The sequence below is a fragment of the Pseudofrankia asymbiotica genome (assembly GCF_001983105.1).
Classification (GTDB): Bacteria; Actinomycetota; Actinomycetes; order Frankiales; family Frankiaceae; genus Pseudofrankia; species Pseudofrankia asymbiotica.
The window spans coordinates 1-57671 of the sequence record NZ_MOMC01000065.1 but is presented as its reverse complement, the minus strand read 5'-3'; the positions used below and the strand labels follow the sequence as shown (position 1 = coordinate 57671).

Here is a 57671-nt window from a genome sequence, read left to right as displayed (position 1 = left end):
CAAGTCGCGCCACCACGTCGCCGTCCGCGAGCTGCGTACCGCCCTGACCGCCCGGGGTGTCACCGGCGCTCGCCCCGCGGCCCCGCGGACCGACTGATCCCCGGGGCGGCCGCGGGGCACCGACAGAAGGCCAGGGCACCAGCATGCGCACGAGGCTGCTCACGATCCTGCTCGCGTTCATGACGGCGACGCTGGCGGCGCTGGGTGTGCCGCTCGGGCGCAGCGTCGCGCAGAGCCAGCAGCAGCAGATGTTCGTCGACCGTCTCGCGGACACCTCGCGGTTCGCGGGTATCGCCGGCCAGGCGCCCCTGGGCGACGGCGACCAGGAGCTGCGCGAGGAGCTGGCCCACTACGAGCAGCTGTACGGGATCGTCGCAGTGGTCGTCGACCTGAACGAGGACGTGCGCGCCGCGTCCAGCGCGGGGGTCGACGCGCGCGTGGAGGAGCTGCGCCCCGCGCTGCAGGGCGCCCTGCGGGGCCGCCGGTCCAGCGACCCCGGTCAGATCTGGCCCTGGCAGGACCGCCCGCTGGTGGTCGCCGAACCGGTCGTCTCCGGCCGGGACGTCGTCGGCGCGGCGGTGACGATCTCGCCGACGGGCCGGCTCTCCGACCGGATCCTGCGCTGGTGGCTGTGGCTGCTGGCCGCGGCCGTCGTCGTCACCTGCCTGTGGGTGGGGGCCGCCGTGCGGCTGACGCGCTGGGTGCTGCGCCCGGTCCACGACCTGGGCCTGGTCACTCACGAGATCGCGACGGGCCGGCTCTCGGCCCGGGTGCTGGGCCGCGCCGGGCCGCCGGAGCTGCGCCGGCTGACCCTGTCGTTCAACGAGATGGCCGGCCACGTGGAGGACGCCGTCGAGGCGCAGCGCGCGTTCGTCGCGGACGCCTCCCACCAGCTGCGCAACCCGCTGTCGGCGCTGCTGCTGCGGATCGAGAACCTCGTGATGGACCTGCCGGACCAGTGGCAGGAGGAGGTGGGGGAGACCCGGGTGGAGGCGCGCCGGCTGGTCCGGGTCCTCGACGAGATGCTCGCGCTGGCCAGGGCGGAGCACCACGTGGCGCGCCCGGAGAAGATCGACGTCCGTGCCGTCGTCGACGAGCGGGTCGCGGCGTGGCGGCCGATGGGCGACGCCCGCGGCGTCAGCGTCGACGTGACCGGGCTGACCAGCGTGTCGGCGGTGACCGACGTCGACGCCCTCGAGGGCGCGCTGGACGCGGTGATCGACAACGCGCTGAAGTTCTCCCCGCTGGACTCGACCGTCACGGTGACCGTGAGCCTGGGCCCCGACCGCCCCGACCGCCCCGACCGCCCCGACCGCCCCGACCGCCCCGAGGAGCCGGGCGGCCCGGGGGGTCCGGGCGCCGCCGACGACGTGCCCGGCCCGGACGCCGCGCGCGACGACGGTGGCCAGACCGCCCGCGACGCCCCGCGTCTCGCCGCCCGACTCGCCACCGTCGACACCATCCGCCCCATGGCCCGTCACGCGGGCGCTCCGGCGGGCGACGTGCTCATCCGGGTGAGCGACCAGGGACCGGGGGTCACCGTCGACGAGCTGGCGAGCATCGGGCGCCGTTTCTGGCGCAGCCGGCGCAACGTCAACATCGGCGGCTCCGGCCTCGGGCTGAGCATCGCGACGACCCTGCTGGCCGCCTCGGGCGGCGACATCCGCTACGCGCTCGGCGAGCCGGCCGGCCTCGTGGTGACGCTGCGACTGCCCTCGGCCGGTTCAAACTCGCCGGCGCCCGGGGCGGCGGCGACGTAGCTCGCGCCACCGCCCGTCCGGCCCGTTCGCGCGGGCGGGCCAGAAGGGCCGGACGTCAGCCGCCGAGGTCGAGGAGCTGTTCGTAGAAGCCCCCGAAGCCGCGCTCCGGGTCCACCAGGTGGATCTCCAGGATCCAGTGGCAGCGTCGCCCGGCCCGGTCGGCGCGGCGCATCGGCCGGTCGTTGCCGTCGGCGATGTAGTTCTCGATCTGGGCGCCGTCGACCGTCGCGTGCGGGAACTCGCCGACGAGATGCCCAGCGTGCGGGCCGCCGTACACCCAGCCGGCCCCGGCGGTCAGCCGCTCGACGGTGGCGAACAGCTGCGCGCCGGTGACGTCCGGGCTTTCCTCGAAGAAGCGCTGGCCGGCCTCGAAGACGGCGGGCAGGTCGGCGACGAGGCGGTGCTTGACCGGGTCGTCGCCGAGCACGAAGGTCCGGCCGAAGTCGGCCTCCCAGCCCTCGAAGATCGGGCCGAAGTCACAGAACACGATGTCGTCGGCGTCGATGATCCGGTCCGGCGGGTTCTGCCGGTAGGGCTGCAGGGTGTTGGGCCCGGCGCGGACGATCCGCTTGTGCCAGTGGCGGTCGGCCCCGAACAGGTCGTGGGCCAGGTCACGGATGTCGTCGCTGACCGCGCGCTCGCCGCGCCCGGGAGCGATCAGGCCGCGCCGGTCCACCTCGGTGAACAGCTCGGCCGCCTGTGCCTGCGCGGCCAGGAGGCGAGCGGCGCGTTCCGTTTCACCGTCCACTTCACCGTCCACGTGGCGCTCCCATGCCCCGATGGTAGGAGAGCGATGCCGACCGCCCTGGTTCGGGCGCCTGGCCGGTGGGTCACGGATCAGTTCGGTCACGGATCAGCTCGGTCAGAGATCAGCTCGGTCAGATCAGTAGACGTCGCGCTGGTAGCGGCCGTCGGCGGCCAGCCGGCGGACGTGGTCGGCGGTCTGGTCGGGGTCCAGGCGGCCGTGAGTCGCGATGATCTCGCGGAGCGTTTGGTCGACGTCGGCGGCCATCCGGGTGGCGTCGCCGCAGACGTAGAGGTGGGCGCCGTCCTGGAGCCATGACCACAGCCGGGCGCCGTGCTCACGCATCCGGTCCTGGACGTAGATCTTGGCGCGCTGGTCGCGGGAGAAGGCCGTGTCGAGGCGGGTCAGCACACCGGCGGCCTGGAACGCGGCGAGTTCGTCGGCGTAGTAGAAGTCGGTGGACTGGCGTTGCTCGCCGAACAGCAGCCAGGTGCGGCCGGTGGCGGCCCGCGCCTGCCGGTCCTGAAGGAACCCGAGGAACGGGGCGATACCGGTGCCGGGCCCGATCATCACCATCGGGGTGTCCAGGTCCGCCGGGGGCCGGAAGGTGGACGAGGCCTGTACGTAGGCGGAGACGGGGGTGTCCGGGTCGGCGTCGGCGAGGTAGCTGGAGCAGACGCCCTTGCGGGGCAGTCCGGCGTGGCTGTCGTAGCGGACGACGGAGACGGTCAGGTGGATCTGGTCGGGATGGGCGAGCGGACTGGAGGAGATCGAGTACAGCCGGGGCCGCAGGCGCCCGAGCACGTCGACCCACTCCTGCGCCGGCGCCCGGACCGCGGACTCGCTGACGACGTCGACCGCCTGCCGGCCCCACAGCCATTTCGCGAGCTCGCCGGAGTTGCCCGGGCGGCGCAGCGTGCGCAGGGCCCGGTCACCGCCACGCTCGGCGAGGAAGGCGAGCAGTCCTGGGCTGGTCCCGGTGATGTCGAGGTGGCGGTGCAGCGCCCGCGCGAACGGGACGTCGCCGAGGCCGGGAAGGGCGACCGGCGCGGCCGGGTCGGCGCCGGTGACGGCCAGCCATTCGCCGACGAGAGCGGGACAGTTGACGGGCCAGACACCGAGGGCGTCGCCGGGCTGGTAGGAGAGCGCACAGCCGGCGATGTCGAAGCGGAACTGGCGGACCTCCTTGGCCGAGCCGGCCAGGCTCAGCAGGCGGTTGCCGACCAGGCGGGTGGTGGCGGGCGCGGACCTGGTCGGACGCGGGGAAACCACGGGAGCCGAGGAAGCCGAGGAAGCCGAGGAAGCTGGGGGAGCTGGGGGAGCCACGGAAACCGGGGGAGCCGGGGGAGTCACGCGGTCGGCCGGGTCGGCGGTCGCCGTCGGCGGGTGCGTGGGTGGGCCGGCCAACGCGGTGAGGACGGTGTCGAGCCACCGGGTGGCGTCGGCGTCGTAGTCGGGTTCGCAGTCGACGCGGGGCGCCAGCCGGGTCGCGCCGAGCTCGGCGAGGCGCTCGTCGAGCCGGCGGCCGTGGCCGCAGAAGTCGTTGTAGCTGGAGTCGCCGAACGCCAGGACGGCGTAGCGCAGCTGGTCGAGGCGCGGGGCGTCCGGGCCGGTCAGCGACGTCCAGAAGCCGGCGCCGTTGTCGGGAGCGTCCCCGTCGCCGAAGGTGCTGGTGACCAGCAGCAGGTCGCCTGGTTCGCGCAGCAGCCGGGGCGGGCAGTCGGTCATCGCGTGCACGGCGGGCGGCCGGCCCTCGCCGGCGAGACGGCCGGCGAGCGTCGCGGCGAAGTCCTCCGCGGTGCCGGTCTGCGAGGCCCAGAGCACCGTGACCGGGCGGGTGGCCCCGGCTTCGGGACCAGGCGCCGGCGGCTGGTGCTCGTCCGCGCCGCGCTGGGCGGGCACCGCGCCGGCGGCGGGCCTGGCCCGGGAGAACGTTCCGGCGAGCACGCCGTTGAGCCAGGTCGCGTGCTCCGGGGCGAAGGGCGCGCTGGGCGGCAGGACCGGAACGGCCGCGGCGCCCGCCGGTGGCAGGGCGGTGAGGCCGGCGACGAAGCCGGCGAGGTAGCGCCGCTGACCACCGTCGAACTGGGGCGGGACGATGGCGCCGACGCCGAGGAGGCCGGCGAGGGCGGTGATCGGCGCGGCGTCGTCCCGGCGGTCGCCGAGGCCGGCCGAGGGCTCGCCTCCCGTGACCGCCTCCGGCCGGCCCGCCGCCGCCAGCGCGTGTGGCGGCTTAGGCACGCCGGCACCGTCCGGAGCACCGGCCAGGTCGGGGGCTTCGGTCATGGTCGTGACCCTGGTCAGGGAGACCGCGCAGACCTTGAACTCCGGCTGGAACGAGATCGGGTCGACGGCGTCGTTGGTGACGGCGTTGACGCTGAGGTACTCGCCGAACAGGTCGTTCCAGTGGAACGGGGCGAAGCAGGTGCCTGGCAGCACCCGGTCGGTGACCACCGCCGGCAGGACCGCCCGGCCGCGGCGGGAGGCGGCCTCGACGGGATCGCCGTCGGTCACGCCGAGCGCCGCGGCGTCGGCCGGGTGGATCTCGACGAACGGGCGCGGGTTGAGCCGGCCCAGCTTCGCGATCTTGCCGGTCTTGGTCAGGGTGTGCCACTGGTGCTGGAGGCGGCCCGTGTTGAGGACGAACGGGTAGTCGTCGTCGGGCAGCTCGGCGGCGGGCAGGTGCGGGCGCGGGTAGAACACCGCCCGGCCGCTCGGCGTCGGGAACACGAGCCGCGGCCGGCTTCCGTCCGGCCGCTCGGCGAGGGCCTGGCTGACTCCGTCGTTGCGGTAGCGCACCGGGTTGCGGCCGGCGCCGTCGGGATGGGCGGCGGGCCACTGCACCGGCTCGCGGCGCAGCCGCTCGTAGCTGACGCCGCGCAGGTCGTAGCCGGTCGCCGGGTTCGAGAACCCCTTGATCTCCTCGAAGATCTCCTCGGCGCCGGCGTAGTCGAACGCCTCGGCGTAACCCATCTCGGCGGCGACCCTGGCGATGATCAGCCAGTCCGGCAGCGCGTCGCCCGGCGGGTCGACGGCCTGCTGGGCCAGCGTCAGGTTCCGCTCGGAGCTGACCATGACGCCGGTGGTCTCCGCCCACATCGCGGCCGGCAGGACCACGTCCGCGTAGGCGTTCGTCTCGGTGTCGGCGAACACGTCCTGGGCGACGACGAACTCGGCGGCCTCCAGGCCCCTGATGACGGTCCCGCGGTTGGCGACCGACGCCACCGGGTTCGTGCAGATGATCCAGCAGGCCCTGATGTCACCGGCGGCCATCTTCTCGAACATCTCGATCGTGCCCTTGCCGACGTCGGTGCGCAGGGCGCCGGCCGGGAGGCCCCACCGCGTCTCGGTGAAGGTCCGGTCGGCCTCGACGAGCACCGAGCGCTGCCCGGGCAGGCCGGGGCCCATGTAGCCCATCTCCCGGCCGCCCATCGCGTTCGGCTGGCCGGTGAGCGAGAACGGGCCGGCGCCGGGACGGCAGATCGCCCCGGTCGCCAGGTGCAGGTTGACCAGCGCGTTGGTGTTCCAGGTCCCGTGCGTCGACTGGTTGAGCCCCATCGTCCAGCAGCTCATCCACGCGCCGGCCGCGCCGATCAGCTCGGCGGCGCGACGGATGTCGTCCGCCGGGATGCCGGTGATCTCCGCGGCCCGCTCCGGCGGGTAGTCGGCGAGGAAGGCCGGCATCGCCTCCCAGCCCTCGGTGTGCTCGGCGATGAACGTCTCGTCGAGGTTCCCGTCGGCCGCGAGCAGGTGCAGCAGCGCGTTGAGCAGCGCCAGGTCGGTGCCGGGCCGGATCTGGAGGAACAGGTCGGCCTTGTCTGCGGTGGCGGTGCGGCGGGGGTCGACGACGATGAGCGTCGCGCCGGCCTTGACCCGGTCCATCATCCGCAGGAACAGGATCGGATGGCAGTCGGCCATGTTCGAGCCGATGACGAGGAACACGTCGGCGTGGTCGAAGTCCTCGTACGAGCCGGGCGGGCCGTCGGCGCCGAGGGAGAGCTTGTAGCCGCTGCCGGCGCTGGCCATGCACAGCCGCGAGTTCGACTCGATCTGGCTGGTCCCGATGTAGCCCTTGGCCAGCTTGTTCGCCAGGTACTGGGCCTCCATCGTCATCTGCCCGGAGACGTAGAGGGCGATCGCGTCCGGGCCGTGGGTGTCCAGCACCCGCCGAAGCTCCCGCGCCGTGCGGCTGATCGCCTCGTCCACGCCACCGGCCACCGGCGCGGACTCCCGGTCGGCCCGGACCAGCGCCGTCGCCAGCCGGCCGGGCGCGGCGAGCAGCTCGGCGCTGGTCGAGCCCTTGGTGCACAGCCGGCCGGCGTTCGCGGGATGGGAGCGGTCACCGGAGGCCTTCACCGCCCGCCGGCGGCCCTCGGCGTCGGTCACGACGTCGAGCACCAACCCGCAGCCGACACCGCAGTACGAGCAGACCGTCCGCACCTGTCGGGTCGCGGGCAGGGCGGCCGCGGCTGGCGCGGTCACAGGCGTCCCCTTCCAACGCGGCGACCCATCGGCGCCGCCGGGTCACCCCAGCGGGCCGCCGGCGCCGGGCGGGCACCGGGGATCTTCCGGTCCCACGCTAGGAGTCGCCGGTTACCGTCCGGTCGCTGAACAGGTGGCCCCCGGTAACGGCACTCTCACGCCCAGCGCGGCGGGTGCGTGAGCGACGGCGGAATCCGGGCCGTACGATCGGCGAGGCCGCTGGCTGTCGTCGCGTTCACCGTGCCGCGCCAGGAGGGCTTCGCGAGACGGGCGAGCGTCCCGGCCCCGGCGCGGACGTCACATCCGCTACGTCCGTGGGCGCGTGGGGAGATCATCCTGGGCCGACGGCGCCGCCGCACGCGGCTGGCCGCCGCCTCGCGAGGGGGATGTCCGTCGACAGCGGACGAGAAAGGGAAGGAGAGCGCACACTCCTTGCCACTATCAACGTATAGCGCACCGGGGGGCTTGCCGCAAGACCCCGGTCCCGCCATAGAGTCGCCGGCCGAGGCCAGGACCTGCGGAAATCGGAGTCGGTACGTGCGCGAGTTGTCGTCGATGTATGGGTCGCGCGGGGACGTCGATCCGCTGGTGAGGCCCGCGGCACGGCCCGGGCTGAGGGCGCTTGGCGCCCAGGCACGGAGGTGCGCGCCGCCGGACAGGGGACTCGCGCGGCGGACGGCCGGTGTCGGTGTCCGCGTGCCGCTGATGCCCGTCGGCTCGTCGGTGCCGCCATAACCCGAAGGAGAACCCGCGAACCTGATATCGGTTAGCCGTTGCGAGGGGCATGTGTCAACTCAGGGATACGAAGAGGAACTGCGGTCCGAGCAGAGCTACGTGGCCGAGCTCTACACGCGGCTTGACGTCAAGCGCGCGCAGCTGAAGGGTGACTTCAAGGCGGCGTTGCGGGGCAACGGCGGTACACCCATGGAACGGGATGTCGAGGTGCGCGCGATCGCCAAAGAGGTGCGGCGGGTGGACATCGCGGACAACGGGCTGTGTTTCGGCCGGCTGGACACCGTTTCGGGCGAACATTCATATATCGGCCGGATCGGTCTCTTCGACGAGGAGAACGACTACATACCGGTCCTGCTCGACTGGCGGGCTCCGGCGTCGCGCGCGTTCTACGTCGCGACCGCCGCGACCCCGGAGAACATGCGCCGGCGCCGCCAGTTCCACACCCGCGGGCGCCAGATAGTCGACTTCACCGACGAGGTGCTCGGCCGCCCCGGCGGCGGCGAGCGCGGGGACGCGGCCCTGCTCGCGGCGGTCAACGCGCCGCGCGGCGGCGAGATGCGCGACATCGTCGCGACGATCCAGGCCGAACAGGACGAGATCATCCGGCTCGACCACCCGGGGATACTGGTGATCGAGGGTGGCCCGGGCACCGGGAAGACCGTGGTGGCGCTGCACCGCGTCGCGTACCTGCTCTACACCCAGCGGGAGCGGATGGAACGTCAGGGCGTGCTCGTGATCGGGCCCAACCCGGCGTTCCTGCACCACATCGGCCGGGTCCTGCCGTCGCTCGGCGAGTCCGCCGTGGTGTTCATGACCACCGGGGACATCGTGCCCGGCCTGCGCGTCACCGCGCAGGACGCCCCGGAGGCCGCCCGGCTCAAGGGCTCGCTGAGGATGGTGGACGTGCTCGCGGCGGCGGTCGCCGACCGGCAGCGGCTGCCCGAGCAGCCACTGCCGATCAGGCTGGGGGACGTCACGGCGCGGATCGACGCCGAGACGGCGGAATGGGCCAGAGAGGAAGCGCGGGCGAGCGGGCTGCCGCACAACGAGGCCCGCGCGGTGTTCAGCGAGATCGTCACCTGGGTGCTCACCGAGCGGGCGATAGCCCGGATCGGCCGGGGCTGGCTGACCCCTGAGGACCGCAAGGCCTGGGAGCACCTGCGCGCGGAGCTGCGCAGGGAGCTCGCGGACGACGACGCGTTCACCGCCGCGCTCGACGAGCTCTGGCCGATACTGACGCCGGAGGCGCTGCTCGCGGCGCTGTACACGTCCCCCGAGCGGCTGCGGGCGGCGGGCGCCGACGAGACGCTGCTGCGCGCCGACGGCGACGCCTGGACCGTATCGGACGTGCCACTGATCGACGAGCTGATCGACCTGCTGGGCCGCGACAAGGCCGCCGACCGGGCCGCCGAGCTGGCCGCCGAGCGGGAACGGAAGGCCGAGGCCGAGTACGCCGCCAGCGTGCTGGGCTCCCTCACGGAGCGCCCGGACATGATGGACGACGAGGACCACCTGCTCGCCCAGGACCTGCTCTACGCCGAGGACCTGGCGGACCGCTTCGTCGAGCATGACACCCGTGAGCTCGTCGAACGCGCCGCCGCGGACCGGGACTGGGCCTACCGGCACATCGTGGTCGACGAGGCCCAGGAACTGTCCGAGATGGACTGGCGGGCGCTGATGCGGCGCTGCCCAGGCCGGTCCTTCACCGTGGTCGGCGATCTGGCCCAACGCCGGTCGGTCGCCGGCGCGACCTCGTGGGACGCGATGCTGGCGCCGTACGCGGCCGGGCGCTGGGTCTACCGGTCGTTGTCGGTGAACTACCGCACCCCGGCGGAGATCATGAACGTCGCGGCGGCGCTGCTCGCCGAGTTCGCCCCCGGGGTCCAGCCGCCGGAGTCCGTCCGCGCCTGCGGCGTCCAGCCCTGGTCCAGGCAGGTCACCGAGGACGAGCTGGCCGCCGCCATCGAGGAGTTCGCGCGAGACGAGGCCGGCCGTGAGGGGACCAGCGTCGTGATCGGGCCGCCCGGGGTGCCGGGCACGGTGACGGCGTCGGAGACGAAGGGCCTGGAGTTCGACGCCGTCCTCGTCGTGGAACCGGAACGGATCCTGGCCGACGGCCCGCGCGGCGCCGCCGACCTCTACGTCGCCCTCACCCGCGCCACCCAACGCCTCGGCGTCCTGCACCAGGGCCCGTTGCCGCCGGCCCTGACCGGACTCGCCGAGGCCGGGACCCCCGCTCACCAGGCGGGCTGACCGACAACGACTTCCGGGGATCGGCGTCCGCCGATCCCCGGAAGTCGCGCGCGGCCTCGCGCCGCCTCGAAGCCTGTGACCCGGAAGCCTGTGACCCGGAAGCCTGTGACCCGGAAGCCTGTGGCCCGGAAGCCAGTCGCTTCGGAGCCCGCCCGCGTTCCGCTCAGCGGGTCGGCTCGTAGTCGGTGGTCACCCGGCGGCGGAACCGCGTGGTGCGGGCCGCCGGGACGTTGTCGTAGACCTCGACGTCGGGCCGCTGGTCCTGGTAGACGACGTCCGGGCGCTGGTCCTGGTACGTGACGCGCCGCCGCCGACGCGGGGCGAACAGGAAGATGTCGAGAATAAGCCCGGCCGCCCCGGCCAGCATCAGCACCACACCGATCACGGCGATGTCGAGACCGGAAATCGAGACGTCGACGGCGAACGTGAGGATCGCGCCGACTGCTATCAGGAAAATGCCGGCACCGATGCCCATCGGGTGCTCCCTTCGGCCGTACCTCCCGGCTGGGAGGCRCTCCGTCTCGGCGTACCCGGGGAGACCGGTGGTATTCGGCGGATACCGCATTGATTGAGCATCTGGACCCTGGGCGTGGTCCCCACTACCCCTTTCGGGGCGCTGACCTGCGAATTTGGAGCCGTGTCGAAGTGCAATCCGCCGACTTCGACACATCGTAGGGGAGAGTCGTCGCCCGGCTTCGGACGCGAAACGACCGGCCGGGTGCGTGTGCACCCGGCCGGTCGGTCGTGCCGGGCCGCCGTGGGGCGGCGGATGTCACCTCGTCAGCGGCGGCGCGGTCAGAAGCGGCGCGGCGGCGTGGAGTCGACGCCGGGCATCTCCTCCAGCCGGCCAGCGGTGGCCTCCGAGGCCGTCTCCTCGTTCATCGACGCGGGGAAGCCGGTGACGGGCGTCGACGAGGTGGACGACGGGCGACCGGGCATCCCGGCCTCGGTTGCGGCCGGGGTCCCCGTGCTGGCGGTCACCGGCGGCGTCAACGGCGGCGTCGTGGTCGGCATCGGCGTCGAGCGGGTCAGGTCCTCGTCGCGTGCGCCGCCCGCCAGCGCGTCCGCCTTGCCCTGCTGGCTGGAGCCGGACAGGTACTTGCGGGCCGCGACGGTCGCCGCCGCGCCACCACCCAGCAGCAGCATCGTGGCCGTGCCGCGACGGCGGCGCCGGTGCACCCGGGCCAGCTTCCGCTCGGCCTTCGCGAGCCGGTTCTCCAGCACCAGCTGGGCCTTGTCGGCCCGCTGCCTGGCCTTGCGCTCGGACCGGATGGCACGGCCGGAACGGGCCTTCTCGACCTTCAGTTCCGTGGTCGCGCGGGCGCGCTCGGCCGAGAGTTCCGCGGCGCCCCGCGCCTTCTCGATCCGCCGGCCGGTGCGACCGGAGACAGCCGCGGCCGTGGATGCCGTCCTGGCCGCGGTCCGGGCTGGGACCTTCGCCGCCTTGCCGGCCTGCCGGCCTGCCGCGCCGGCGCCGGCGCTCGACGTGTCGGCGACCTTGCTGGCGAACGCGCTGCCGGCGTCCCGGGTGGCCGCCGCGGCGGTGTGCCCCGCCTGCGCGACCCCGTGGCCGGCCTTGGCGGTGGCGTCGGCGACGGCGTGTCCGGCCCGGTCGGCGGCATGCCCGGCGCGGTCGGCGGCGGTGCGGGCCGCGTCGGGAATCCCGCTCACCGGCACGGCCTCGGTGGCGTGCGAGAGCCGGTCCTTGATCGTGTTACTCATCGGTCTCCCTTCGTGGCGTGCCCCGAGCGGTGGGGCCGGCACGGGGTCGGGGCGGATGGTCCCGCCGCTGGCCCTCCAAGATCTGACGACCTTGCCCTACCCCGCGTCGCGGCCCACCAACATTTCCACCCTCCGCAACCTCGAGACCACTCTTTGGCGCGATGGTCGTCTCGCCGGGCTCGGTGTCAGACCTTGGTCGCCCGGTAGTAGCTGGCCGCCCCGTCGTGCAGCGGCACCGGACCGGTCGCGACGGCGCTGCGCGGGTCCAGCGCGTAGGCGACCGGCACCACCCGGGCGATCGTCTCCCGCGCGTCGAAGAGAATCCGGGTCACCTCGCGCACCAGGCCCGCGTCGGTGTCGGCGCTGGTGACGAGCAGGTCGGCCATCGCCACGGTCGGGGTCGCGCCGACGCCCGCGTAGGCGCCGGCGGGGATGACGCCGCGCCGGTACTCGGCGCCCCACTCCTGAACCTTGTCCAGCCTGCCCACCAGCCCGTCGAGAGGGACGAACCAGACGGGGAACCGGCTGGCCAGGTCCGCGACCGTGCTGGTGGGCAGCCCGCCCTGCCAGAAGAACGCGTCGATGGTGCCGTCGGCCAGCGCCTTCGCCGACTCGTCGATGCCGAGCTTCAGCTGGGTAACGTCGGCCAGGCCGATCGCCGGGTCGACGGTGAACAGCCGGGTCGCGACCAGCTCGGTGCCCGAGTCGGGGGCGCCCGTCGAGACCCGCCGGCCACGCAGGTCCGCGAGGGTCCTGACGGGGGAGTCGCGCGGGACGACGAGGTGGATGTACTCGTCGTAGATCCGGGCGACCGCCCGGACAGGCAGGGCGGCCCTGAACGGGTCCTGCCCGCGCACCGCGGCCGTCGCCGCGTCCATCGTCGAGAAGCYGAAGGTGTTCGGCGCGGCGGCGACCCGCCGCAGGTTGTCCACCGCGGCGCCCGTGATCGTGGTGGTCGCCCGCACGCCGCTCAGCGAACTGTTGATCGACGCGGACAGGGCCTTTCCGTAGCGGTAGTAGATGCCCCCGGTACCGCCGGTGAAGACCGTCACGGCGCCGCGCCGATACGGCTGGCCATCGCCGTCGAACCGAATCCAGGCGAGCACCCCGGCCGTCACCAGAACAACCGCCGGAACGACGGCGAGCACGACCAGCCGGCGCCATTGCGGCAGGCCGGCCAGGCGTGCCCGGCCCACGGTGACCTTCATGCTTATCCTCGCACGCCCACATCCGGGACCCAGAGCACGACGTCCGTGCGAGGACCGCGACGCGTCGAGAAGGCCGGCCGGCGGCCTGGGAGTCAGCCGGCGGCCTTCGCGCTCAGCCGGTATCCGATACCGCGGACGGTTTCGATGACCCCGGGCAGCCCCAGCTTCGCGCGCAGTGACGCGATATGAACCTCCAAGGTGTGCGAGGCGCCTTCCGAGCTGTATCCCCACACCTCGGCGAATATCTGCTCGCGCCGGAACACCACGCCCGGGGCACCCGCGAGCTGGGCGAGCAGGTTGAACTCCTTGCGGGTGAGCGCGGTCTCCCGCCCGCAGACGGTGACCTCCCGCGCCCGCAGGTCTATCGAGATCCTCCCAACCGACAGCACCTGGTCAGCGTCGCTCCCGAGCGGGCCCGGCGCGTACTGGCGGCGCCCGTACTGGCCAGGTCTCGCGGGCGCCGGCGCCGGTGGTGACCAGGCGCGGGCCCGGTCGGGCCCTGGCCCGCCGCGCACCGGTTCCGGGTGGGGCCCGGACGCGTCGCCGCCGCGTTGGTGGGAACGTCTGGTCACCACGTGAATGCGCGCGATTAGCTCGAGGACGTCGAAAGGCTTGACGACGTAGTCGTCCGCCCCGGTGTAGAGACCGCGCAGCCGGTCGGCCTGCTCCGCCCGGGCGGTCACCATGATGATCGGCACCCCGGATATCAGCCGGATACGGGTGCAGATGTCGAAACCGTCGCGGTCCGGAAGCCCCAGGTCGAGCAGCACCAGATCGGGCTGGGCRCTGTTCAGCATGTCCAGCGCGAGAGTGCCCGTTCGGGCGCGGACCACGTCGAACCCGTGCCGGCGAAGACTGCCCGCCAGCGCGCCCGCCACCCGGTCGTCGTCCTCCACTACCAGTAACAGCATCGCTGCCTCCGCCAGTCGGCGCCGCCCGAGCTTCCCCGTACCCCCGTCGCGCGATTCATGAAAATCACCTGTCCGGCAGAACGTAGCACTGGGAGAAAGGAAGAGATCGACGGCGACTCCGGCTCGGCGCTGGAGTATTCCGCGGTTCCGCGCTGGCGGGTGTGGACGCCGGTGCCGGCCGTGCTGGTCTCGCTGTTCGTGTTTCGCGCGGCCGAGACAGGGGCTGGGAGCGAGTCTCGTGCCTGGCTCAAGCGGCCGGCGTACTGAGGTTGGCGCCGACGACCAGCGGGTTCAGCGCGATCGACGCCTCGGCGGGCACCCGCGCACCGGGCCGCCGCTGCCTGGCCTCGAGCCGTCGCGCCAGGTAGGACAGGCTGGCGTTCACCGCGATGTAGACCACCGCCACGACGACATAGGCCTGCAGGACGGACTGCGCGTACTGCCCGGTGGTCTGCCCGCGGCGGAACAGCTCGGGGTAGGGCAGGACGAAGCCCAACGAGCTGTCCTTGAGCAACACCACGTACTGACTGACCAGGGACGGCACCATCCGGCGGATGGCCTGCGGCAGTAGAACGAGCCGCATCGTCTGCCAGAAGCCAAGGCCGAGCGCCGCCGCCGCCTCCCGCTGACCGGAGTGCAGCGAGACGACGCCGGTCCGGAAGATCTCGGCGAAGACGGCGCTGTTGTAAAGGGTCAGGCCTAGGACTAGGAACCAGAAGACGGGCAGGTCCAAGCCCATCGTCGGCAGCCCGAGCCCGATGAAGTAGATCAGCAGCAGGACCGGGATGGACAGCCAGAAGTGCGTGTACGTCGCCGCGGCAACTCGCAGCACCGCCGCCGGAGCCAGCCGGCAGACCGCGAGCAGGCAGCCGATCGTCAGCGAGAGCGCGCCGGCGACAGCGGCCACCTTCAGGGTGTTGAGCAGTCCGAACGCCAGGAACCGCAGGATGGTGGGGTCGGTGACGAAGGTCCAGTGGGCGCGGTCGAGCTGGTGGTGTGAGGACAGCCGAACGACCGCGACGGCGATCAGCAGGCCGACGAGCCCGAGGCCGACGACGGTGCCCACCGCGATCCAGACTCGTGCCCGCGGCCCCGGCTCGTCATAGAGAACAGTGGCGCTCACGGCGGCGTCCTTTCCTGGCGTGGGTCGTCGCGGTGGAGGCGGTGGCCCGGCAGACCGAGTGCCGCGGCCGCTTCCGGCGCGGTGAGAGCCCGTCCGCGGCGGTCACCGTGCCACCGCCACGCGGCGTTCGACGAGGCGGGTGACCGCGCCGAGAGGCAGGGTCACGACCATGTATGCCGCGGCGGCCGCGAGGTAGATCCAGACGGGGTTTGGGTCGGTGGTGTTGAGCTGGCCCGCCCGAGCGGTGAGTTCCAACACGCCGATCGGGGCGGCCAGGGATGTGTTGCGGACCAGCGCGGACAGCAGCGCGCCCAGCGGCGGTATGACCGTGCGAAATGCCTGCGGCAGCACGACGTACCGCAGCGTCTTGGTGAAGGTCAGGCCGAGCGAGCGGGCCGCCTCGGCCTGGCCGATGGGTACCGCGCTGATCCCGGAACGCAGCGCCTCGGCGACGAAGGCGCCGGTGTAGCCGCCCAGCACGAGGACAGCCGAGATGAACAGCGAGTACTTGACGCCCGTCTTCGGTAGTCCGTACACGAACAGGAAGAGCAGGACGAGTGGGGGCGTGTTGCGGACGGTTTCGACGTAGGCCAGCCCGGCCGCCCGGAGGGGGGCGGCCGGGCTGACCCGCGCCGTCGCGACGACCACACCGATGCCCAGCGCGAGCAGGAAGGACAGCGCGGTGAGCTTGAGGGTGGTCCACAGCCCCGACCCGAACACGTCGAGGTTGTCGAGGACGACGTTCACGGTGGGCTCCGAACGGGCCGGGTGCGGTGGTTAGGCGGTGTAGCGGTCGAGGGTTGGTGTGGTGGGGACGGTGGGTGCGACCTTGCCGACGGTGGACTGGAAGGCCTTGGCCCAGTCGCCGTTCTGGTAGGTCTCTTGGAGGGTGTCGTTGACGAAGGTGCGGAAGGCGTCGTCGCCCTTGGTCAGGCCGATGCCGTAGGGCTCGGTGGTGAAGGTCTTGCCGACGAGTTTGAGGTCGTCCTTGTGTTGTGAGATGAGGCCGAGCAGGACGACGTTGTCGGTGGTCTCGGCGTCGACCCTGCCGTCAAGGAGCTGTTCGGCGCAGGAGCTGTAGGTGTCGACGAGGACGACCTCGGCGGTTGGGGCCTGGGCTCGCAGGTTCTTCTCGGAGGTGGAGCCTTCGACGGTGCAGACTTTCTTGCCGTTGAGGTCGGTGACGCTCTTGATGGTGGTGTTGTCGGATTTGACCATGATGTCCTGGCCGGCGGTGTAGTAGGGGCCGGCGAAGTCGACGAGCTTTTTGCGTGCGTCGTTGATCGTGTAGGTGGCGATGACGACGTCTACCTTGCCCTGCTGGATGAACGGTTCGCGGTTCTTGGAGACGGTCTCGGTGAACTTGACCTTGTCGGGGCTGCCGAAGATCCGGATCGAGAGGAGTCGTGCGATCTCGGTGTCGAAGCCTTCGATCTTCGAGTTGGTCGGGTTCTGGAGGCCGAACAGTGGCTGGTCGTACTTGGTGCCGACGAGGATCTGTCCGCGCTTGCGGATCTTGTCGAGCGTCGGGCTGGCCGGGATGTCCGTGGCCTGGGTCAGCTTGTAACCGCCGGCCGAGGTGGCACCGCCGGCGGGGGCCGCACCCGGGCCACCACCGTCGTCACTGTCACCGCAGGCGGCGAGCGTCAGCGTGAGCGCGGCGGCCACGCCGACCGCGACGGCCGACAGGCGTGTCGAGATACGGGATCTTCCAAGCATTCTCTTCCTCCCTGATAGTTCCCCGCGCGGACGTCCGGCGGGGTGGAGAAACTGCGGGTGACTCTTTTCCGAACTACGGGTCAAATTTCTGGCCGACGAGTTCAGTGGTCGGCGTCGTTTCCGGTGGAGATGCCGATTCCGGTGCCGAGGAGGGGCCGAGCACCGGAGAGCGTCACCCGGGGCCGGTCAGTGGCTGAGAACCTTGCCGAGGAAATCCCTGGCGCGTTCCGATTTCGGGTTCGCGAAGAACTCCTCCGGCGGCGCCGTCTCGACGATGCGGCCGCCGTCCATGAAGACCACCCGGTTGGCGACGGTGCGGGCGAATCCCATCTCATGGGTGACCACGACCATCGTCATTCCCGACGCCGCGAGCTCGCGCATCACGTCGAGAACCTCGTTGATCATCTCGGGGTCGAGGGCTGACGTGGGCTCGTCGAAGAGCATGACCTTGGGCTCCATCGCCAGTGCCCGGGCGATCGCGGCCCGCTGCTGCTGGCCGCCACTCAGCTGGGCCGGCAACTGGTCGGCCTTGTCCCCGATACCCACCCGGTCGAGGAGCTCGCGGGCCGTCGCCTCGGCCTGCTTGCGCGGGATTCCCCGGACCTTGATCGGTGCCAGGGTGACGTTGTCCAGCACGTTGCGGTGGCTGAACAGGTTGAAGGACTGGAAGACCATGCCCACCTGCGCCCGTAGCCGGGCCAGCGCCCGGCCCTCCTGGGGCAGCGGGACCCCGTCGAGGGTGATGCTGCCCGAGCTGGCGACCTCCATCCGGTTGATGCAGCGGCACAGCGTCGACTTCCCGGACCCGGACGGCCCGATGACCACCACGACCTCGCCGCGGTCAACCGTCAGGTCGATGTCGTGGAGAACCTCGTGGGAACCGAACGACTTGCAGACCTTGTCCAGCACTATCAGCGGCTGACTTGTCGAGGCCGGCGGAGCCGATGCCTGCGGTGCCAGGGACATGGCTGTCCTGACCTCCTTTCCGAATGACGTCCGAGGGCATGCGAAAACAGATGTTCACGGCATGGTCGAGTCGTTTGCGTGGCCGTCGGGAACGGCCCGCGAGAGTAGCCTTCCCGTCGTCCTCCCGGCGATGGTCCGGAACCTCGTCCCCAGGTGAGACGGAAAGGATCCGGCGGCCGCGGTGTTGTTGTGGAGACCATAGGGAACCCCGTGCCCAGCGGTCCCGTTGCCTGAGAAAAAATTGAGGAAGCCGGACCGTGACTTAACCTGGCCGCTGGTGGCCCGCCTGGACGCACCTGGCCCACCCGGCCCACCTCACCCACGTAGGCCAGCCCGGTCGCCCCCTGCGGGCGACCAGGCTGGCCTACGTCGAGACCGCGGTCAGGCGGTGTAGCGGTCGAGGGTTGGTGTGGTGGGGACGGTGGGTGCGACCTTGCCGACGGTGGACTGGAAGGCCTTGGCCCAGTCGCCGTTCTGGTAGGTCTCTTGGAGGGTGTCGTTGACGAAGGTGCGGAAGGCGTCGTCGCCCTTGGTCAGGCCGATGCCGTAGGGCTCGGTGGTGAAGGTCTTGCCGACGAGTTTGAGGTCGTCCTTGTGTTGTGAGATGAGGCCGAGCAGGACGACGTTGTCGGTGGTCTCGGCGTCGACCCTGCCGTCAAGGAGCTGTTCGGCGCAGGAGCTGTAGGTGTCGACGAGGACGACCTCGGCGGTTGGGGCCTGGGCTCGCAGGTTCTTCTCGGAGGTGGAGCCTTCGACGGTGCAGACTTTCTTGCCGTTGAGGTCGGTGACGCTCTTGATGGTGGTGTTGTCGGATTTGACCATGATGTCCTGGCCGGCGGTGTAGTAGGGGCCGGCGAAGTCGACGAGCTTTTTGCGTGCGTCGTTGATCGTGTAGGTGGCGATGACGACGTCTACCTTGCCCTGCTGGATGAACGGTTCGCGGTTCTTGGAGACGGTCTCGGTGAACTTGACCTTGTCGGGGCTGCCGAAGATCCGGATCGAGAGGAGTCGTGCGATCTCGGTGTCGAAGCCTTCGATCTTCGAGTTGGTCGGGTTCTGGAGGCCGAACAGTGGCTGGTCGTACTTGGTGCCGACGAGGATCTGTCCGCGCTTGCGGATCTTGTCGAGCGTCGGGCTGGCCGGGATGTCCGTGGCCTGGGTCAGCTTGTAGCCACCGGCCGCCGCGGCGGTCCCGACAGCCGCCGGCCCGGGGTCCCCACCGCTGCCGCCGCATGCGGCGAGCGCCAGCGCGGCGGCCAGGCCGACCGCGACGGATGACACGCGCGCCGAGAGGCGGGATGGTCTGAACATGGGGTTCCCTTCCTGCTGTTTCCCCGCGCGGGGCCGCGGCGGGTGAAAATTCGCGAGCCTTCCAGCTCGCCGGACCGGGGCTACGCGCCCGGCGCCCTGAGGGCGATGGCGCGTGCGGCCAGTGGCTGAATGGCGTTCGAGGGCGCGAAAACGGGATTTCCCGGGCAGGGCGCAGCCGTGGGTCGCGATTTCCCGAAAAAAAGCCCGCGCGAGTGCCCTTACCCGTCGTCCTCTTTGAAGGTTTGTTTGAGATCTTCGAGCTTCGCCCAAGATAGGTGACGCCACCGCCGACCGCTGTCCAGATCGCGACAGATCCTTGTTTCTTTACTGCTCCCTTACTCCTCTTTTACTTCTTCGGGCGGCCCTGCTCCAGCCGCCGACGGCCCCGCCACTGAATGCTGTCCGGTTCGCGACAGATCTGCGGCTATTTCGCGAAGAATCGCGTTCAGGAAAGGTGTGCGCGAAAGCGGGAACCGCGGAACGCGGACGCCGGTGCTGACATGGGCGCGCGGCGTCGGACGCCGCGGCTCACCGAACTCGCCGTCGCCGTGTCGCCGTCGCGGTCGACGCCGGCCCGCTGGAACCAGCCGCCCGGGCCCGACGTCCGCCCTGCCGTGAAACGCACAGTCCGCACCGGCGGACGACCTCCGGTGCGGACTGAATGGAGCGGACTGAGCGGTGCGGACTGAAGGGTGCGGACTGTTGAAACGCACAGTCCGCACCGGCGGACGACCTCCGGTGCGGACTGTGCGGTGCGGACTGTGCTGTGGCGAAGGGCTAGTCGGTTACCTCGGACGGGCTGGCCTCACCCCGTGGCTCGGGGACCGCCACGGCGTCGGTGTCGGCAGCCCCGGCACCCGCGCCCGCGGTGGCGGTGGCGGTGGCGGTGGCCGGGACGACCGGGCGTGAGGGCGGTACGCGAAGCACCTTGGCCGCCCAGTCGGGCAGCCACCAGTTCCACTGGCCGAACAACGACACGAGCGCGGGCACCAGCACCGACCGAACGATGGTCGCGTCGAGCAGGATGCCGAAGCCCAACGCCGTCGCGAACGTCTTCAGGTCGGTGCCCGGCCCGGTGGCGAGCGCGATGAACGCCAGGAACAGGATCAGCGCGGCACTGGTCACCAGCCGGCCGGTGCGCCCGATTCCCTCGACGACGGCGCCGTTCGTGTCTCCCGTCCGGTCGTACTCCTCCCGGACGCGGGACAGGATGAACACCTCGTAGTCCATCGACAGGCCGAACAGGAACGCGAAGACCATCAGCGGGATCCAGAAGGTCACCGCTCCAGTGGCGTGCACGCCGAAGATCGCGCTGGATCCGTACCCGTTCTGCCAGAACAGCACCATGAAGCCGAGAGTCGCGCCCAGGGTGAGCAGGTTGAGGAGAACCGCCTTGATCGGGAGCAGGATCGATCGGAAGGCGCGGGCGAGAAGCACGAACGTCAGCAGCGCGATGATCGTGATCATCAGTGGGAAGTTGCCGTAGACGGCCTTCAGGAAGTCGATCTGGTCCGCGCCGATCCCGGCGACGCCGACGACGCCGGGCAGATCGGCGACAGCCGTCTTGACCTTGCGCACCGGTCCGATCGACGACGAGTTGACGGTCTCCGCCTCCGGGATCACGACCACGATGCTGTGCCCGGCGGCGGTCTGTCCGGCACCGGTCGCCACCACGGCCCGATCGACGCCGGGCACGTCACCCACGGCCTTGGCGACCGACTGCGCCTGTGGCGTGTCGACCAGCACCTCCATCGGCGTCAGGACACCGGTCGGCACGCCGCCGTCCTTCAGCGTCTGGAGAGCCGTGTAGGCCGGGCCGTTCTTGGCCAGGGACTCGGACGAGGCAAGGCCGATCTTGATGCCGGCGAACGCGGCGATGAGCAGGCCGAGGGCCAGCAGGGCCGCCCCCGCCGCGATGATCCTGCGCCGCACCACGGCCTTGGCCCACCGGGTCCAGGCCCGCCCGGCTCGGTTCTCGTGCCGGATCTTGGGCCAGTCGACCTTGGGGCCGATCCCGCCGAGAATCGCCGGCGTCAGCGTCAGCGTCGTGAACACGCTGGCCAGGGGGATCAGCGCGCCGCCCAGTCCGATGCTGCGCATGAACGGTACGGGGAGCACCACCAGCGCCAGCAGCCCGATCGCCACCGTGATGCCGCTGAACATCACCGCGTGACCGGCCGTCTGCATGGCGACCACGACGGCATCGTGGTTGTCGCGGCCGCGGTCCCGCTCCTCGCGCCAGCGGGTGACCAGGATGAGCGAGTAGTCGATCGCGACGCCGAGACCGATGAGGGCGACCAGGAACTCGACGATGAACGAGACATCGGTGAGGTAGGTCAACGGCAGCAGCAGGATGAAGGTGGTCAGGATCGAGGCGGCCGCCACGACCAGCGGCAGGAACGCCAGGAACGACGCGAAGACGAAGGCGAGCACCGCCAGCGCGCCGACGGCGCCGAGCAGGACCTCGGCGAACACGCCGGCGCCGCCACCGTCCGAGTCGCCGACGGCCAGGGCGTCCTGGCCGGTCACGCCGACCGTCGCGCCCGGGGGAGCCGCGTCCGTCAGCGCCGTCCTGATCGCGTCCGTCGGAAACGTCGCCGTCGGGTCGTGCAGGAACCGATAGAAGACGAGGGCATAGGAGGTGCGGTCATCCTTGGTGCGGAAGGCCTTGTCTCCGGTGTTCGCCTCGTCGACCACCCGGGTCTCCGGCACCTGCCGCTGCACCGCGGCGAACGCCTGCCCGACGGAGTCCTCCCGCCCGGTGACGACCTGGCCCTCGGGCATGGTGACGGTGACGATGTAGGGCGACGTCTTGCCGCCGGAGGTGAACTCCTTGTCGATCTGGTTCGCCGTCTCGGTGCCTGGTTGTCCCGGCAACGAAAAGTCAATGACAAGGCGATCGTTGGCCGGGCCGGTCAGCGCGATGCCGGCGACCACGATGAGAAGCCATCCGACCAATACAAGTCTGCGATGGTGAAGCACGAACTCTGCGATCCGGCGCACGAAACTCCCCTGCCTTGGAAGATCACGTCAAGCGGCTGAACACTAGCAAGGAGGACCGACAATCCAGCCGCGACTCATCGATCCGGGCGGGAAAGATGTCGGCCGCCGGGTGTGCCGTCGGTTACGTCGGACCGGTGATGCGGACTGGCCGGCAGGCATGACCGCGCTCCGTCGAAGACTTCACCGTACATCGTCAGGATCGCCGACCGGCTACGGCCCTGGCTTCTTCTTGTCTGGCATCCAGATGTCGGATCGCCGACACCTTTAGGTCGGATTCCGGCCATCAATGCGCGTGGGCGTGACGGCGACCGGAGGATAACCTTCCGGATCGTCGACGAGTCGCGTGGCGCGGCGAAGCCACGGAGTATGACCAACCCGCATCTCGGCAGGTGGCCAGTCGAGACCTCAAGGTAGTTCGGAGGCCAGATCGACGCGGCCGATGATCGCCCCAGTGGACGTGATCATGATCGTCGGTTCGCCCCATGGGAGCTGCCGGGCTGACCATCGGCAGCACGCCGCCGGGCCCGTCGGTGTCGCGGCCCGCAGCCGCGGCCGCGGCCGCGGCTGCGGCTGCGCCGACGGGCAGCCCATGCTGTGGCTCGCTGAGCGGGCCATCGCCCGCGCGCGGTGGCGTGGCCGCGGGGGCGGAGTCGGGTCCGCGGCGACGACCTGGGGGCCGACCGCGGTGAGCAGGCTGATGAACTGGCCGTCCGCGCGGTCAGGAGCCGCGCCGGCGGTCCGGAACTCGGCATTCCCCCTCGACAACCCCGCATTCCGCTTTTGACAACGCCGCATATGGACCGCTGTCCGTGTTTCGCCGTCGTGATGAGGAAAATCCTCCCACGTCAACCTTGGCGAGCCTTAAAGCGACGACACGCGGCACATTGCGCTCAGTCCGACCTGACCGCGAGGTCGGAGATCTTTTAACTACTCTCCGGAGTCGTCACGCCGGCGTGATCACTCCAGGGAGGAACGAGTGCGTTATCGCAAGACGCTTGTCTCACTGCTGGCCGGGGGGCTGCTTTTCGGCACGGCGGGTATGGCCTCGGCCGCGGTCGATACAGCGGGCGCGGCGCCGGTCGCGGAGGAGACGTCGGACGGGGCGTTGGCCGCGGAGGGCACGGCGGACGGGGTGCCGGTCGCGGTCGACGACCTCCGGTCGCTGATCGATCCCTTCGACCAGTGTTCGGCGGCGTCGTACCAGAACGATCCTCGTCTTGGGCCGGCGAAGCTCCCGTTCTTCGGCGAGGTCGGCGAACAGGTCAGTGACTACTCCAGAACCGGCGATGAGCCGACGCGCCAGTTCCTGGCGACCTGGTGGGACCCCTCGGCGAGCTTCTCCCCGTACCCGGCCACCCCGGGGAACTGGATGTACCCGCCGCAGAACGGCTTCTACCTCAACACCGACGGCTCGCCGATCCGCTCCGTGCAGTCGCTGGCCCCGGGCCAGCAGATCGACCGCTTCGGCCGGCCGACCGGCAGCTTTCTCGCCCCGCGCGGAACGGACTACGAGGACCGGTCCCTCCCACCGACCAACCTGAACGACCCCGCGAACCCGGGCGGGTGCAACTACCACGTCTACCAGGTGGTACGCCCGTTCTCCGTCTACGGAGGGGCGATTCGCCCGTGGTTCGACCAGTCCGGTGACGGCGTGCAGTACCAGTTGGTCTGCTCGCTGATTCCGGGATCGGAGGGCTCACCTCAGTGCGACCCGGCGACCGGGAACCTCCAGACCCAGTACCTGCTCTCCAACAACTACCTCACCGAAGTACCCGTGGACGACGACGGGATCTAGTGCCGCATTAGGCGACGCCGGCCCCGTCTTGGCATGGGAAGATCGCCGTTTTGGTCCTCGACGGGTGGTAATCGTGGCGGGTTCGCGACCATTTCAGGGCCCAAACAGCGGTCAGGTCGGCGGGCCGATCTTGGCGGACCCGGCACCAGCAGAAGGCTCGGGCGCCCGGATTCCTGACGGCGCCGGTATCAGGCTCCACTCGGCCAGCGAGCCACCAGGCCGCCGAACCGCCGAGCCACCTGATACCGGCGCCCCGCCCGAGGCCCGTCAGCTGGAGTTCTCCGCCGGCCGCGGTCTGCCCGGTGGCTGGCGTACCCGGTTCCACCACAGAGAAAGCGCGATGGCGGCGGCGATGAGCAGGCCGCCGATGCCGGCGAACAGGGCGGCGATGTCCTTGTGCCGATGGGTCACGGTGATGTTGTGGGGGAGGGCGGACAGCGCGTCCTGAAGCTGGCCCGCGTTCTGCGCCCGGTAGTAGGTGCCGCCGGTGGCGCCGGCGACCTGCCGCAGCGCGTCCTCGTCGATGATCCGCGGGTTGCGGTCGCCGAACCGACCGCCCCCGCCGCCGAAGCCGCCCCCGCCGCCGAAGCCCCCGCCGAAGCCGCCGCCGAACGGGCTGTCGCCGGCCTGCGAGCTGCTGCACACCAACGTCGACGGTGTCGTCGTGCCGAAACCGATCGTGTAGACGCGCAGGCGGCGCGCCGCGGCCTCCTTCGCCGCGGTCGCCGGGTCGACGCCCTGGGTGTTCGCGCCGTCGGTGAGCACGACGATGACGTCGGCCGCGTACGCCGCGCCGGCGCCGCCGCCGCCGTCGAGGTTCACCCCGGTCGGGGGGACCGACGGGTCGACGTCGGCGATCGCGTCGATGGACGCGAGGATTCCCTGGCCGATGGCGGTGCCACGCGACGTCGTCAGGGTCTTCAGTGCCGCCAGCAGCTTGCCGGTGTCGTCGGTCGGCGGGACGAGTAGTCCCGCGACGCCCGCGAAGGTGACCAGGCCGATGCGGGAGCCACCCGGCTGTGCCCTGATGAAGTCGGCGGCCGCCTTCTCGGCGGCGGTGAGCCGGTTCGGGGACACGTCCGTGGAGCACATCGAGCCGGAGACGTCCAGCGCCAGCAGGATCGTCGTCGAGTTGGACGTGACCGGCACGGTCGCCTGCGGGCGGGCCGCGCCGAGGCCGAGCGCGGCCAGCCCGACGAGCAGCAGGGCGACGGGAACGCGTCGCCGCCACAGCGTCCGGCCCGGCAGGGCGACGCGGACCAGCGCCACCGACGTGACGCGCACCGCGGCGCGCCGGCGCCGCCGCCGCGCCCACCAGGCGACCGCCGGCAGCAGCGGTATGGCCAGCAGCGTCAGCAGCGCCCATGGCCAGGTGAAGGACATCAGACGAGCCTTCCGGTGCGCGTCACGGTGAGGACTCCGCCGGCGGCCAGCAGAAGGACCGCGAACGCGGTGAACGCCCCGGCCAGCGGAAGGTCCTCGTTGTGGGTGGTCAGCCGCAGGTCGATGGTCGACGCGACGCCGTCGAGCTGGGGTGCGTCCGACGCGGGGTGGTAGGTGCCACCGGTCGTCTGGGCGATGGCCTTCAACGTGTCCTCGTCCAGCGCGGTGTGCAGCCGGTAGCCGTCGACGGTGACGACGCCGCCGTCCGCGGTGCCGACGCCGACCGTCTCGACGTGCACGCCCGCGGCCTCGGCGGCGCTCGCGGCGGCCTCGGTGGCGTCGGCGTCGCCGCGGTCCTCGCCGTCGGAGAACAGCACGATGGTCGCCGAGCTCCAGTAGCCGATGTCGGGCACGGTGCCGTCCCGTCCCAGCCGGACGGTCCTGCCTGTGATCGCCGAGAGCGAGGTGAGCAGCGCGTCGGCGAGCGACGTGCCGCCGGTGACGCTCAGGCGGTCGATCGCGGCCTCGGCCTCCCCGTGCTCGGCGCTGGGGAGATGGGTGGTGATCCCGCCGTTCTGGAAGGCGACGACGCCGACGTTGACGCTGCCGGGCTGGGCGTCGACGAACGCGGTCGCGGCCTTCTTCGCCGCGTCCAGCCGGGTCGGTTCGACGTCGGTCGCGGACATGCTGTTCGACACGTCCATGGCGACGATCACCGTTCCCGCGGCGCGGGAGACCGGGACGGACGCCGCCGGCCCCGCCGCCGCGACCGACAGCACCGCGATGCCCGCGAGGCTCAGCCAGAGGCCGAGCTGGGGAGCGCGCCGTCCCGCGGCGGTGGCCACGCCCGCCGCCGCGAGCGCCGCCCGCCGCCGACGGGACGCCTTCACGGTGGCGACGGCCAGCGCCGCGACGACGAGCCCGCCGAGGACAAGCAGCCAGGGAACGGCAAGGCTCACGCACGCCTCCACTGGGTGCTGGCGACGACCCCGACCAGGGAGGTGAGCAGGTCCCGGTCGGTGTCGATCCGGTGCAGCGGCACCCCGGCCCGGCGCATGCGGCCCGCCATCTCGGCCTCACGCTCCTCCACCGCGTCGCGCAACCGGGCCCGGAACAGCGGGTCGCTGGAGTCGACGAGCATCTGCTCGCCGGTCTCCGCGTCCTCGACGAGGACGAGCCCGGCCTCCGGCAGGTCGTCGTCGGCCGCGTCCACGACGCGCAGCGCCACGACGTCGTGCCGGTGCGCGAGGCGCAGCAGCGGCCGCTCCCACGCACCGGTGCCGATGAAGTCGGAGACGACGATGATCAGCGACCGGCGCCGCGCGAGCGACGCGACGGCCGCCAGCATCGCGGCGAAGTCGGTGGGGGCCGCCGTCGGAGGCGCGGTGGCCGTGCGGTCCAGCTCGTGGCCGATGCGCAGCACGTGGCCGCGCCCGGTGCCCGGCGGCACGACCCGCGTCGCGACGCCGTCGTGCAGCAGCGCGCCGACCCGGTTGCCGCCGCGGCCGAACAGCCTGGCCAGGGTCATCGCGAGGTCGGCCAGCACGTCATGCTTCGCGCGGCCCGGGGTGCCCACCGTCATCGACGCCGACCGGTCGAGGACGAGCCACAGGGTCAGCTCGCGGTCCTCGGTGAACTCGCGCACCTGCGGCTCGTCGAGCCGGGCGGTCGCGTTCCAGTCGATGCGGCGGGCGTCGTCCTCCTCGACGTAGGCGCGCAGGCCGGCGAAGTCGAGGCCCGCGCCGCGGTACGCCGTCCGGTAGGAGCCCAGCACCCGCCCGTCGAGGCGGCGGATCACCCGCCACTCCAGGCGCAGCAGCAGCCGGTCAGGCGCGCTCGTCATCGCGCGGCTCACCGGTCCCGCAGCGGGACCTCGGGCATCGACACGGCCGCGAGGACGCCGGCGATGACCGTGTCGGGATCGACGTCGTCCGCCAGCGCCTCGTACGACAGCACGACGCGGTGGCGCAGCACGTCGGGGGCGAGCTCGCGCAGGTCGTGCGGCACGGCGTAGTCCCTGCCCCGCAGGTACGCCAGCGCCCGGGCGCCCAGCACCAGGTTGATCGACGCGCGCGGGCTGGCGCCGTAGCTGACGTAGCGCTCCAGCTGGCCGAGCCCCACCGTTCCCGGCGAGCGGGTGGCCGTGACCAGCCGCACCGCGTAGTCGACGATGGCCGGGTCGACGTACACGGCCTGGACGCCCGCCCGCATCCGCACCAGGTCCTCGGGGGAGAGGATCGCCTGGGACGCCTCGGGCGRCCGCAGCGCCCGGTCGACGATGGCGTTCTCCTCCACCGCCGTCGGGTAACGCACGACGACCTTCATCATGAAACGGTCGACCTGGGCCTCCGGCAGCGGATAGGTGCCCTCGGACTCGATCGGGTTCTGGGTCGCCATCACCAGGAACGGGTCGGGGACGTGGAAGGTGTCGCGCCCGATGGTCACCTGACGCTCCTGCATCACCTCCAGCAGCGCGCTCTGTACCTTCGCCGGGGCCCGGTTGATCTCGTCGGCCAGCAGCAGGTTGGTGAAGACCGGGCCGAGCGAGGTCTCGAACTCGCCGGTGTGCTGCCGGTAGACCCGGGTGCCCACCAGGTCGGCGGGCAGCAGGTCCGGCGTGAACTGGATGCGCTGGAACTGCCCACCGATCGCACCGGCCAGCGACTTCACCGCCAGCGTCTTGGCCAGTCCCGGCACGCCCTCGACGAGTAGGTGACCGCCGGAGAGCAGGCCGATCGCCATCCGCTCCAGCAGCACGTCCTGCCCGACGATCGTGCGCTTGACCTCGAACAGCACCTGCTCGAGCGGGCTCGCGGAGGAGATCACGGCGGTCGCGGCAGCTGGCGTGGCGGGTGCCGCCATGCGGGCCGTCKCGCCCGTCGCGCTCGTCGCGCCCGTCGCGCCCGTCGCGCCCGTCGGCGTGGGCGCCACGGGTGCGGTGTTCCCGTTGTTCCCGTCGGCCGGTTTCTGGGCGCCGTCGTTCTTGGACCCCATCAGGCTCAGGTACCGCCGCTCGACCTCGTCCTGGTTCGACATCGTTATCTTTCGATACCTTCCGTGATGTCAGATCTGCGGTCCGCGACCGTCGCCGGGCCCGTTGCCGCCGCCGAGCGCGCTGCCGATGGGCACGGCGAAGCCGATCCCGGCGAACGCGTCGTCATGGCCCGGGTCCGCGATGGAGACGACGATTCCGACGACCAGGCCGTTCGCGTCGAGGAGCGGGCCGCCGGAGCTGCCCGGATTCACCGAGGCGTCGAACTGGATGAGGCCGGTGAACGTGCCACTGTCCGTGGGGGCGGTGCGGTCCACACCGGAGATGACGCCGGAGGAGACGCTGTAGTCCAGCCCCAGGGGGTTACCGACCGCGACGACCTCCCCGCCGACCTCGACCTGGCCGCCGAGCGTCGCCGGTACCACGGGCTGCGGCAGGGTCGCCGGGGTGAGCGTCGCGATGTCGTTCTTCGGGTCCGCCGACGCCACCGTGGCGGCGGAGGTGGTGCCATCGGCGAAGCGGAGGCTGATGGCGCCGCCGTCGGCGATGACATGGTTCGCGGTGAGGACCGTGCCGTCATCGGCGGCGATCACGCCCGAGCCGAGCGATCCGTCGGCCATCTGGATGACAACCACCGACGGCCCGATCCGCTGGTAGATGTCCGCGACGCTGGGAGTCCTGTTCGCGGTGGGGCTCGCCGAGACGGCCGGGCTKGGGAGCGCCTCCGAGTTGTCACCCGGCCGCAGCGCGAGCGCGACGACCGCGACGACCAGAGCGACGACGAGAACACCGCAGGCGGCCAGCACGCCGAGGGTGCCGCGCGGCCCCAATACCGTCCGAGGGCCGGACCAACGCGCCATACCGCGACAGTGCGGGCCATACCTTAGCCGTACCTGAACAAACGCTGTGGCCGACGCGAAATACTCAGGATTGGCCACCGCCGGTGACGCGGAAATCCGTCCCGGATTGGCGCACATCTCCGTGGCCGGTACCGGTCAATGGCCCCTGCCTGGGTCCTGGGTGTCGACCGAGCGGATGGCGGTCGGCCCGTCCAGCGCTGGGCCGACCGCCAAGATCGCCTCAACCGCTCGGAGTGAGGTCTCCGACCGCGGCCCGCACCGCCAGATCGTCAACGTGGCGTCGGCCCGCTCCGGTGCGGTGCCGCGGCAGCGAAGATCGTCCCCCGGTCGCGACGATTCATGATCGCCCTAACCGTGTTGTCGCGGTCGTGATCTGACCCGATTCTCGACCACGGCAACACGGTGGCGATGATCAACCGAGGCCGTCTGGCATCTCAGGGCCAGGGTGATGCCGACGGTCCTGTGAGAGAACGGCCGGTTCATGATCCGGTGGGATTTTCGGAGTCCTGACCCTCAAAAGTCCACCAGATCACTCGCGTCACTCGCGCGGGCGTCCGTGCCCTGCCCGTGCAAGGCTGGTCGGCCACGAGCGGCCTTTCGTCGCCCAGACGGCTGGCCGAATCCCGGTCCGGAAGGTGACGGCTTCGACCAAGCCGGGAGCCCGCCGGGGCGGCATGCCAGGCCGGCGCCATTGTGTCGCGTCGTCATAGGGGGCAGGCGGGGCGGCGCGGGTCGGGCCCAGGGCAGGCGCGGTCAGTCCTGTGCTGGTACGGCCATTTCGCCGAGCTGGGACCAGTCGTCCTGCGGAACGGACGCGTTGATGATGCGCGGGGTTTCGGCCAGGTGCTGGGGCAGCATCTGCTGGGCGGCCCGGAAGTGCGCGGACTGGACGTGGGCGGCGGCCGCGTCGTCCCGGAACGCCTCGACGAGAACGTATTCCGTGGGGTCCTCGATGCTGCGTGACCAGTCGAACCAGAGGCAGCCCGGCTCGCTCCGAGTGGCCCGGGTGAAATCCTCGACAATGGCCGGCCACCGGTCCGCGTCCTCCGGCCGGACGCGGAATTTGGCGGTGATGAAGATCATCGGACTCCCTCTCGGATTTCCTTGTCGACCACCGACCCGGCCACGTGCGCTGGCGCGTTCGGCGTGCCTGGCCTCGCCAGTCCGGGCGCGCGATTGCTGGACGCCGGTGCCGCGCTGAGACCCTACGCGACGACCTGACGCCGGGCGCGGCACGGCGCCGAGGCGCCGCTGGCTGGCCGGTGCCAGGCATGCCGTGGCCGCCGGTCGCCGTCTTCTACGCGCGCCGGCCGAGGGTCATGCCCGCGGCGCGGAGCGGGTGATGCGGAATGTCGGGTGGTCGGCCGGGTCGGGCAGGGCGCGGAACGACGCGCCGACGGTGGGCATCCGGCCGTAGTTCGCGAGATAGGCGTCGATCAGCGGCGGCCGGGCCGGCACAGGGACGTCGGCGACCTCGATGTCCTCGGTGCGGCCGCCGTGGTCGAGCTGGCCGCGGCCGGCGGCCGACAGGTTCAGTGACCAGTCGGTCTGGCCGCGGGCGGAGATGAGGTACCGATCGCCGTCGTGGTCCAGGACGGCGACGGGGGTCCGTTGCCGGCGGCCGCTCTGCCAGCCGTCGACCGAGAGCTGCCAGACGACGTCGGGGCGGAAGCGGGCCGCCATCCGGTTGCCCACGACACGGGCGAACCACGGCGGCTTCAGGTAGTGGCGGGGCGTCTCGGCGGGGTGTGCGCTCATGGCGACAACCGTAGGCATCTAAGGTTTAGATGTCAAAGCATTAGACATCGAAGTGTGAGTATGCTGGGCCCGTGATCCCGTCGCGCTCTCCCATCGGCCTCCACCTGGCGCGGACGGCCCGGATGGTCAGCCGCGCGTTCGACGAGGCGCTGGCGGCCGGCGGGGGGTCCATGCCGCTGTGGCTGGTGCTGCTGAACCTCAAGACGGGGGGCGCCCTGGCCAATCAGCGCGAGCTGGCCCGGGCCGTGGGCATCCGGGAGGCGACCCTCACCCACCACCTCAACGCGATCGAAGGCCAGGGCCTGGTCGTCCGGCGGCGTGACCCGGCGAACCGCCGGGTTCAGACCGTCGAGCTGACCGCGGCGGGGGAGGAGGCCTTCCTGCGGCTACGCGAGATCGTCGTCGACTTCGACCGTCGCCTCCGCGAAGGCTTCGCCGACCAGGAGATCGTCGATCTCGAGCGGCAGCTCGACCGGCTCGTGAACAACGTCGCGGGCACCTGACCGAGGCGATCCCGGCGGCGGTCGACGCGGTGTCGCGGCGCCCGCCCCGCGGCCGGCCTCGTGGAGTGCGGTCTACCAGCGAAGCGGTCTACCAGCGGAAGCGGACTACCAGCAGGCGCGGACTACCGGCGGGAGGCGGGTCCCTCGACCGCGGCGCGGAGATCCGCCGACCAGCCGAGTTCGCCTACCTGCTCGCCGCCGCCGGTGACCGGGACCGCTCGCCACCGCTCGACGGCCTGGCCTTCGCGACGCCAGTAGCTCAGCGCCGCGGCCAGCATTGGTCCGAGCCCGCGTGCGGCGCCGTCGTCGAGCTTGGCGGCGAAGGACCGCCCATCGGGCAGCGAAGCGGCGACCACGGCCTCGGCGCCGTCCTTGGCGAGCAGACCCGGCACGTCCGCGAGGAGGTGCGTGATGGGCCGGTCGGTTCCCCCAACGTGTACGGGATGTTCCCTCATCGCCGAGGACACGAGGACGGCGGATGATCCGTCTGCTCCGTCCGCGGCCCGGCTCAGCGAGGCGAAGGACCGCGCCAGCCCGATCAGACTGATCGCGTGCGCGGGCGCGCCACACCCGTCGACGGCCGTCGCGGCGACCGGCTCCCCGGCGTACCGCGCCACCTCCTCACAGATGAGGACCTGCAGCGGATGCGTCGGCAGCCGGTAGGTGTTCGTGTCCCATCCGGCCGCGCGACACGTCGCGAGCATCGCGGCGTGCTTGCCCGAGCAGTTATGGCAGATCGGCGACGCCTCGCCACCATGCCTGACCCACTGGAGGCGGGCCTCCTCGTTGCCGGGCCACGCCGGCGGGCAGAGCAGCGCCTCCTCGTCCAGGCCCGCGGACGTCAGGATCGCCCTGACCGTCTGCCGATGTACGGGCTCGCCGTCATGGCTGGCCGCGGCGAGGGCCAGCTGCTCGCCCCGCCCCGGGTAGCCGGCGTCGACCATGGCGGCCGCCTGGATCGGCTTGAGAGCCGAACGGGCGAAGACGGGCCGCTCCGGCGAACCGAAAGAGACCTCGACCGCGCCGTCGACGTCGAGCAGAACCAGCGCGCCGCGGTGCCAGGACTCGACGGTTCCCGACCGCGTCGTCGCAAGCAGGACCGGGTTCGCGACGCTATCCATGCCCGTACCGCCGGCCCGTCCAGGCACGCACACGAGCATCGGCACCCGCGGTACCCGCCACGCTCGACACCGTCACGAAGCCGAGTCTGGCCGCCACTCCCGTGCCTGTGCGTTTCCGTGTCGCCGGAACCACTGATCCGGCGAGCACGGCAACGTCCAGAATCGGCTCAGACCGTGATCCGGGATTGGGCGGGTCTGAAGGGACCTGTCTGGCCGATCTTGGCGGGTCATTCGGTCACCGGACTGGGGGGAGGAGGGGGAGAGTGCTCATGCGGAGCTGGGGCAGCGATCATGGTAATCACAGCGGCACCGGGCGCGAATGGACGGGCCCGCCGCCGAGCCCGTCCGTCACCCGTCAGGGTGGGTCCATGTCGGAGCGAAGTGCCGATGGTGTAAGAACTGTGGTGATCCACGCAAGGTGGACATCTGATCACTGTGCGGGTCGCTCGGCGGCCGGGACTCGACGACGGGGATGGCCTGGATGACCGACCAGCAGCAGGAGTCCGGCGCCGTCGGCGCGCTGGCGGAGCCAGCCGAGATCGACGTGACCAGGCCGAGCATCGCCCGGGTGTACGACGCCGTCCTCGGCGGCAAGGACAACTTCGAGGTCGACCGGGCCATCGCCGATGAGGCGCTGCGGATCGTGCCCGAGATCGGCGACGTCGGCCGGTACAACCRGGCGATCCTCCGCCGGGCCGTGACCTTCCTGACCAGGGAGGCCGGAATCCGCCAGTTCATCGACCTCGGCTCGGGCCTRCCGACCGTCGAGAACACCCATCAGGTGGCCCAGCGCCAGACGCCGGACGCCCAGGTCGTGTACGTCGACAACGACCGTTGCAAGTCGGGTTGTACACACGCGCTTGGGGGTCTGGCGTGGGGTAACGGGTAACCCTGGCTCGGGTCCATCGTAGCCGTCGTAGGGCCGGTTTCGGGGCCATCCTCGCCGCCCTGGTTACCTGTTACACCTTCGCATCGTCCCAGCTCATGGCCCATAAGACCGTAACCGGCGGTGTAACTCTGGAGTTACACCCCCGCCGTGTGGTTACACCCGAAGTGCTTGCAAGAACGCTTGCTGGCGCTTGTGGGAGCAAGCGCCCGAGGGTCCCCGGAGCGATCTGGGGTCTTCGCCGTATCTGCCCGCCGTGGCCCCTGAGGGCACGTAAGCGCGTCGAAACGTCTTCCCCACGGGAGGGGGGCCCGGACTCAGTGCCGGAGTCTGAGCACTCGGCCGGCGGCCTCGCTGGTGGCGGGGACGTAGTGGTCGGCGGTCGTGATGGTGGTCTGGTAGTAGGCGGTGACGGATCGGGCTACCGCGTCGCTGGTGGGCTCGGTACCGAGCATGATCGACCATTTGTCGATGCTCGTGGTCACGTGAACGGTGAACTCAATCGTCACCGTCTCGTCCTGCCTCATGGTCGGGGAACCTCGGTCGTGCGGGGGGCGGGGGGATTGGTGATCAGACAGGGGGGACAATTTTCGGACCTTCCATCAAGGCCGAATACGACGGACCGGCAGAGTGGCCGGATTCAAAGTCCGACCGTCGTGGCGGCACCGGCTCGCCGCTCATCCGGTCGCCCACGATCGCAGATAGACCGGCGTCCAGATCCAAGATGAGTGCCACGTCAGCCAAAATATCCGSGTGCGCGTTTTCTAGGAGCCGGTCCACATCGAGCGCGGGCTCAACCCGCGTGGCGTCTGCCGACGGCTCGTCGGTGACGCTGAGCGCGTCTTCCCAGACCCGAACCCTGATGACGCCAGCCATCATCTCCAGAACTCCGGCGGCCACCTCCGCCGGAGTCATTTCCCCGGGCGTGGGAATGGTGGCCCGGGCCTCCACACCTAGACCGTAGCTAAGTCTTAGGATCATCGCCGTCCTGTCTCCCGGGCACGTCCGCGTCATGCTGACCTGCGCTAGCAGAATGCTTGCAAAAGGAAGCACCGAAGCAAGCGCGCCCGGCCACTGCTGCGGCATCGGGCGGCGCGACAACCATGGTTGTCGCTCGGGTGTGCCGTGGGTGTAGCGGGTAGCGGCCCGCCGGGGCAGTCGCAGGCCCTGTGAGCCGGTTTCAGGGCCATCCACGCCCCCGCCGCTACCCGCTACATCCCCGCATCGTCCCAGCTCAAAGGCCGCGACACGGGTAGCGCGTGGGGTCGCGCCGCCGCTACACCCCCGCCACGCCCCTACACCCCCGCCACGCTTGCAGGACTGCTTGCAAACGCTCACTGGAGCAAGCAGACCCGGCATGGCCCGATCGCAAAGAGCCGTCAGTGCAGCTCCGCGTTGATAAGCCGCGCCCACGCCTGTTCTGCCTCGGCGCGATTCTCCGCGAACAACACGAGCCGGTCCTGCATCGGCATCGGATAGACCTCGGCAACAAGACCGTACGCCAAAAGGTGTTGGGACGCGCTCTCCGCACGGCTATGCGACGTGAAAACCCCCCCGATTCTCGCATCATCATCATCTGTCTCCGCGATCACGATCCACTGCTGAATAGCTTCCATTATTCCCGATCTTCCCCGCTGTTCAAGGTGTGCCCGGCTTCGCGCGTGCCCCGTGTTCGCTGATGTGAGCGGTGGTCTCAGTGCGCCGTGATGTTGACCTGTGGGAACATGTCGGCGAAAGGTGATCGCCGCTTTCTGGTCTTGCCAGACGGTAGTGCTCGACGTTGCGTCTCATACTGCTGAGTGATCAGGAAGTGCGCCCACTGTCGTTCGCTCGGGGGCAGCCGGTCTGACTCGTCCGCAGATGGCGCGTATGCCCGTCCCTCGTCGCTGGTCGCTTCCATGGCCTAAACGGGCGGGTACTTGCGGGTGGCGCGCCCGCGCAGGACATCGCGGGTGGGCACRCTGGCCCTTCCCCGCGTCAACCACGCGGGCGCGCCGGTCTGGGTGTCGGCGTGATCACTGGCCAGCAGGATAGCGGTAGCGATATCCAAAACCAGTTCGGTAGGTGACGGGACATTCTCCGCTTTGGGTGGTCTGGCCACGGCGTCCGGCTTGTCCCGGAAGGATCTCCCGTTAACCCAGATCTCGATGCAGGCCGCACCCGGAAGGACGTCCAGCAGGCACCACGCGAGCACCTGAGGGTTACCCACCTGATCGGCCATCCTCGCGGGGACGCTCGCATATGTGTCGGTTCCGTTGCCGAGTTCGTACCTCACGATCATGAATCCACCTTGCTCGCAGTCAGCCGCTCCCGGTGGGATGACGATCTTCCGGTCCTGCCCTGTCGCTGAGCCTGTCCGTTGGGTTGGGCACCGTGAATCGACGGACGGCCCCACCCTCGCGGGCAGCTCCCTCAGGGCTGATCGACAGCCATACCGTCAAGCGGGAGCCCGTACCTGGCCTCCCATGCTGGTCAGCGAACAGCACTCTGCACTGTTGTCGGCACCGCGTAACCGGGGCGTTGYGGGGCGTACCATTGGACGGCCAACGTCCCGCAACGTCCCAGGCGGAGAAGGGTGGGGTCGCATGCCCAATGAACGACTACGCGCCACACTTGTAGGCAGCGACTACGACGAACGCTCGCTCGCGGACGAACTTGGTCTCGACCCCAAGAGCGTTCAGCGCTGGATCATGAGAGACATCACGCCCCGCCGCACCACCGCATACCGTGCCGCCAAGATTCTCGGTGTTCCGCCCGCGTGGCTGTGGCCAGAGTTCGAAGCGGAACGCGAATCGGTTTCTCAGGCGGAGATCGTGACACTCTACCCGCATCGTTCCGACGTTCCTCGTCACCYATGGCTAGACCTTATGGCAACGGCGACGCAGAGAATCTGGCTCTATGCGAACGCAAGCCTTTTTCTGCCAGAAGGCAACCCGGAATCAATCGACCTCATCAGGCGCAAGGCTGAGAACGGTACGCAGGTAAGAATACTTATGGCGGACCCGGACAGCCCGCAGTGCATCACGCGAGGTATCGAGGAAAGACTGTTCGACGCCATACCCGCGCGCGTCCRCATGGCGCTTTCTTACTATGCGCCGCTGGCGGGAGTGCCCGGGGTAGAGTTCTTGCTTCATAAGGAGACGCTGTACAATTCAATATTCGTGTACGACGACGAGATGCTGGTAAACCAGCACGTTTACGGGATGTACGGCTACATGGCCCCTATCCTTCACCTGCGGCGAATGGAAGGTGGGGATTTTTTTGACATGTACACCCGGAGTTTTGAGCGCGTCCAAGAAGTTTCGCTGCCAGTCGAACAATCGAACTTCTGGCGACAGAGAGCCGCCGCAATCAGCGCCGCGGTCGCGAAAGTCAACAAGTAGCTATAGTCATCTGAGAAGAATCAGGTGCGAAAGGTCGAGACCGCATCTACAGCGGCGGCAGTGTTCCGAAGATCCGGCAGCACGATGTCCGCACCCTCGGCCCGCAATGCGTCCATGGTGTCAGAGCCGGTCGCAACAGCTATCACGTGCGCGCCACCAATCCGACCTGCGTGCACGTCGCGGGGCGTGTCCCCGATCAAGACCGTATTCGCCTTGTGGAACCTAACGCCGTATTTAGCTGTTGCCCGCTCCTGTGCGACGCCGACTAGATTTGCCCTTACGTCGTCGTCTGAACCGTACCCACCGACCTCGAAATCGATAAATCCGTCGAGCTTGAAGGTAGACAGCTTTATGACGGCGTTGGGCCTGWTGTTTCCGGTCAAGACGGACTGAACTACGCCCRGCGAAGCTTGGAGTGCAGTGAGCACGTCGCGTGCGCCGGGYAGTTCGTGACCACGGTCGCGCAATTCGTTTGCCTTCGACGACGTGGCGGATTCTAGGACTGCCGACACGCGRGAAACGTAGTCAAGAGTCGACTCTACTCCATGTGCAAGCAACATATTCCGCATGATCTCTGGCTGGGTGCGCCCGTCCGTTCGCGCAGGATGTTCCGCGCGCTGGCCCGTTAGCATCTCAAAAGCAAGCGCGTAGATCTTCTTATTGACACCATGATTTTCGGTCAGGGTGTGATCGATGTCCCACAACACGAGAAGCGGACGCATGGCAGCCGAGTCTAGCGCTATCGGCAGCACCCCCATACGTGCCTCGCACCAGCCGACGTGCCCACGCAGGGATCGGGACATGGAAGCGGAGGGTGCGCCAGGGAGGCGCAAGTGGTCAACCGTTCCCCATGACAAGGCTCGGCGCGCGACGTCACCGCGCGCACGATCAGCACCCAACTCCGATGGGCTGCCGCTTGCGTTTGCAAGCGCCTTGCTAGCGCTGGTCAGGGCTGTGGTGGTGTGCGTCGGTGTGTCCGGAGGGATCGGCTGAAGGTGATCTGAGGGTGGTTGCCACGGCTGAAACGGCGACGGCGGCCGGTACCCGAGAAGGGTGCCGGCCGCCGTGGCGGATCGGTCGGGTGGTCAGTGTCGGGCGCGTCGTTCGCGTAGCAGGTCCGCAAGGACCATGACCGTTTCCGGGGGCAGCCGCCAGACGAGGCCCGCCATCCGGGCGCCTGAGGCGCTGTCGGGTGCCGCCGCGAGCAGCTCCCACAGCGCGCACTGGTACGGCGTGATCCCACGGTCAGGCACCGCGCCGACATCGGGCACCCAGCCCGACAGGTCGCCTGGCACCGTCAACGCGTCTGCCGCCGCGTCGGGAGGCGGAACGGTCGGGGTGCGCCACGGCGAGGAGCCCGCGACGCCCACGGCGCTGTCCCGGAAGACCAGATCCACCGCCGCGCCGCCGGGTGTGACCGGCCGGTGGGTGACGTAGAACGCCGAGGGCAGCATCCCGGCCAGCGTCGCCAGCTCCCGCGCCGGGGCGCCCGCGTGCAGCCGCAGCGCCACATCACCATCGGGAAGCGGCACGATCCGCGCTGGCTGCCACCGCCCGGGCCAGCCGGCGCGCTCGTGTGGAGGAAGATTGGACATGGGTTGCCGTCCTGTCTGTGCACAGGTCTGTGATCAAGGTTCCGGTGTGGGTGCGGGAACACCCCGCCGGAACCGCCTACACCTCCAATATAGAACGCCACGTTCTAGATTTCTCGTGATCGAGGGAGAAAGCCCCCACCATGCCCGACGATGACCCGCTGCTTGGCTATCGCGAGATGGCCGAGCGAGCCGGCATCAAGCCCGTCACGCTCCGGTCCTACCGGAACCAGGGCCGGCTACCCCCGCCGGACGACGAGTCCGTACCCGACCGCCCACGCTGGCGCCTCTCGACCTTCGAAGCGTGGATGCGAGCCAGACCCGGCCACGGCGGACGACCCCCCAAGGCCAAGCCCGACCCCGACACGACAACTTGAGTTGTCGGTGCCATTCGGGACGCCGACACCGCCACGCCCGCCCGACACGACAACCCCCGTTGTCGACCGAGGGACGGGTACCACCCAGAGCGACAGCGACCAGCCCGCACCCGGCGACATCCGGACAGACCACGCCGTCACCGCCGGCGACGCGGTCTGACTGGGCGACGCGGTCTGGCTGTCGGTCTCACCCACCGCACGGCTATCGGTCTGACCCCCCGTCCTAGAGACGGGGGGTCAGACCGATACCAGCCATGCCGTGTTGACGCAGGTCAGCGCGACTGCCAGCAACCCCCCGCCTTGCCCCGACTTGGGTGCTGGAGGCACGTTATTTCTGCGTCGTCGGCCCGGCCGCCGGGGTCGGGAGCGTTGATCCGATGGCCTTGCTCGGCGGGCTCACGCTTCGCGGTCTCGCCCCTGGTTCGACGTCCTGGACGAGCCGCCGCGTCCTGACCGCCAGCCGGGTCGCGGAAGCTGCTCTGCCCGAGTGTCGAGCGCGCCCAGCGACGCCTGACCGCGTTGACCCAGCGCGGCGCGTTCGGACGTTCCGCGCGATCTGCTTGCTGGAGATAGCGGAAGCAAGCGTTTCCGCAAGCACCTTGGGGGTGTAGCGGCGTGGCGGGGGTGTAGCGGTGGCGCTACCGTCGACGCTACCGGCATTGTGGGCTGTAAGCAGGGCTGATGCGGGGGTGTAGCGGGTAGCGGCGGGTGCGGGTGTAGCCCGGAAACGGGCTCTACGGGGCTGCGGCGGCCTCGGGCGGGCGCTACCCGCTACCCGGGAACGCCCCGGCCCGGGTCGTTGCCGGTCACACGGCGGGGCGCCTTCTGGCCTACCGCGCCTAAGCAGCGTCGCTGTGACGCTGGGCAGAACCGCCAGCGCACAGCGATCTTGTGCGACAACCGGGGTTGTCGGGCTGGCGTGCGCCAGCGGGCTCGGTGGGCACGGGTGCGGCGACGGTGCACCCGTGGGGTTCTCGCGCTACCGGACATCGACAACCAAGGTTGTCGACTGTGTCTGACAGCGGCACCGGGCGTGGATGCCAGCGGGCGCGCCGGGAATCCCTTTTCGCTGTGATTTGGCACACATGCGTTTGCCGTATTTGCCGGAAATGCGCGGATTGTCGGTTGTCCTGTCCGATGCCCTATTGGGGGGCCTAACRGGGGGCCTGACGGAGGGCCTGCTTAGTAGGTACACCCAGGGTGGCGCGTTGGTGCAGCGTGGCGGGTGTGTGGGGGGTACCTGAGTAGGCCAAGACTTAGTGCCGTACTCGGCATCTTATCTAATCGTGGTGCTGGCCGGGTGCGGCCGGTGGAACGCGCGGGGTTGGCGGTCGCGGATGGTGTGGTTAGCGTTTGTCTGCCGAATTCCCCTGCCTGTTCTGTGAGGTGTCGTGGTCGATCCGCCTTGTGTCCGCCGTCCCGTCCGCCTCCACGCGCGAGCCGCATTCAGGACCAGGCCGCCCGCCGACCGAGAGGGCCGACGCGGACACGGACGGCCGCGCGGCCTGAGAGCGTCACCGCGCCGTAACCCCGAACCGATGGCCGTCCGGCCAAACCGATGGCCGTCCGGCCGCGCTGGGCCGTCTGCGTGGACGCTGGGCGGCTTCACGGGGCATCGCTTCGGAGGGCATCGGGTAAGCCATCGGCTCGTGGGCGTGCGACGGCAGGACACAGCCGCTACCCGCTACCTCCCGATAGGCGCGTTTGCCTGTGTTTGCCTGCATCTGGAATAGGACGCTGACGTTTGACGTTGTACCGCTGGTAAGGGCCTGTTTCGCCGTGTCCCCGCACCGCGCGTCCCGACCGGTACCCACCTACCGGCTCGGGGCGCCCTTGTCGCGTGAGGTGCCGTGGTCGATCCGTCCCCCGTCCGCCGTCCCAGCTCCACCGCACCACCCGCCGCAGCGATCCCCGAGCAACGCCCACCGGCCGAACCGCACGGCGAACCGCCACCGCCGCACGGTGACCCGACCGAGGCACCGCCAGAGGCGACCGTGGTGGTCCTCGCGGCCCGCGACGTCCGGCTACCGGACGTGCTGCGCCACCTCGAAGCCGGAAGAACGGTTCTTGTCGTTTCCGCGCCGCCCGACGAACCGTCGGGCGGCGCGGATACCTAGGCCGGGCTTTGTAGCGGCTTTATCGCGTCGCGTGCGTGCTTTCTCGGCGGAAGCACAGCCCGTTACCTAGGTCCACCACATCCGCGCCACCTGCGCCGGTGAATCCCGTACCCATTGTGATTCCCCAGTGGCCGCCGTGCTCGGACAGCGCCAACCCCCAGGATTCCTTGATAGCGCGGACCATTCCGCGCTTCACGTCGGTGTCACCGGCCGCCCACATCGCACCGACGGTCTGCCCAGTCTCCGCGTAGTCGTACACGTCCGGGACCACCACAAACCCGTCGATCGCCGCTTTGAGGTCCTTCCGCTTCGCGACCAGCTTGTCGAGATCGTCATCATTCTCGGTCACGGATAGGCGGCTTTGAATCCTGGCGAGTTCCGCCCGCATCTCGTCCCGTTCGTGCGCGTTCCCCGCCACCCGCGCAAACGCCAGCACCGGTGTGACATCACCGGACAGCATCGCATCAATCACGTCGATCACCGGCCCGGCGTCACAGCCGGTGAAAACACCACACGCCTGACGCTGCTTCGCGTGGCCACCACACCGAAGCTTCGGCGCGCGCGGGTTCCCCGCCGGAGTCTGGCCGCCGTGGACGTGCAGCTTCGCGCCGCACGACGGGCACCCCAGAACACCGCTCAGCCAGTTAGCGGGCCGCGCCACCGGACGGCCACCCTTGTTCCCCCGTCCGTCCGTCATGTTCGTGGCGAGCACGTTGTTCGCGCGCCACCACAACGGCGACTCGACCACCGGGGCAACCCGATGCCCCCACACCTCGGTCGCACCCTCATACGTATACCGGCATTCCACCACCCCCGTGTGATTCGCGGGAAACCGCACAAGGTTCTTCACCGACGCCGGATACAGATCATAAGCGCGAGCGACCGACGACAGGGACTCACGGCCGGCGACACGCCGGTAAATATCCCTCACCGCGTCCGGGTCAACACAGTAAGCCTGCTTCGCGTAACGATCCCCACGGGTCTCCCAGAACGCCGGCAACGGACCATGATGCCCACCGTTCGCGACAATCATCGAGATCCCCCGGTACGTCGTCCGCCGCACCGTCTTCGACTTCTCCGAATTCGCGTGCTGCGCCACCAACGTCACAACACGGCCCGCGAAATCCGTCCTACCGAACTGAGGCTCAGCGATCGACACGACGTCACCACCCGCCGACCGAATACCCAACAGAATCTCCGCCTGCGCATCCAGATCATCACGCCGGTCCAGCCGGGAGGACTCCGTCACCATGAGAACAGAATAGTCGCCACGCGCAATCTCGGCGATCGCCTCCCGCAACGCCGGCTCCTGCGCCCCCTGAGCCGAGTACCCATGCAGCCGAAACCACCGAACGATCGTGATACCCCGCTGCGCGGCCTCCTCCGTAAGGATCTTGACCTGCGACGTCTCATCCTGGCTGCCTGTCGACACCCGGACCCAACCCGCGCCCAGCACGCCCACTGTGACCCACCCTAGGTGTCGGTGTCRCTGCCGATCCCTGACACCGTGCACACTACCCGACACCATACGACCCGATCGTCCTTGCGCACGGACGTGCTCTGCTGGCCGAGAACGACAACACGAGCGTGGTCACCGCCGACCTGYGCGATCCGGCCGACGTTCTCGCCCGCCCCGAGGTCTCCAAGCACATCGACCTGTCCGAGCCGGTGGGTGTGCTCCTTATCGGCGTCATTCACCATCTTGGYGATGATGAGGACCCCGACGGGATCGTGRCCGCCTACCTGGACGCCGTTCCGTCAGGCAGCTATCTCTTCCTGACTCATTTCTGCGCGTCGAGCCCGGACGCCGTGGCGCTTGAGGACGCCATGCTCCGGGATCTCGGCACCGGGCGGTTCCGCACCCTGGAGGAGATAACCGGGTATTTCCGCGGACTGGAACTGCTGGACCCGGGCGTCGTCTACCTGCCCGAATGGCGGCCTGACGAGCCGGTGAGCCACCCGTTGACGGTCGGGCAGCGCCTCATGGCCGGCGGAATCGGCCGCAAGCCGTAGCCGCGCGAGGCGCGTCGATCGCCGGCCGGCCGTCGACTGGCTGGCTGGCACGGCGCGCTTTCGGCGGCGTTCCGGCCGCCCGCCGGGGTCGTGTTGACTCTCCTGTTGCCGGAGGGTCGAAGCTCGACCCATGTTCGAACCGGACCCCGTCGTGCCGATCGGTGAGTTCTCCCGACTCACCTACCTGAGCGTCAAGACGCTGCGGCACTATCACGACGTCGGCCTGCTGGAGCCGGCCTCGATCGACCCGTCGACCGGCTACCGGCGCTATTCGCTGGATCAGGTCCCGCGGGCGCACCTGATCCGCCGGCTACGGGATCTGGACATGCCGGTGCCGGAGGTGCGCGCCGTTCTGCGGGCGCCCGATGACGGGGCACGTGACGCGACCATCCGGTCCCATCTGGAGCGGATGGAGGCCGAGCTCGCCAGAACGCGGGGTGTCGTCGCCTCGCTGCGTGAGCTTCTCTCGCCCGTGCCGGCCGCGCCGCTGGCCGTGGCGTTCCTGGACGTGCCGGCGCGGCCGGTCTTCGCGGTGCGGGCGATTGTCTCCGCGGCCGACGCCGGTGGCTGGTACGCGGACGCGCGGCTGCTGCTCGACTCCGCGCTCGCCCACGTCGACGTACGCGCGGCCGGGCCGCATGGGGCGACCTGGTCGCACGAGTACTTCGAGGACGAGCGTGGCGAGGTCGCCGCGTTCGTGCCGGTCCCGCGCGGTGCCGCGCCTCGGCCGCGGGATGTCGTCGCGGGCGTCGAGGGCATCGAACTGGCCAGCGGGCGGTTCGCCGTGGCCGAGCACCTCGGCGGGTTCGACGACTTCGACCGTACGTACGGCGCGCTCGGCAGCCATGTCGTCCGCCACGCGGTCGGCCTCCCGGACGCGATCCGCGAGGTCTATCGCATCGAGCCGGGCGGCGGCGGCGACGCTTCCGCCGCTCGCACCGACGTCTACTGGCCCGTCCGGTCCGCCGCCTGAGAACTGGCGCCGCCTGGCCAGGCCCCACTGAAGCAGGGCCGAGGCGTCCGTCTGACCGACCCGGCCGCCCCGATCGACCTCACCGCCTGACCAACCCAACCAACCCGACCGACCAGCCCGACCGGCTGATCAGCCCAACCGACCCGACTGACCGACCGACCCAACCAATCCGACCGAAGGGAATCTCTGATGTCTCTCGCCATTGCCAGCGTGGTCGTCGACAGCACCGACACGCTCACGCTCGCGCGGTTCTGGTCCGACCTGCTCGGCGCGCCGATCGCCGATGGCGCGACCGCCGACTGGGCGACCGTCACCAGCGCGCCGCCGCTCTCCTTCGCGCTCGTCCCGGACAAGAACCCTGGCAAGAACGTGCTGCACGTCGACCTGGCGACCACCGACCCGGCCGCCGAGGTCGACCGGGCGGTCGGCCTCGGCGCGAAGCGCGTCACCGACCACGACGGCTGGACGACCCTCGCCGACCCGGAGGGCAACCTGTTCGACATCGCTGGCCTCTGACCACGCCGCGGGGGCATGGCTGAGCATTCAGCCGCAGCCGCAGCCGCAGCCGCAGCCGCAGCCGCCGTCGTCGTCGACTGCGTCGGCGAACACTCTCGCCCGGCACACCAGCCCCTCGGTGATCGCTGTCTGTGCCCTGCCATGGTTGTCGGCGGGGCCAGATCGGGACCACCGGAGGGCTGGCGTGTCGTCGCTGTATACCGGGTATGCTACTGGGTATACCGCAGAAGGGACGGGTGCCCATGAGCGTGCGACATGCCCTGCTGGCTCTGCTGAGCGAAGGGCCGAAGTACGGGCTCCAGCTGCGCCAGGAGTTCGAGGCGCGCACCGGCGAGGTCTGGCCGCTCAACGTCGGCCAGGTCTACACGACCGTGGCACGCCTGGAGCGGGACGGCCTGGTCGCGTCCGACGACGGCGACGAACCGGGTCCGCAGAAGGCCTACCGGATCACGCCGGCGGGCGGCGATGAGCTGGCCACCTGGCTGCGGACCCCGCCCGCCGCCGAGGCGCCGCCCCGCGAGGAGCTGGTCATCAAGATCCTCGTGGCGGCGCGGCTGCCCGGCGCCGACGTCGTGCAGATCATCCAGGCGCACCGGCGCCACCTGGTCGAGACGATGAGCCGGTTCACCCGGCTGAAGCAGGACGCCGCCGAGGACGATCTCGGCCTGCTCCTGGTCGCGGACGCAGAGATCTTCCGCCTGGAGGCCTTCGTCCGGTGGCTGGACTCCGCGGACGCGCGCCTGCGCCACCACACGCCGGCGGCCGTTCCCCCGGCCGTCCCGTCGACGGCCGCGAACGATGCCGCCGCGACGGCCGCGAACGATGCTGCCGCGACGGCCGCGAACGATGCCGCCGCGACGGCCGCGTCGTCGGCGCCGACGACGCGGCGCGGCACGGGCACGGGCGCGAGGGCGGCCCGATGACGACCGCCATCCTCGAACTGCGCGGCGTCACGAAGGTGTACGGCTCGGGCGCGACCGAGGTGCACGCGCTGACCGACGTGGACCTGTCGGTCCGGGCCGGCGAGATGGTCGCCGTGATGGGGCCGAGCGGTTCCGGCAAGTCCACCCTGCTCACGATCGCGGGAAGCCTGGAGCAGCCGACCAGCGGCGAGGTCCTGGTCGAGGGCACCTCGTTCGCAGGCATGTCGGCGGGCGACCGGGCGCGGATGCGACGCCGCCACGTCGGCTACGTCTTCCAGGACTACAACCTGCTCCCCGGCCTGACCGCCGTCGAGAACATCGCGCTTCCGCTGGAGCTGGACGGGACGCGGGCCGGGAAGGCGTCCGCGGCCGCGCGGCGGGTCCTGGCCGATCTGGATCTCGCGGACGAGGCGGCCCGTTTTCCCGACGAGCTGTCGGGCGGGCAGCGCCAGCGGGTCGCGATCGCCCGCGCGCTCGTCGGCGATCGCCGGCTGCTGCTGGCGGACGAGCCCAGCGGCGCGCTGGACACCCAGACCGGCGAGGTTGTCATGCGGCTGCTGCGCAGGGCGTGCAAGGCGGGCGTGGCCGCGGTGCTGGCGACCCACGACGCCCAGCTGGCCGCGTGGGCCGACCGGGTCGTGTTCGTCCGCGACGGCGTGACGATGGACCAGACCGGGCCGGCGGCCGGCCCGGAGTCGCTGCTCACCGCGGACACGCCGCGATGAGCGTGCAGGCGCCACCACGACCGCCGGCCCCGGTGCCGGCTCCCGGTCCCGGCCCGGCGCCGGACGGGCCGGCCCGCCGCGTCCCGGCGGCGGGTGGGCTCCCGGCCTGGCGGGCGATGGCGCGGTGGGCGTGGCGGATGCTGCGCCGCGAGTGGCGCTCCCAGGTCCTGGTGACGCTCCTGCTCCTGCTCGCCGTGGCCGTCGCCGTGTGCGGCGGGACGGCCCTCTCCAACGTCCCGCCGCCGGCCGACGGGACGCTGGGCACGGCCCGCGACGTCTACGTCCTGAAGGCGCGGGAAGATTCCCGGGCGCTCGCCGCCGACCTTGCCACCCTGCGCGCCCGGTACGGGAGGATCGACGTCGTCGGCCACACCCCGCGGCCCGCCCCAGGCCTCGCGCTCCCGGTCGACTACCGCGCGCAGCTGCCGCACGGGACGTATACCGAGAAGCTCCTGGGCCTCACCCGCGGCCGCTACCCGTCCGGAGCTGGCGAGGCGGCCGTCACCACGGGGATGGCCAAACTGCTAGACCTGCGGCTCGGCGGCGGCGTCGGGCTGGACGGGCGCCTACGGACGATCGTCGGCATCGTCGAGAACCCGAGCGACCTGAAGGACGACTTCGTCCTGGTCGCGCCCGTCGGGGGACCGCTGCCGAGCACGGTGTCGGTGTTCGCCGGCGCTGAGATACAGCACTCCGACGACCAGCGTCTCACGACGATCGCCCAGCGCGTCGGTCAGGGGCCCGACAACCAGCGGGTCGTGATCGTGACCCTGGTCCTGGCAGCGACCGCGATCCTGCTGCTGCTGGTCGCGTTCATCGCCGCGGCGGGGTTCGGCACCCTCGCCCACCGTCGGCTGCGCCAGCTCGGCATGGTCGCCGCCGTCGGCGCGACGGCCCGCCACGTCCGGCTGGTGATGATCGTGACCGGCCTGCTGGTCGGCCTGGCCGGGGCGGTCGCCGGCACCGCGGCGGGGCTCGCGTTCTGGCCGGTGGCGGCGGGCTGGCTGGAGCCGGCCACCGGACATCGGGTGGACCGGCTCGCCGTCCCGTGGTTCCTGGTCGGCGCCATCGCGGTGCTGGCGGTGGCGATGTCGGCCGTGGCGGCGTGGTGGCCGGCCCGGGCGATCTCCCGGCTCCCGATCACCCTCGCGCTCGCCGGCCGGCCGCCCGCGCCGCGGTCCACCCGCCGGCCGGCGGTGCTCGCCGCGATCCTTCTCGCCGGCGGGCTTGGCTGCCTTGCCGCCGGGGAGAAGGACAACCCGGCGCTGGTCGTCGCGGGCACGCTGGCGACGGCGCTGTCTATCCCGTTCGCGGCGCCGCTCGCGGTCAGGCTGCTCGGCTGGGCCGGCACCCGCGCTCCGGTCGCGGTCCGGCTGGCCTTGCGCGACCTGGCCCGCCACCAGGCACGGGCCGGGGCGGCACTGGCCGCGATCAGCCTGGCGCTCGGCGTCCCCGTGGCCATCGTCATCGTCACCACGGACATCCAGGCGACCCCGACGACCGGCAACTTGAGCGACCGCCAGTTGATTGTCCGGGTCGCCCGTGCCAGCGACCCGCCGTCCATCATCCCCATCAAGACCGAACCACAGGCCGCGAGGCTCGCGGCTGCGGTCGGCCGGATGGCGGCCGGGCTGTCCAGCCCGACGGTGCTCCCGCTGGACATGGCGTATGACCCCGACGCGCCGATCGAGCGCGGGATCGCGAGCGGCGAGCGCAGCCGGCACGCCGTGGAGCTCAACATCCCGAAGCACGGGAACATCTACGGGGCCGCCCTGACCTATGTCGCCACGCCGGAGCTGCTACGGCTGCTGGGAGCCGACCCGGCCGGTATTCCGGTGACCGCCGAGGCGGTCACCACCCACAGCGACCACCTTGTCCTGTTCGGGCCCAATCGCGACCCGACGGAGCCGCCCATCGCCCGGATCCGCGGCAGTGGTTACGCCTCGCTCCCGAACACGTTCCTCACTGTCGGCGCGGTGCACCGGCTGAGGCTCGTACCCGTTCGGGCCGGCTGGCTGGTCGAGTCCACCCAACCGCTCACGGCGTCCCAGGTGGCTGTGGTCCGCCGCGTCGCCGCTGGGGCCGGGCTGACCATCGAGGTCAGGAACAGGCAGCAGAGCGTTCGGACGGTGCGGGCCGGCGCCGCCGCTGGCGGGCTGCTCGTCGCGCTCGCGGTGCTGGCCATGGCCGTCGGTCTGATCCGCGGCGAGGGCGCCGCCGACCTGCGCACCCTGACGGCGACCGGCGCGACCGCCGGGATCCGGCGCACCCTCACGGCGGCGACGGCGGCCAGCCTCGCCCTGCTCGGGGTGCTGCTGGGAACGGCCTGCGCCGGACTCGCCCTGCTGGCGGTGTACCGGCACGACCTCGCCGTGTTCGGCCGCATACCGCCGGTCTACCCGCTGCTCTTCCTCATCGGCGTACCGCTGGCCGCGGCCGTCGGTGGCTGGCTTGTCGCCGGAAAGGAGCCCACGGAGATCGCGCGCCGCCGGRCGGACTGACCGCATGCCGACACCCGGCCGGAATCCGGTCGGCCGGGTCGGCCAGTTCGGCCGATGGTGGATGAGCCGCTGGCCGGGTGACTCGCCGGGTGAACGGTCCGCCGGTCGGGCCGATTTCAGCGGACTCCACCTGGGCAGACTCTGCGTGGGTCGGCCGCGCCCGCACCGTGATTTCTCAGGTGCGGTCGGTTCACGGAGGTGTGCGATATGCGCAGACGAAACGGGCAATGATGGCCGGCGGCCACTTAATGCCGCGATATTTTGTGTCGGCAAGCCTGGCTTATCTGGTTTTCGTGACTTTGTGCACAGTTGTGCCTCCATCACGCCTAGCTGCCGAAGTCGCCGGTCTCGCGACCCTCGTGGTGAGTCTGGCGACGGTGGGCGCGCTGGCGTGGACCGCCCGGCGTGCCCGGGGCGCCGACCGGCGCTGGCGGCTGCTCATCGAACTGGCGATGGTCCCATCGTCTGTCGCGCTGGTCTGGCACGTCTACTGGGCGTTCGCGCACGGTTCGGCGCTCACGACACGCATGTTCGGCGCGGCTCAGGCCTTTCTGGTGATCGTCGTGCTGGCTCTGGCCGGTGTGCTGAGCTTTCCCACCGACCCACTCGACGCCGCGGACCGCCGCATCGGCGCGGGCCGAGCCGGGCGCCGGTGGTATGCGATCACCACTCTGGACTGCCTGGTGGTGGTCGGCTCGGTCGTCCTGCTTGTGTGGTCGGTATTGCTGGAGCCGCTGATCCGGGCGCGACACGTCGATACCGCCGGATTGCTGTCCGGGGTGATGTCGGCCACCAGCTTCTTGATTCTGGTGGCTGGCATCCTGCTCCTGGCGACGTTCCGGCGGCCTCGGTCGGGGCTCGCGCTGGCGCTGCTGGGCGCCGGCCTGAGCGCCATGCTGGGGTACACGACGATCTACCTGATCGCGATCGTCGAGAAAGGCCGCAGCACCTCGCCGGCCGTGGAGGTCCTCGCCGTCGCGGGCTGGTTGTCGATCCTGCTGGCCTGCCTGGTCCCGATGCCGAGTTCGGCGGCGCCGAGCCGGCGCCGCGACCGGCGGACACTGTGGGTGCAGGCCGCGCTGCCCTATCTGGCTCTCGGTGTTGTCGGCGGGCTGTCGGTTGGCGAGCTGATCGCCGACGGAGCCGTCGGCCCTGTCGAGACATACGGTCTGCTCGCCCTGCTGTTGGTGGTTCTGGTCCGGCAGATGCTGATGCTCGGCGAGAACACCCGGCTGCTCGTCTCGGTTCAGGCGAGCCGGCAGGAACTGCATCACCAGGCGTTTCACGATCCTCTTACCGGGCTGGGGAACCGGGCGCTGTTCGCCGACCGGCTGGACCACGCGCTCGCGTCCCGGGCCGGCCGGCCGTTCGCGCTGGTGTTCTGCGACCTGGACGACTTCAAACGGGTCAACGACACACTGGGCCACGGCGCCGGAGACGAGCTGCTTCAGATCACCGCGGCCCGGCTTCGCGGCGCCGTCCGGTCCGGCGACACCGTCGCCCGGCTCGGCGGTGACGAGTTCGCGCTGCTCCTCGAGGACGGCCATGACGACCCGGAGACGGCGTGCCGCCGGCTGGCCACGACGATCCGGGCCCCCTGCCAGCTGGCGGGCCGTTCCCGGCCGATCGGTGCCAGTCTCGGTCTTGTTCTGGCCGACCCGGCTCGTCACCCGGTGGCCGACTCCCTGCTTCGGGACGCGGACCTGGCCATGTACGCGGCGAAGCGCCAGGGCAAGGGCGGGCTGGTCGTCTACCGGCCGGACCTGTCCACGCCCGAGTCAGCCCCGCAGATCCGTGCCCATCTGGACCAGGCGCTGCGCGGCGACGATCCCGCCAGCGTCCTCGGAGTCCACTACCTACCGGTGGTCGATCTGCGCTCCTCGCGGACGGTTGCTCTCGACGCCGCGCCCTGCTGGACCCGTCCGCGGACGGGGCAGTTCTCGTCCGAGCCGCTGTACCGGCTCGCGGACGAGGCCGGGCTGACCCTGCCCCTGCTCGACGTCGTCCTACGGCAGACCTGCCGGGACCTGGCGGCGCGGGGGGCGCGCCGCATCGGCGTGCCCGCCTTCGTCACCATCCCGATGAACCGTGATCTGGAGGAGACGCCGATCGCCGGCGTCGCGGACCTCCTCGTCGACCATGACCTGCCCCCACAGGCGATCATCCTGACGCTCACCGGCACCTGCGGCCTGGCCGCCGCGGCCCCCTTTCTGCGCCGCCTCGCCGCCCGCGGCGTCCGCTTCGCCCTCGACGGGGTCGGCGGTGAGGCGAGCAGCTTCGCGGCCTGGCATGCCCTGCCCATCGAGATCATCAAGCTCGACCGGAGTCTCACCCGAGCCGGCGACGCATCGGCCCACGGGCGCACCGTGCTGGTCCGGGACGCCATCCTCGCCGCCGCGGCCCGGCTCGACCTGACCGTGATCGCCACCAACCTCGACGACTCAGCCCAGGCCCGCGAGCTCGCCGCCGCCGGCTGCCACCTCGGCACGGGGCCTCTCTACGGCTCACCCCACCCGATGAACGAGGTACCTACCGGCGCCCACCCCGCCCACCCCGCCGAGCCCGCCGACGCGCGAACGCGCGACCCACGTCAGCCGGTGGGTACGGGCCGCGGCGGCGGCGGCCCGACGTAGCGGGCCGCGGGGCGGATTATCTTGCTGTCCGTCGCCTGCTCCAGGATGTTCGCGCTCCAGCCGACGGTGCGCGCGGCGGCGAAGGTCGGCGTGAACATCTCACGCGGCAGCCCACACAGCTCCATGACGACGCCGGCGTAGAACTCGACGTTGGTGTGCAGCTCGCGGCCGGGCTTCAGCTCGGCGAGGATCGCCACGACCTGCTTCTCCGTGGTGACCGCCAGGTCGACCAGGGCGCCGCCCATGCCCTCGGCGATCTCCCGCAGCAGGCGGGAGCGGGGGTCCTCCATCCGGTAGACGGCGTGCCCGAATCCCATGATCCGGTCGCCGGCGAGGACGCGCTCGCGGATCCAGCCGTCGATGCGGTCGGGAGTGCCGATGGCGTCCAGGGTGTCCAGCGCCCGGCTCGGCGCTCCGCCGTGCAGCGGCCCGGACAGTGCCCCCAGACCACCCACCAGGCAGGCCACCAGATCGGCGCCGGTCGACGCGATCACCCGGGCGGTGAAGGTTGACGCGTTGAATCCGTGGTCAACCGTGGAGATGAGGTACTGCTCGATGGCGCGGGCCCGGTCGGCCGTGGGCTCGTCGCCGGTCAGCATGTAGAGATAGTTGGCCGCGTACGACAGGTCGTCCCTCGGCTCGACGGGTTCCAGCCCGTGCCGCAGGCGGTGGAGCGCGGTGAGCAGGGTGGGAACGAGCGCCGTGGCGAAAAGCGCGTCGTCCAGCCGTTCGCCGGGTGTCAGGTCATAGAGCGGGCGGATGCCGCGCGCGCCGGCCGCGGCGGACAACGCCGCGCCGAGAGAGGCGAGCGGCCTCGGGTCCGGCCCGGACTTCGCCAGGATGGGAAGCAGCTCGCGGAGCGAGCCGGGAAGGTGGCGAAGGGGCGCCGTCCTGGCCTGGAAATCGGCGCGTGCGGCCGCGTCGGGCAGGTGCCCGAAGAACAGCAGGTGCCACACGTCCTCGAACGTCCGCTTCCGCGCCAGCTCCACGGCCGAGTACTCACGGTAGTGATAGAARCCCTCGCGCCCACGTACGTCACCGAGCTCGGTGTCGGTGACGACGACTCCGCTGAGGCCGCGGGGCGCCGTGACCGCTGGCGTCTCCCGCACGGCGGCCGAGCCGCCCCGCTCTGTGGTGATCGACATCGTTATCTCCTCCGGTCGCCACTCTGCGATCGTTGATATACGTTGTCAACGTTGATTACAGTCAACGTGACTTGGGAGACGTCCGAGGCGATTCCAAGGTGGTTCCGAGGTGATGGAGCGTCAAGGGAGGAGACGGCGTGGCGGACGATCGCCCCCGCACGAGGGGCGGCCTGGGGCGCGCCGTCGCTGCGGTCGCCGCGGTCGACGCCGCGGGCGATGGCGGCGATGGCGGCGATGGCGGCGATGAGCGGCTGACGACCCGGCAGGTCGCCGACCTCCTCGGCGTGAAGACGCAGACGGTGTACGCCTACGCGAGCCGCGGCCTGCTGACCAGCGAGCCGGCGCCGAGCGGTCGCGGCAGCACCTTCGACGCCCGCCAGGTCGAGACCCTGGCCGGCCGGCGCTCGCGCGGCCGGCCGCGGCCCGCTGATCCGGCCGAGGAGCAGCTGACCGCGCATACCGGAATCACGCTGAGCGAGCGCGGCCGGCTGTTCTACCGCGGGCGCGACGCCGTCGAGCTGTCCACGCGGCAGAGCTTCGAGGCGGTGGTCGGCTGGCTGTGGAATCTCGGTCGCGGCACCGGCGACGGTCCTGACGGGAGCCCTGACGATGCGCGCGCCGTCGAGCTGCGCGCGCCGGGGGAGGTGGTCGCCGCCGTGACGCGCACCGGCGCGACGCTGCCGGCGCACGTCCGGCTGAACGATCGGCTGCGGGTAGCCGTCGCGGTCGCCGCCTCCGCCGACCCGCTGCGATTCGACCTTCGCCGGGAGAACGTGCTCGCGAGAGGCGCCGCGGTGATGTCGGTGATGGTGGAGTCGTTGCCGCTGCTGGGTACCCGGCCCGCCGCCGCCCCGCCCGACGGTTCGCTCGCCCAGCGGCTCTGGCCCAGGCTCGCGCCCGGTCCCGGCGGCGCGGACGCCGTCGCCTGCCTGGAGCAGGCGCTCGTGCTGCTCGCCGACCACGGCCTGGCCGCCTCGACGACGGCGGCGCGGGTCGCGGCGTCGGCCCGGGCCAACCCCTACGCGGTGGTGTCCGCGGGCCTCGGCGCGCTCGACGGCCCGCTGCACGGCGCCGCCAGCGGGCTCGCCTACCGGCTGCTGACGGACGTGCTGGCCAGCGGAAACGCGATCGGGGTCGTCTCCGACCACCTGCGGTCCGGGCTACCGATCCCCGGCGTGGGCATACGTCAGTATCCAGACGGTGATCCACGGGCCCGGGCGCTGCTGGAATCGACGCGCGGCCTCCCGGGGGCCGACGAGACCGTGGCCGCCGTCGACGCGGTGGTGCGGGCCGCGGCAGGCAACGGCGAGGCGCACGCCAACATCGACCTCGCCCTGGCCGCGTTCACCCTGCTCACCGGAATGCCCGCCGAGGCCGGAGAAGTGATCTTCGCCGTCGCCCGCACCGCCGGCTGGATCGCGCACGCCCTGGAGGAATACCAGGAACCGGCCCTACGACTGCGCCCCCACGATGTCTACACCGGCCCCCGTCCGGCCTTCTGACCCTTCTGATCCTCCGGCGTCGCTTTCACGACCGCCATCGCCAGCCGCGACGCGCGCATCCGCGGGTACGACGCCAGCAACAGCACGATGATCAGCGAGCCTGAGTCGACGGATGCCATGCCGACAACCAGGCCGCCGACGACCCCGACCCCGATCGCGACCGTGGGCAGCGGCCGCGCCCGAGGCCCGCGGGCGAACAGAAGTCGATCGGTGCGCTCCGGTGCTGCTACGGTTGGCAGCGGTGTGCCGGGAAGCCTGGTCGGCGAACGAGGATAGGTCTCCTTGTCGATCGGAGTGGCTGCCGTGGTGCTGGTGGTGGTTTTCGGGGTTGCGCTGTTCGTCGCGGTGTTGCTGTCGGGTCTGGCGGCGCGGTCGGTGCTGTCGACCTCCTTCCTTTTTCTCCTCGGTGGCGCGCTGGTCGGCGACGGCTGCCTGGGCCTCGTGCACATCGCATCTGGCAGCGAGATCGTCGGTGTGACGGCGGATCTGGCGCTGTTCGTCGTGCTGTTCACCGACGGCATGCATGTCTCGTTCCCGGCTCTGCGCGGGGCGTGGTGGAACCCGGCGCGGGCGCTGGGGCTGGGCATGCCGCTGGCTTTCGCGGGCATGGCGGTCCTGACTCACCTGCTGGTGGGTCTGGACTGGACGACGTCGTTCCTGGTCGGCGCGGTCCTGGCCCCGACCGATCCGGTGTTCGCCTCCGCGATCGTGGGGCGCAGGGAGGTGCCGGCCCGGTTGCGGCAGCTGCTGAATGTGGAGAGCGGCCTGAACGACGGGCTCGCGCTGCCGGTCGTGCTGCTGCTGATCGCGGCCGCGGGCCCAACCTCCGAGGCGGCCGGGGAGTCGTTGACGACGATCGCCCTGGAGTTGGTCAGCGGGCTGGCGCTGGGGATCGCGATGCCGCTGGTCGTCGCCTGGCTGGTGCGGTTCCGGCTGCTCGGCGCGGAGCCGAAGCTGCAGCCGCTGCTGGCGCTGGCGGTGGGGGTGATCCTGTACGCGACGTGCCATCTCACACACGCGAATCCCTACCTGGCCGCGTTCTCCGCGGGTGCGGTGTTCGCATCGGTGTCGCCGGAGCCGAAGCGCGCCTTCGAGCCGCTGGGGGAGGCGTTCGCGGAGCTGAGCAAGTTCGCGGCGCTGCTGGTGTTCGGAGCGTTGCTGACCCCGAGCCTGTTCGGCGATCTTTCCCTGGGCGGATACGTGGCGGTGGTGCTGGCGATCGTGCTGATACGGCCGGCGTCGCTGCTCATCTCGCTGGCCGGCAGCCGTTTCGGCAGGCGGGAGAAGCTGACCGCGGCCTGGTTCGGGCCGAAGGGATTCGCGTCGGTGGTCTACGGACTGCTGGTGCTCGAGTCCGGAATTCCGCAGGGCCACGCGGCCTACACGCTGATCGCGGTGTGCATCGCGTTCTCGATCGTGGCGCACAGCAGCACCGACGTTCCCATCGCGCGCATGTTCGACGTCGAGGACCTCGTCGGCGTTCCGGACGACGAGCACGGGAAAACCCCGTCCGCGATGGCGTCAGAGGTCCCTTCCGGTATTGAACGCCCGAGCGGCTACGAGCTCGGGGGTGAGGGCCGCCGCCTGCCGGCGGCCGTACAAGGCGAGGAGGCCGACAGTGCGAGCACGTGACCTGGCCGTTCCCTACACGTCGGTGACGCTGGACAGCGATGCCCTGGACGCGGCTCGTCTCCTAAGCGAGCAGCGGCTGCCCGGACTGCTGGTGCTGGACGACGACGGTGTGCCGCACGCGGTGCTGCCCGCCTCCCGGCTGGTCAAGATGCTCGTGCCCCCCTATGTGATCGAGGACCCGGCTCTGGCCGCGGTCGTCGACGAGCGGCACGCCGACCGGCTGTGCGCGGCGCTCGCCGGGCGTTCGGTGCGTGACTGCCTGCCAAAGGAACGGCGCGTTCCGCCGATCGCCGCGCCAGACGACACGGCCCTCGAGGTCGCGGCCCTGATGGCCCGGGAGGCGAGCCCGCTCGTCGCGGTCGTCGAGCGGGACGCGGCCGGCTCCCGTACCCTCGGCGTGATCACCGCGGCAGGTCTGCTGGACCGTCTGCTCGAGGCGCGATGAGCGGCTGGCACAGCTGGGCGGCCGTCATCGTCTTCGCCGCCACCTACGTCCTGATCATCAGCGAGCGGGTCCACCGCACGGCCGCCGCGCTGGCTGGCGCCGCGGCGATGCTCGCGATCAGCGCGACCGACGACAAGGCCGCGTTCTACGACGAGCACACAGGCATCGACTGGAACGTCATCTTCCTGCTGCTCGGCATGATGATTATCGTCGGGGTGCTGCGGCAGACCGGCGTCTTCGAGTACCTGGCCATCTGGTCGGTGAAACGTGCTCGCGGCAGACCGTTCCGGGTGATGGCGATGCTGGTGGTGATCACGGCGGTCGCCTCGGCACTGCTGGACAACGTCACCACCGTGCTCCTCGTCGCTCCGGTGACGCTGCTGGTATGTGAACGCCTCGCGCTGCGCGCGGCACCGTTTCTCATCGCCGAGGTGCTCGCCGCCAACGTCGGCGGTACCGCCACTCTCGTCGGAGATCCACCGAACATCATCATCGCCAGCCGGGCCGGGCTGAGCTTCAACGACTTCCTCGCCCACACACTCCCGATCGCCGCCGTTCTGACCGTCGTCCTCCTTGGCCTGTGCCGGATCATGTTCCGCGGCGAGTTCGTCTACGACGAGAACCTCACGAGTGAGATCATGGACCTGGAGGAGCGCGAGGCCATCCGCGACCCGAGGCTGCTCGTCCTGGGCCTCGCCGTGCTCACCCTGGTCGTCGCCGGGTTCGTCCTGCACCCGGTCCTGCGCCTCGCGCCCAGTGTGGTGGCCCTGCTCGGAGCCGGCCTGCTCGTCGCGGTCTCCAAGGTCGAGACCCGGCAGGTGCTGGCCGAGGTGGAATGGCCCACGCTCGCCTTCTTCGCCGGCCTGTTCATCATGGTCGGCGCACTGATCGAGACCGGGATCATCGGCGAGCTCTCCACCTCGCTTGCCAGCGCGACCGGCGGCCGCGAACTCGGCGCGACGATGCTGCTGTTGTTCGGGTCCGCGGTCCTCTCAGCCGTCGTCGACAACATTCCGTACGTCGCCACGATGGCGCCGATCACCGCCGACCTCGTGAAGGACATGGGCGGCGGTGCCGAAGGCCATCACGTCCTGTGGTGGGCGCTCGCCCTGGGCGCCGACCTCGGCGGCAACGCCACCGCGATCGGCGCCTCCGCCAACGTCGTGGTCCTCGGTATCGCGGAACGCAACCGTCAGCCCATCTCGTTCTGGCAGTTCACCAAGTACGGCCTCGTCGTCACCGCCGTCACCATCACCCTGTCCGCTGGATACCTATGGTTGCGCTACTTCGCACTCGCCAGCTGAGCCGGCTTCCTGGGGCCCGGTACGGGTATCCCCGGCGGCAGGCCAAAGAAGCGCGACAGATGTGGAGGCGAATATGACAACTACGGACATTCCGGCGCGCGCCCGGTCGCCGGTCGCCGTCCTGGCCGCAATTGTCGCAATCGCCGCCCCCATGTTCTTCTTCATCCCCGGGACCGGCGCGAGGGCATCGAGCGTTGACCGGGGGACGACGGCCTCCACCGCGGCCGCCGCCGGACTTCCCGAGGTGCCCGGGATCGTTCGGAAGGCCGAACCGTCCGTCGTGACGATCCTGATCGGTGAGCACCTCGGGAGCGGTGTGGTCTACAAGCGGGACGGGACCATCATCACGAACGAGCACGTCACCCGGGAGGCTTCCGACAAGAAGGTCACGGTCGCGTTCGCCGACGGACAGCGGATTCCGGGACAGGTGCGAGCGTCGGACGCCGTCAGCGACATCGCCGTGGTCACCGTCGACAGGCACAACCTGCCGGCGGCCACGTTCCAGAGAAACCTGCCGGAGGTAGGCGGCCTGGCCATCGCGATCGGCAGTCCCCTGGGATTCGAGAACAGCGTCACCGTCGGGGTCATCTCCGGACTCAACCGGACGCTCCCGATCAGCACCCAGCAGAACCAGGGCCAGCAGAACCAGGGCCA

General features: G+C 70.7%; 49 protein-coding genes (1 of these 49 running past the window's edge). 20 read left to right on the top strand and 29 right to left on the bottom strand.

Translation table 11 applies throughout. The features are described from left to right. Positions 1-97: the end of a sigma-70 family RNA polymerase sigma factor gene (locus tag BL253_RS29175; protein ID WP_076820518.1), read on the top strand. The gene continues 491 nt to the left of window position 1, outside the view; only the last 97 of its 588 coding nucleotides appear in the window; its start codon lies beyond the left edge, outside the window; its stop codon occupies positions 95-97. A 46-nt stretch (positions 98-143) separates the two neighbouring features. Further along, positions 144-1760 carry a sensor histidine kinase gene (locus BL253_RS29170; protein ID WP_076820517.1) on the top strand — a complete coding sequence of 539 codons (1617 nt, stop codon included), beginning with the start codon at positions 144-146 and terminating at the stop codon, positions 1758-1760. A gap of 55 nt (positions 1761-1815) precedes the next feature. Here BL253_RS29170 and BL253_RS29165 read toward each other — a convergent pair whose 3' ends face one another. Both BL253_RS29165 and BL253_RS29160 read right to left on the bottom strand, forming a co-directional pair. Beyond that, positions 1816-2520 carry a M24 family metallopeptidase gene (locus tag BL253_RS29165; RefSeq protein WP_241835255.1) on the bottom strand — a complete coding sequence of 235 codons (705 nt, stop codon included), beginning with the start codon at positions 2518-2520 and terminating at the stop codon, positions 1816-1818. A 123-nt stretch (positions 2521-2643) separates the two neighbouring features. Next, on the bottom strand, positions 2644-6987 hold the full coding sequence (locus tag BL253_RS29160) for a bifunctional nitrate reductase/sulfite reductase flavoprotein subunit alpha (protein ID WP_076820515.1): 4344 nt from the start codon (positions 6985-6987) through the stop codon (positions 2644-2646). Between the two features lie 786 nt (positions 6988-7773). Here BL253_RS29160 and helR point away from each other — a divergent pair. After that, positions 7774-9975 (top strand): RNA polymerase recycling motor ATPase HelR, encoded by a 2202-nt coding sequence (gene helR, locus BL253_RS29155; RefSeq protein WP_198946441.1) that lies wholly within the window; start codon positions 7774-7776, stop codon positions 9973-9975. Between the two features lie 163 nt (positions 9976-10138). Here helR and BL253_RS29150 read toward each other — a convergent pair whose 3' ends face one another. The 10 genes from BL253_RS29150 to BL253_RS29105 all read right to left on the bottom strand — a co-directional run bounded on the left by BL253_RS29150 (position 10139) and on the right by BL253_RS29105 (position 21938). Further along, the gene (locus tag BL253_RS29150) at positions 10139-10450 is read right to left on the bottom strand and encodes a DUF6458 family protein (RefSeq protein ID WP_076820514.1); all 312 of its coding nucleotides are present in this window, start codon (positions 10448-10450) and stop codon (positions 10139-10141) included. Positions 10451-10770: 320 nt separating this feature from the next. After that, the gene (locus BL253_RS29145) at positions 10771-11697 is read right to left on the bottom strand and encodes a hypothetical protein (RefSeq protein ID WP_076820513.1); all 927 of its coding nucleotides are present in this window, start codon (positions 11695-11697) and stop codon (positions 10771-10773) included. A gap of 185 nt (positions 11698-11882) precedes the next feature. Further along, positions 11883-12905, bottom strand: coding sequence for a TAXI family TRAP transporter solute-binding subunit (locus tag BL253_RS29140; protein ID WP_081438802.1), 1023 nt, complete (start codon positions 12903-12905; stop codon positions 11883-11885). Between the two features lie 92 nt (positions 12906-12997). Then, the gene (locus BL253_RS29135) at positions 12998-13816 is read right to left on the bottom strand and encodes a response regulator transcription factor (RefSeq protein ID WP_076820512.1); all 819 of its coding nucleotides are present in this window, start codon (positions 13814-13816) and stop codon (positions 12998-13000) included. A gap of 247 nt (positions 13817-14063) precedes the next feature. After that, positions 14064-14939, bottom strand: coding sequence for an amino acid ABC transporter permease (locus tag BL253_RS29130; RefSeq protein ID WP_076820511.1), 876 nt, complete (start codon positions 14937-14939; stop codon positions 14064-14066). A gap of 102 nt (positions 14940-15041) precedes the next feature. Then, complete coding sequence (locus BL253_RS29125) at positions 15042-15686, bottom strand: amino acid ABC transporter permease (protein ID WP_076820510.1); 645 nt, start codon at positions 15684-15686, stop codon at positions 15042-15044. 30 nt (positions 15687-15716) lie between these two features. After that, complete coding sequence (locus BL253_RS29120) at positions 15717-16658, bottom strand: glutamate ABC transporter substrate-binding protein (RefSeq protein ID WP_076820509.1); 942 nt, start codon at positions 16656-16658, stop codon at positions 15717-15719. Positions 16659-16844: 186 nt separating this feature from the next. Further along, positions 16845-17624 (bottom strand): amino acid ABC transporter ATP-binding protein, encoded by a 780-nt coding sequence (locus BL253_RS29115; protein ID WP_076820508.1) that lies wholly within the window; start codon positions 17622-17624, stop codon positions 16845-16847. Positions 17625-18005: 381 nt separating this feature from the next. Beyond that, positions 18006-18935: a glutamate ABC transporter substrate-binding protein gene (locus tag BL253_RS29110; RefSeq protein ID WP_076820507.1), complete on the bottom strand. Its 930-nt coding sequence runs from the start codon at positions 18933-18935 to the stop codon at positions 18006-18008. A gap of 777 nt (positions 18936-19712) precedes the next feature. Continuing rightward, positions 19713-21938 (bottom strand): MMPL family transporter, encoded by a 2226-nt coding sequence (locus tag BL253_RS29105; protein ID WP_076820506.1) that lies wholly within the window; start codon positions 21936-21938, stop codon positions 19713-19715. Positions 21939-22914: 976 nt separating this feature from the next. Between BL253_RS29105 and BL253_RS29095 the strand changes: the two genes are divergently transcribed. Beyond that, positions 22915-23733, top strand: a complete 819-nt coding sequence (locus BL253_RS29095; RefSeq protein WP_076820504.1) for a TNT domain-containing protein — start codon at positions 22915-22917, stop codon at positions 23731-23733. A 267-nt stretch (positions 23734-24000) separates the two neighbouring features. On the opposite strand, the gene BL253_RS29090 is transcribed toward BL253_RS29095, so the two are convergent. The 7 genes from BL253_RS29090 to BL253_RS29060 form a co-directional block, all read right to left on the bottom strand. Beyond that, positions 24001-25116 carry a vWA domain-containing protein gene (locus BL253_RS29090; RefSeq protein ID WP_076820503.1) on the bottom strand — a complete coding sequence of 372 codons (1116 nt, stop codon included), beginning with the start codon at positions 25114-25116 and terminating at the stop codon, positions 24001-24003. Next, positions 25116-26075 carry a VWA domain-containing protein gene (locus BL253_RS29085; RefSeq protein ID WP_076820502.1) on the bottom strand — a complete coding sequence of 320 codons (960 nt, stop codon included), beginning with the start codon at positions 26073-26075 and terminating at the stop codon, positions 25116-25118. Before BL253_RS29085 ends, BL253_RS29090 begins: the two co-directional genes overlap by 1 nt. Further along, positions 26072-26959 carry a DUF58 domain-containing protein gene (locus tag BL253_RS29080; RefSeq protein WP_076820530.1) on the bottom strand — a complete coding sequence of 296 codons (888 nt, stop codon included), beginning with the start codon at positions 26957-26959 and terminating at the stop codon, positions 26072-26074. Before BL253_RS29080 ends, BL253_RS29085 begins: the two co-directional genes overlap by 4 nt. A gap of 8 nt (positions 26960-26967) precedes the next feature. After that, positions 26968-28152, bottom strand: a complete 1185-nt coding sequence (locus BL253_RS29075) for an AAA family ATPase (protein ID WP_198946440.1) — start codon at positions 28150-28152, stop codon at positions 26968-26970. Between the two features lie 27 nt (positions 28153-28179). Further along, a complete protein-coding gene (locus tag BL253_RS29070) occupies positions 28180-28938 on the bottom strand; it encodes a S1C family serine protease (RefSeq protein ID WP_241835254.1) in 759 nt (252 codons plus the stop codon). Between the two features lie 783 nt (positions 28939-29721). After that, a complete protein-coding gene (locus tag BL253_RS29065) occupies positions 29722-30051 on the bottom strand; it encodes a putative quinol monooxygenase (RefSeq protein WP_076820500.1) in 330 nt (109 codons plus the stop codon). 234 nt (positions 30052-30285) lie between these two features. Next, positions 30286-30726: a nitroreductase/quinone reductase family protein gene (locus tag BL253_RS29060; protein WP_076820499.1), complete on the bottom strand. Its 441-nt coding sequence runs from the start codon at positions 30724-30726 to the stop codon at positions 30286-30288. Between the two features lie 122 nt (positions 30727-30848). On the opposite strand from BL253_RS29060, the gene BL253_RS29055 reads away from it, so the two are divergent. After that, entirely contained in the window at positions 30849-31229 is a 381-nt protein-coding gene (locus BL253_RS29055; RefSeq protein ID WP_081438807.1) for a MarR family winged helix-turn-helix transcriptional regulator, read from the top strand. 122 nt (positions 31230-31351) lie between these two features. Here BL253_RS29055 and BL253_RS29050 read toward each other — a convergent pair whose 3' ends face one another. After that, positions 31352-32350 (bottom strand): asparaginase, encoded by a 999-nt coding sequence (locus BL253_RS29050; RefSeq protein ID WP_076820497.1) that lies wholly within the window; start codon positions 32348-32350, stop codon positions 31352-31354. Between the two features lie 481 nt (positions 32351-32831). Here BL253_RS29050 and BL253_RS29045 point away from each other — a divergent pair, with 481 nt between their 5' ends. Next, entirely contained in the window at positions 32832-33239 is a 408-nt protein-coding gene (locus BL253_RS29045) for an SAM-dependent methyltransferase (protein WP_081438806.1), read from the top strand. A gap of 314 nt (positions 33240-33553) precedes the next feature. Here BL253_RS29045 and BL253_RS29040 read toward each other — a convergent pair whose 3' ends face one another. From BL253_RS29040 to BL253_RS29025, 4 genes are all read right to left on the bottom strand, one after another. Then, on the bottom strand, positions 33554-33763 hold the full coding sequence (locus tag BL253_RS29040) for a hypothetical protein (RefSeq protein WP_076820496.1): 210 nt from the start codon (positions 33761-33763) through the stop codon (positions 33554-33556). 43 nt (positions 33764-33806) lie between these two features. Further along, positions 33807-34187, bottom strand: a complete 381-nt coding sequence (locus BL253_RS29035) for a hypothetical protein (RefSeq protein ID WP_076820495.1) — start codon at positions 34185-34187, stop codon at positions 33807-33809. A gap of 428 nt (positions 34188-34615) precedes the next feature. Next, positions 34616-34852 (bottom strand): hypothetical protein, encoded by a 237-nt coding sequence (locus BL253_RS29030; protein WP_076820494.1) that lies wholly within the window; start codon positions 34850-34852, stop codon positions 34616-34618. Between the two features lie 287 nt (positions 34853-35139). Next, positions 35140-35517 (bottom strand): hypothetical protein, encoded by a 378-nt coding sequence (locus tag BL253_RS29025; protein ID WP_076820493.1) that lies wholly within the window; start codon positions 35515-35517, stop codon positions 35140-35142. A gap of 304 nt (positions 35518-35821) precedes the next feature. Between BL253_RS29025 and BL253_RS29020 the strand changes: the two genes are divergently transcribed. Next, a complete protein-coding gene (locus BL253_RS29020; protein WP_076820492.1) occupies positions 35822-36619 on the top strand; it encodes a helix-turn-helix domain-containing protein in 798 nt (265 codons plus the stop codon). 20 nt (positions 36620-36639) lie between these two features. Here the strand turns inward: BL253_RS29020 and BL253_RS29015 are convergent, their stop codons facing one another. Then, positions 36640-37377: an HAD family hydrolase gene (locus BL253_RS29015; protein ID WP_198946439.1), complete on the bottom strand. Its 738-nt coding sequence runs from the start codon at positions 37375-37377 to the stop codon at positions 36640-36642. A gap of 327 nt (positions 37378-37704) precedes the next feature. Then, complete coding sequence (locus BL253_RS29010; protein ID WP_076820491.1) at positions 37705-38214, bottom strand: hypothetical protein; 510 nt, start codon at positions 38212-38214, stop codon at positions 37705-37707. A 140-nt stretch (positions 38215-38354) separates the two neighbouring features. On the opposite strand from BL253_RS29010, the gene BL253_RS29005 reads away from it, so the two are divergent. After that, complete coding sequence (locus BL253_RS29005) at positions 38355-38588, top strand: helix-turn-helix transcriptional regulator (protein WP_076820490.1); 234 nt, start codon at positions 38355-38357, stop codon at positions 38586-38588. Positions 38589-40724: 2136 nt separating this feature from the next. Here the strand turns inward: BL253_RS29005 and BL253_RS28995 are convergent. Continuing rightward, on the bottom strand, positions 40725-42167 hold the full coding sequence (locus BL253_RS28995; RefSeq protein WP_076820488.1) for a recombinase family protein: 1443 nt from the start codon (positions 42165-42167) through the stop codon (positions 40725-40727). 74 nt (positions 42168-42241) lie between these two features. Here BL253_RS28995 and BL253_RS28990 point away from each other — a divergent pair, with 74 nt between their 5' ends. The 7 genes from BL253_RS28990 (at position 42242) to BL253_RS28960 (ending at position 50989) form a co-directional block, all read left to right on the top strand. Beyond that, entirely contained in the window at positions 42242-42718 is a 477-nt protein-coding gene (locus BL253_RS28990) for an SAM-dependent methyltransferase (protein WP_274535265.1), read from the top strand. A 130-nt stretch (positions 42719-42848) separates the two neighbouring features. Beyond that, positions 42849-43691, top strand: a complete 843-nt coding sequence (locus tag BL253_RS28985; RefSeq protein WP_076820487.1) for a MerR family transcriptional regulator — start codon at positions 42849-42851, stop codon at positions 43689-43691. 189 nt (positions 43692-43880) lie between these two features. Next, positions 43881-44207 carry a VOC family protein gene (locus BL253_RS28980; protein WP_076820486.1) on the top strand — a complete coding sequence of 109 codons (327 nt, stop codon included), beginning with the start codon at positions 43881-43883 and terminating at the stop codon, positions 44205-44207. Positions 44208-44449: 242 nt separating this feature from the next. After that, complete coding sequence (locus BL253_RS28975; protein ID WP_076820485.1) at positions 44450-45130, top strand: PadR family transcriptional regulator; 681 nt, start codon at positions 44450-44452, stop codon at positions 45128-45130. After that, positions 45127-45855, top strand: a complete 729-nt coding sequence (locus tag BL253_RS28970; protein WP_076820484.1) for an ABC transporter ATP-binding protein — start codon at positions 45127-45129, stop codon at positions 45853-45855. Before BL253_RS28975 ends, BL253_RS28970 begins: the two co-directional genes overlap by 4 nt. Next, on the top strand, positions 45852-48356 hold the full coding sequence (locus BL253_RS44890; RefSeq protein ID WP_076820483.1) for an FtsX-like permease family protein: 2505 nt from the start codon (positions 45852-45854) through the stop codon (positions 48354-48356). Before BL253_RS28970 ends, BL253_RS44890 begins: the two co-directional genes overlap by 4 nt. 362 nt (positions 48357-48718) lie before the next feature. Beyond that, complete coding sequence (locus BL253_RS28960) at positions 48719-50989, top strand: putative bifunctional diguanylate cyclase/phosphodiesterase (protein ID WP_241835252.1); 2271 nt, start codon at positions 48719-48721, stop codon at positions 50987-50989. Here BL253_RS28960 and BL253_RS28955 read toward each other — a convergent pair. Then, the gene (locus BL253_RS28955) at positions 50947-52134 is read right to left on the bottom strand and encodes a citrate synthase/methylcitrate synthase (RefSeq protein ID WP_081438800.1); all 1188 of its coding nucleotides are present in this window, start codon (positions 52132-52134) and stop codon (positions 50947-50949) included. The genes BL253_RS28960 and BL253_RS28955 overlap by 43 nt on opposite strands. Before the next feature lie 137 nt (positions 52135-52271). Between BL253_RS28955 and BL253_RS28950 the strand changes: the two genes are divergently transcribed. Beyond that, complete coding sequence (locus BL253_RS28950; RefSeq protein WP_198946438.1) at positions 52272-53636, top strand: citrate synthase; 1365 nt, start codon at positions 52272-52274, stop codon at positions 53634-53636. On the opposite strand, the gene BL253_RS44145 is transcribed toward BL253_RS28950, so the two are convergent. Beyond that, positions 53609-53755 carry a hypothetical protein gene (locus BL253_RS44145; RefSeq protein ID WP_241835251.1) on the bottom strand — a complete coding sequence of 49 codons (147 nt, stop codon included), beginning with the start codon at positions 53753-53755 and terminating at the stop codon, positions 53609-53611. The genes BL253_RS28950 and BL253_RS44145 overlap by 28 nt on opposite strands. A 163-nt stretch (positions 53756-53918) precedes the next feature. Here BL253_RS44145 and BL253_RS28945 point away from each other — a divergent pair, with 163 nt between their 5' ends. The 4 genes from BL253_RS28945 to BL253_RS28930 all read left to right on the top strand — a co-directional run. Continuing rightward, positions 53919-55268 carry a cation:proton antiporter gene (locus BL253_RS28945; protein ID WP_241835250.1) on the top strand — a complete coding sequence of 450 codons (1350 nt, stop codon included), beginning with the start codon at positions 53919-53921 and terminating at the stop codon, positions 55266-55268. After that, positions 55255-55713, top strand: coding sequence for a CBS domain-containing protein (locus tag BL253_RS28940; RefSeq protein WP_076820481.1), 459 nt, complete (start codon positions 55255-55257; stop codon positions 55711-55713). Before BL253_RS28945 ends, BL253_RS28940 begins: the two co-directional genes overlap by 14 nt. Further along, positions 55710-57017 (top strand): ArsB/NhaD family transporter, encoded by a 1308-nt coding sequence (locus BL253_RS28935; protein WP_076820480.1) that lies wholly within the window; start codon positions 55710-55712, stop codon positions 57015-57017. Before BL253_RS28940 ends, BL253_RS28935 begins: the two co-directional genes overlap by 4 nt. A 73-nt stretch (positions 57018-57090) precedes the next feature. After that, on the top strand, positions 57091-57671 hold a 581-nt coding region (locus tag BL253_RS28930; RefSeq protein WP_241835249.1), incomplete at its 3' end, for a S1C family serine protease.

Coding starts and splice junctions, on each gene's coding strand:
- BL253_RS29030 (WP_076820494.1), bottom strand. CDS start 34,852: ATGGAAGCTATTCAGCAGTGGATCGTGATCGCGGAGACAGATGATGAT.
- BL253_RS44145 (WP_241835251.1), bottom strand. CDS start 53,755: ATGGCATCCGTCGACTCAGGCTCGCTGATCATCGTGCTGTTGCTGGCG.
- BL253_RS28985 (WP_076820487.1), top strand. CDS start 42,849: ATGTTCGAACCGGACCCCGTCGTGCCGATCGGTGAGTTCTCCCGACTC.
- BL253_RS28935 (WP_076820480.1), top strand. CDS start 55,710: ATGAGCGGCTGGCACAGCTGGGCGGCCGTCATCGTCTTCGCCGCCACC.
- BL253_RS29055 (WP_081438807.1), top strand. CDS start 30,849: ATGGTCAGCCGCGCGTTCGACGAGGCGCTGGCGGCCGGCGGGGGGTCC.
- BL253_RS29115 (WP_076820508.1), bottom strand. CDS start 17,624: ATGTCCCTGGCACCGCAGGCATCGGCTCCGCCGGCCTCGACAAGTCAG.
- BL253_RS29090 (WP_076820503.1), bottom strand. CDS start 25,116: ATGTCCTTCACCTGGCCATGGGCGCTGCTGACGCTGCTGGCCATACCG.
- BL253_RS29170 (WP_076820517.1), top strand. CDS start 144: ATGCGCACGAGGCTGCTCACGATCCTGCTCGCGTTCATGACGGCGACG.
- BL253_RS29145 (WP_076820513.1), bottom strand. CDS start 11,697: ATGAGTAACACGATCAAGGACCGGCTCTCGCACGCCACCGAGGCCGTG.
- BL253_RS29110 (WP_076820507.1), bottom strand. CDS start 18,935: ATGTTCAGACCATCCCGCCTCTCGGCGCGCGTGTCATCCGTCGCGGTC.
- BL253_RS29080 (WP_076820530.1), bottom strand. CDS start 26,959: ATGACGAGCGCGCCTGACCGGCTGCTGCTGCGCCTGGAGTGGCGGGTG.
- BL253_RS29010 (WP_076820491.1), bottom strand. CDS start 38,214: ATGTCCAATCTTCCTCCACACGAGCGCGCCGGCTGGCCCGGGCGGTGG.
- BL253_RS29065 (WP_076820500.1), bottom strand. CDS start 30,051: ATGATCTTCATCACCGCCAAATTCCGCGTCCGGCCGGAGGACGCGGAC.
- BL253_RS28975 (WP_076820485.1), top strand. CDS start 44,450: ATGAGCGTGCGACATGCCCTGCTGGCTCTGCTGAGCGAAGGGCCGAAG.
- BL253_RS29150 (WP_076820514.1), bottom strand. CDS start 10,450: ATGGGCATCGGTGCCGGCATTTTCCTGATAGCAGTCGGCGCGATCCTC.
- BL253_RS28970 (WP_076820484.1), top strand. CDS start 45,127: ATGACGACCGCCATCCTCGAACTGCGCGGCGTCACGAAGGTGTACGGC.
- BL253_RS29120 (WP_076820509.1), bottom strand. CDS start 16,658: ATGCTTGGAAGATCCCGTATCTCGACACGCCTGTCGGCCGTCGCGGTC.
- BL253_RS29050 (WP_076820497.1), bottom strand. CDS start 32,350: ATGGATAGCGTCGCGAACCCGGTCCTGCTTGCGACGACGCGGTCGGGA.
- BL253_RS28980 (WP_076820486.1), top strand. CDS start 43,881: ATGTCTCTCGCCATTGCCAGCGTGGTCGTCGACAGCACCGACACGCTC.
- BL253_RS29060 (WP_076820499.1), bottom strand. CDS start 30,726: ATGAGCGCACACCCCGCCGAGACGCCCCGCCACTACCTGAAGCCGCCG.
- BL253_RS29040 (WP_076820496.1), bottom strand. CDS start 33,763: ATGAGGCAGGACGAGACGGTGACGATTGAGTTCACCGTTCACGTGACC.
- BL253_RS29005 (WP_076820490.1), top strand. CDS start 38,355: ATGCCCGACGATGACCCGCTGCTTGGCTATCGCGAGATGGCCGAGCGA.